Genomic DNA, 55,235 nt, shown 5'->3' with positions numbered 1-55,235 from the left:
ACACCAGCGAGGGCAACTACGACATGGTCGGCAACAACACCCCCGTCTTCTTCCTCCGCGACCCGATGAAATTCCAGCACTTCATCCGCTCGCAGAAGCGCCGCGCCGACAACAATCTCCGCGACCACAACATGCAATGGGACTTCTGGACCCTCTCACCCGAGTCGGCGCACCAGGTCACCTGGCTGATGGGCGACCGCGGAATTCCCCGCACCTGGCGGCACATGAACGGGTACAGCTCGCACACGTACATGTGGGTCAACGCGGCGGGTGAGAGGTTCTGGGTGAAGTACCACTTCATCAGCGACCAGGGTATCGAGTGCCTCACGCAGGCCGAGGCCGACGCACTGACCTCCACGGACGGGGACTATCACACCCGCGACCTGTTCGAAGCGATCGAGCGGGGCGATCACCCCCGCTGGACGCTGAAGGTGCAGGTCATGCCGTTCGAGGACGCCAAGACCTACCGGTTCAACCCGTTCGACCTGACCAAGGTGTGGCCGCACGCAGACTACCCGCTCATCGACGTCGGCCGGATGACCCTGAACCGCAACCCGACCGACTACCACTCCCAGATCGAGCAGTTGGCCGTCGAGCCCAGCAACCTCGTGCCCGGCATCGGGGCGAGCCCCGACAAGATGCTGCTGGGCCGGATGTTCGCCTACCCCGACGCGCACCGGGCCCGGATCGGCGCGAACTACAACCAACTGCCGGTGAATGCACCCACCACGCCCGTACACAGTTACAGCAAGGACGGTGCGATGCGGTATCACACCGTCTCGGACCCGGTGTACGCGCCGAACTCCAAGGGCGGACCGAAAGCCGACACCCAGCGTTACGGCGAACCCGCGGGCTGGCACACCGACGGCGACATGGTGCGCACCGCCTACACCCTGCGAGCCGAAGATGACGACTGGGGCCAAGCCGGCACCCTCGTCCGCGACGTCCTCGACGACGCCCAGCGAGAGCGGCTGGCGAACAACATCGTCGGACACCTCCTCGGCGGCGTCACCGAGTCGGTCCTGCACCGTGCCTTCGAGTACTGGCGCAACGTCGACAAAGACCTGGGCGAGCGGATCGAGAAGGGCGTTCGCCGGGGATAGACATGCGCCGTTGCGAGCTGGCCGGCGCCGAGGCCCTCGACAGCGGAATGAAAGGGCCCACGACACAGTCGCCGGGCGCACCGCTCCAACCGATAACAAGAAACGTTGTGCAACACCGCACGTGTGTGTTGCCCGACGCCACTGAGAAAGGAAATGTCATGACTACTTCACGCCGTCGGCCCGACCATGAGGTGCGGGAGTTCGAGACCCCGCCCAGTCTGCCGCAGAACCTGCAGAAGGTCCTGGTTGATCTCGTCGAACTGCATCTGCAGGGCAAACAGGCCCACTGGAATCTCGTCGGCACCAACTTCCGCGACCTTCATCTGCAACTCGACGACATCGTCGACACCGCACGCGAAGCCAGCGACACCATCGCCGAGCGGATGCGCGCGCTCGACGCGGTCCCCGACGGACGATCGGACACCGTCACGGCCTGCACGACGCTGCCCGCAATTCCGCCGGCCGAGCAGAGCACCACCGACACGGTCGACTTCGTCACCATCGGGATCTATGCCGCCGTCGACACCATCCGCTCCGTCCACGACGACGTCGACGCCGCCGACCCCTCCACCGCCGACCTCCTGCACCGCATCATCGACGACCTGGAGAAGGCCGCCTGGATGCTCAAGTCCGAGAACCGGAAAATCTGAAGACGAACGCCGGGCGCAATCACGATCATGAGTTCTTGCGGCCCGAGTTCCGTGTACTACCAACAATTCAGGAGGTCATCATGACCGACGTTATCGCAGGCATCGCAATTCCCGATTCGTCCCTGGCGAAGGACGCGACCGAACTGGTACGTGAAGCCGCGTCACCGTTGATCTATCACCATTCGCGGCGCGTCTTTCTGTTCGGATCGCTCCAGGGTCAGCGGCTGGGGCGAAAAGCCGATGCAGAACTGCTGTACGTCGGCGCGATGTTTCACGATCTCGGCTTGACGGAGAAGTTTCGCGGCGACACTCAGCGTTTCGAGCTCGACGGCGCGGACGCAGCGGAGCGGTTTCTCACCAGCCACGGCATCGACGCAGCCGACGTGCGCACGGTGTGGGAGGCTATCGCACTGCACACCACCCCGGAGGTGCCGTACCGGCTGGAGCCGGAGATTGCACTGGTGACCGCGGGAGTGGAGACCGATGTCCTCGGAATAGGACGAGACGACCTGCCCGAAGCAATCATCGCGGAGATCACTCGGGCGCACCCACGGCCCAACTTCAAGAGGGAGATCCTGCAGGCCTTCACCGACGGCTTCAAACATCGCCCGGACAGCACCTTCGGCACCGTCAACGCCGATGTGCTCGAGCACATCGTTCCCGGATACCGCCACATCGATTTCGTCGACGTCATCCAGAACTCGAGCTGGACCGAATAGATCGGTCTCGGTGAGAGAAACACGGGTGCACACCCCCCGTCGAGCAACCACCAGGAGGCAGGGAAATGACCGGCACTCGACACCCTCCCGACACGACGGATGCCGGCCGGCGGACCTCCCGACCATCATCGCGGTCGGGCGGTGGTCGCGCCCGAGAACCCAGCCACCGCGGGTCTGGTCGTACCTACCAGCGCGGGCCTGATCTACCGGCGCGGGGACGTGTTCGGATGGCCGAGTCGATGCTGCGACTCCTCACCGCACCCGCACTCCGTGACAGCATGGCTGCACGTGCCCGGAAAGGCGCGACCCGATCGCGGAGGGGAAGCAAGACTGCGACGAATGACGAATGACGAAGGTTGCGCGGCGGTTCAGGATTCCGCGGGGTAGTCATGAACCGGATTGAGGGAGAACGCCTGTGCTACACAGACGGGCAGGGGCGTGCCCGAGAGTTGATGTTGTATCCCGCTGCCGGACGTGTGACGGTGGGGCGGTCTCACCGATCCGACGTCGCGCTGACGTGGGACCGCACGGTGTCGCGGCTCCACGCGGCGATCGAGTGGAGGGATACGCACTGGTCCATCATCGATGACGGGCTATCTCGCAACGGCACCTTCGTCAACGGCGAGCGACTGGCCGGACGGAGGCAGCTCCGATCGGGGGACATCATTCAGGTCGGTACCACGGTGATGACCTTTCGGGGCCTGGTCCGTCCAGACCCCGGCCGGACGAGGGTGCGGGTATTCATCGCCGCTCTCGCGAAACATGGCATCCACTTCGACCGGGACGCGGCACACACATATCTGTTGTCCCTGGCGGGTGCAGCGTCCGAGCAGAACGCCGTGAACCTGGACGAGGATCAACTGTGGTGTACCGACGAGCGGATAGAGCAGGAGGCTCGCAACCTTGCCGATCGCGTTCGAAGGTCGAAGCCGGGCAGGACTGCAGAACGCGGCTACTACGGGTTCACGCCGACCTCGACGAATGATCTGCTCGTGGATCTGTCCCGGTCGATCCTGGTCGTCCAGGACGCCGACACCGCCGGCACCCTGCCCACCTCACTCCCCATCACCGACCTTGCGCGCAACTACGTGAAGACCGTGAGGGAGCTGCACAACGCGCTCGCAGTGGAACCATTCGCCTCCTCGTCGCCTGGATTCATCGGGTACTTGATCCTCGGCGGCGACGTGATCGACGACATGGCAGCGCTTTTCGAGGCCGCCGGGTCGCTGCTACTCGACCACGGATATCGGCCGACGCCCGCACTACGCATCGGGGACCCCCTGCTACTGGCCACAAAGGCGATCGCGCGCGCCTCCGCACTGCGGTCTGTTCGAGGCAAGCCCGAATAACGAGACCCTGATGGATGCGCTGTACAGCAATTCATCGGTCGGTCGCTTGGACCGCGGCGTGCGTGGGAGGACACGGCTTCACCAACCGGACCAGTGCGAGAACCACCGCGGCGACCACCACCCGAGTAACCATGGACGGGTGTCACCGCAGGATTCCGCGCTAACGCTGTGTTGCAGAACTTCTCGCCTTCGATCTCTCCGGGTGAATGCGTGGATGTTGGTGGGTCCGTCCGGCCGCGGCGAAACCACCGCGGCCCGGGTGCTCGCCGGCCTGCACCCGCCGACCGCCGGCCGTGTGCTCCTCGACGGCCGGCCATTGGCCGGAACGACGCGGCGGCGGGCCCGGAAACAAGCCGCCATCGGCTACGTATTCCAGGACGCCAAAACGGCCTTCGCCCCTTGCCGGACCGTGTGGGAACAGATCGTGCGCGGCCCCCTCCGGCTGCGCGGCGCCACCGACTGGGAGGCGGCAGCGGCGGCCCGCACCGCGTTGGAGCAGGTGAGACTCGACGAGCAGATCACGTGGGAACGACCGGCCGCGCTTTCCGGCGGGGAAGCACAGCGGGCCGCGATCGCGCGTGCCCTCGCCGCGGCGCCGTCGGTGCTGATCTGCGACGAAGTGACCACCGGGCCTCGACCCCGTCGGACAGCGGCGCGTGCTCGACATCCTGGCAAACCTCACACGAGCCCACGACCTTTCCCTACTCGTCATCAGCCACGACGCCGCTGTCGCGGACACGCTCGCCGATGATGTCGTCGACATGGATTGCGGGCGCCGCCGTCACGGCGGAGCGCTCGCCGCCGCCCTTCCGTAGTCGAACTCGGCAGGGGCACACCCGGGCCGTTATAGACAATGATTATCATTAGTGGATGACTGACTCCTCGCCCTTGATATCTTTCGCGGTCCTGTCGCCGCCCCCGCGAACGCCCCCGCCGGATCACCGCAGCGGGTGGAGGACCCGCGCGCGGTGCCTCGGCACCGACACCGCGATGTTCTTCTCCCCCACCGGCGAAGGCCGAAAGGCGCGGGAACGGCGCGAAAATGCCGCCAAGACGCTATGCGCACAGTGCCCGGTCATCGATGCGTGTCGGGACCATGCGCTCACCGCCGGCGAGACCTACGGCGTATGGGGTGGCACGACCGAGAAGGACCGGCGGCGCGCGGCCGCCGAGAGACCGAAGCGGCGTGATGCCCACCGGTGTGCACGGCGCATCCACGTCCGTGACACCGCCTAATTGACCAGCGGACCCGTCGATGTCATCCCCGCGGCCGTGACCGACGGCGGGATCCGCCGGTGGCGGTACCTCCTCGCCGATCCGGCCCTTGGCCTCGGCGATCACGTCGGAGACCTTCAGTCGCGTCGACTCGGCACCCTCCTCCGCCTTCCGGGCACCTCGTGGTCCCCAGGCATCCGCTGGAGGTCGGTGACCGTAAGGGACCTCGGCCCACGTCGCACGAATTCCTGGACGCCGCCTCCGTCCCGATCGCGCACGAGGAAGCCCTTGCCCACGGCCCGGACCAGCAGGGCGGTGACGTCCGCGCTGACCGCGGCGCCGGCGGCGACGTGGACGAGTTGGGAGTGCGGGCCGGACGCGGACGCGAACCTGCCTGGGATCCGCGATCTGGTGATCGTCGTGCTGGTCACGGCTGTCGTCGGCGCGCTGGAGTGGGTGATCGACACGCGTGCGCACGAACAGACGCGCCGCCAGGCCGAGGCCCCGGCGGCCGAGGGCCACGCGCACAGCGAACGGGTCGAGGATCTGGCCGCAGGGGTTTGCGCCTCCGGCGACCCGCAGCGATGACTGCCCGAGCCGTCGATGAGGCAGGTTCCGCCACCGTCGCGGGCGGGGTTCCGCGTGCGCCGCTCATCTCGGGTCGTCGACGGGCCGTGGCCGGGTGGGGCGCTGACCCGGATGCGGGCGATGCACCGCCCGTCCAGCGCACTGACGGTGAGCCGGTGGTCGTCGACGGTGATTCCGCGATACTTGCACCCGAATTCCGTGGGAGGGGTGCGGTTTCCTGATGAGAAAGTCATTAGTACGCAGCAACATGCGATCGTCGCGACGCTTCAACCGTCAGGCCGTAGTCCGCGGACTGGTGACGGTCGGTGACGCGCTGTCCGTTACTGCCCTCGCTTTGAGGACGAACTTGACAGGACAACCCCGTTTGCTGCATGGCGCGGTCGCTGGGCGGCTCCGACCAGTCCTTCCATGACGCGTTCTCGACTGGCCTCGATCTGCGCGATCATGATCTCGCGCGCCCGTGTTCCGTCGCGGGCCAGCAATGCATCATGTAGGTCGTGGTGTTCGTGCATCTGCTCTGAGACAGAGTCGCTCCCGTCGAGGCTGATGAAGAACAGCCGCTGCATTTCCTCCAATAACGTTCTGAGGGTTCGGGTGAAGATTTCGTTGCCGGACGCCTCTGCGATCCGAACATGGAATTCGCGGTTGTCTTCGAGAAACTTCTCGTAGCTATGGATGTCTCCGCTGACGTACGTTTGGTGAGCGAGTGAGTGCAGTGCCTCCAGTTCGGCCATCGGCGCTCGCTCTGCCGCGAGCTCGACGACTGCCGGTTCGAGGAGGAGCCGCATCTCGAACAGGTCTCTGACGCTCGCCATGGTCACTACCGACACCCGGTAGCCTTGGCGAGCCCGGACGTCTACGAAGCCTTCCTGCACCAGTCGCCGCAGCGACTCGCGTACGGGGCTGCGTCCGAAGCCTGTCGATTCGGAGAGTGTGGCCTCGCGTAACTCGGTTCCGGGGGCGAGTTCGCTGGTCAAGATGAGGCGCTTGATATGCCGATATGCGTTTTCCGTTGCACTGGCGCCGGTGGCAGAGCCAACCCGCGCCCCGCCGGTGATCTCCACTGTCTGGAACTCCTTCGTCGTCGTCGACCCTTGCCTGCTCCACGGGGCCGTGGGACAGACCGTGAAATATCATCAATCGTAGTCGTGTGTGCGGATGAACTGTTCCAGCCAGTCGGCCGCGATCGGCAGCGACCGTTCATCGATGTCGAATCGAGGGTGGTGATGCGGGGCCGGGCTGCTCGCACCCACGAGGACGAAGCTGGCTTTCCCTCCGTGGCGCTGCACGTCGCTCATGAAGAGGGTGACGTCGTCGCTGGCGGACATCGGGGCGGTCGGTAGAGCGTTCGTGATGCCGTCCACGGTGTGTGCGCATCGGTCCAGGACTCCGACGATCTCGGCGTCGCAGACAGCAACCTCCGCGCCGCCGAGCACATCAATCCTCGCGCCGAGCCCGTACATGCCGGCGGCGCCGAGTACGACGTCACGGGCCCGTGAGGTCAACTCCGCGAAGACAGCGGTGTCGTCGGCACGCAGTTCGCAGTGTATTTCTGCCCTGTCGGCGATGATGTTGGCCGACGTGCCGGCCGTCATCGCGCCGACGTTGACCCGGGTGGTTGCCTGCGCGAACGGCGGCAACGCGTGCAATCCGAGAGCGATCGTCGCGGCGCCCAACAGCGCATTCCGTCCCTCGCTCGGCGCCAGGGCGGCATGTGCGGGGACTCCCCTCAATTCGATCTTCCACTTCTCGGTGGCCATCACACCTGTCGTGCTGCTCGCGACGGTCCCCACGTCGAGACCGATCCCGAGGTGGAGCCCCAGCATCACGTCGACGCCGCGCGCGGCGCCCGCCGCCACCATCGCTCGCGCCCCACGCACGCCCTCTTCTGCGGGCTGAAAGATCACCCGGAGCTCACCGGCGAAGTTCCTGTCTGCAGCGAGGCATTTCGCCAACGTGACACCGATGGCCACGTGGCCATCGTGCCCGCAGGCGTGCATGACGCCGGAGTACCCAGAGGCGAAGCCGCCGCGAAACGGCAGGTGAGCGGCGTCCTCGGACTCGGTGATGGGCAGTCCGTCCATATCGCATCGCAGCGCGATGACCGGTCCGGGCCGACGTCCCCGCACGCTCGCGACGACGCCGGTGTTGCCATGGCCGAGGCGTTCGACCAGTTCGGCATCGATGCCCGCCTCGAGTGCGCGGCGGCGTGCATGGTCGAGTTCCTCGGCGGGCGGGAGGCCGGCTAGTCCTGCGACGGCGCAGATCGTGCTGCCGAATTCGAGAGTGTCGACCGCCGTGGAGAGTTCGTCGATCACGCGGGCTGCGGTTTCTATCTCGCAGAATCCCAGTTCGGGACGGGCGTGCAGCGCGCGGCGCAACGAGACCAGCTCCGTGTCCCGGCTTGTCGTCACGGTCGTCCTCCGTCCACTCCACACATTTGTGATGTTTCTAGTAAAATATCAGAATGCTGGGTGGAATGTGCGTGACATGTACAACCGAGTCCGCGGGTCAGCCGCGGACATCGCTATCGGAGCAACTCCGCTAGCTACGGCCGCCTCCCCGGCCGCCCCTCCCCACACCGAAAGTAGCTCCATGACAACATCTTCGAAAGATGCCGCCGAGGTCGCCATCGTTGGGCTCGGAGCGATCGGGTCCATGGCGCTGTGGCGCCTGGCCGAGCGTGGCGTCCGGGTCCACGGTTACGAGCGCTTCGGAGTCGGGCACGACCGCGGCGCCTCGGCCGGTCAAACCCGCCGATTCTCGGCGCAGAGCCAACGCATTCGTCAATGCACCCCCCTGGCGCTCGACGCACTCAGTCTGTGGAGGGAACTCGAGCACACCACCGGGCGCGAATTGCTCCAGATTACGGGCGGTCTCATTCTCGGGCCGAAAGACAGCGACGCACTGGTCCTCGCCCATCAGTCGGCAATGGCGGCGGGGCTCGAACACGAGCTGCTCGACAGCACGGAGCTCGCCCGACGGTTCCCCCAACACCTGGTACGGCCGACCGACGCGGCGCTCACGGATCCCGTCGGGGGTTTCATCCGACCCGAACTCAGTGTCGTCACCGCCGTGGACCGCGCACGGGCACTCGGGGCGACGGTCTCCGATTACACCCGGGTGTTGGGTGTCGAGCCGGACGGTGCCGGTGTGACGGTGCGAACTGCCGAGGGTGCCCGCCGCTACAGCCGCGTGGTGGTGGCGCCGGGACCGTGGGCGCGGGACCTGCTGCCGGCAGCCGCGGCGACGGTATTGCCGAGACGGCTCGTGCAGGCGTGGTACCTGCCCCGCGACGTCGACGCCTATCGGGCGTCGCGGTTTCCGGTGTTCGAACGCGTCGGTGACATCCGAGCGTACGGCTTTCCCACCATCGATGGAGCTACGGTCAAGGTCGGCATCTATACCAGCGGTCATCCCATCGTCTATGACACCGAGAATCCGGCATTGACCGTGGGGCACAGCATTGTTCGCTACTTCCGCGATGTCGTCGAAGAGTACTTTCCCGGGCTCCATCCGGATCCGGTCACGACGACGGTCAACATGGAGGGGTACACCACGGACGGTCAGCCGATGGTCGGAGCGGCTCCTGGCACGGAACAGATTGTGGTGGCGTGTGGATTCTCCGGGGCTGGATTCAAATTCGCGCCGGTCATGGGCGATGTCGTCGCCGATCAGATCATCGAGGGATCGACAGACCGGGATGTGGAGTTTCTCGCCCCCGGCCGAAACCTCCAGGAGTGGGCGCCGGAGACCCGAACTCCGGCATGACGAGCGCAGTCCCCAAGTGACGCGGTGACCGTGCCGCGACGCTTGGGGACTGCGAACGATCTGGCGGAGTAGTGCTCCTGGCCGTGCTCAGCTGTACAGCGGTGGTACGGCCAGGTATTTCGTCTGTTGGTACTCGAGAAGGCCCTCGGCGCCGCCTTCTCTGCCGAGCCCGGACTGTTTGATGCCGCCGAATGGTGCCGCGACATTGGAGACGAGACCCCGGTTGATGCCGACCATCCCGGCCTGGAGCCGCCCGGCGACCCTGCTCGCCCGTCCCAGATCCCGGGTCACCAGGTATGCCGCCAGCCCGAACTCGGTGTCGTTGGCCAGGGCGAGGGCCTCGTCCTCGGTGCTGAATCGTGAGATGGCCGCCACCGGGCCGAAGACCTCTTCACGGCAGATACGGGCGCCGCGATCGACGTTGTCGAGAACGGTTGGCGGATAGTAGAAGCCGCGTCCGTCGGGGATGGTTGCCTGCGCCCGCAGTGAGGCGCCCCGCGCCAGGGCGTCCTCGACCAGACGGCGGGCTTTGGCCACTGCCAGTGCGGACACGAGCGGACCCAGGTCAACTCCCTCGGCGCCCGGGGGACCGACGCGCATGGCGTTCACCCGCGCCGCGAGCGCGTCGGCGAACTGGTCGGCGATCGAGTCCTGGACCAGGAAGCGGTTCGCGGCGACACAGGACTGACCGCCCATCCGCATTTTCGCGGTCATGGCCTCCTCGACAGCGGTGTCGAGGTCGGCATCGTCGAACACGAGGAACGGGGCGTTGCCGCCCAGCTCCATCGACATCCGCAGGACGCGCCGGCCGCCCTGCTCGAGCAGGATCCGCCCCACGGCGGTCGAGCCGGTGAAGGACACCTTCCGCAGTCTGTCGTCCGCCATGAGATCGGCGCACACGGTCGCCGCCTCCGTCGTGGGCAGGACCGACAACACACCGGGTGGCAGACCGGCCTCGAGAGCGAGTTCGGCCAGGATCAGGGAGGACAGCGGTGTCAATTCGGAGGGTTTGAGGATGGCGGTGCAGCCCGCAGCGAGTGCGGGAGCGAGCTTCCTCGTCGCCATCGCCAACGGCACATTCCACGGGGTGATCAGCAGGCACGGGCCGAGAGGTCCGGCGACGGTGACGATATGGGACCGACCGTCCGGAGACGGGGTGCTTCGACCGGCGGGCCGGACCGCTTCCTCGGCGTACCAACGGATGTAGTCCGCGGCATAGTCCACCTCACCACGCGCTTCGGCCAGCGTCTTGCCGACCTCGAGTGAGATCGTCACCGCGAGGCGTTCGCGGTGTTCGTGGACAAGCTCAAACAGGCGGTGCAGGATGCCGGCGCGGGCGCGCAGCGGGAACCGCGCCCACGTCTCGCCCGCCTCGTGTGCTGCCGTGAGGGCCAGACGAGCGTCGGCGACCGAGCAATCCGGTGCGGCGGCGACGACCCGTTCGGTGGCGGGGTCGACCACCTCGAAGACTCTGCCGTGGGCAGGTTCCCGCCAGATTCCGGCGACAAATCCGGCCGGAATCGCCAGAGCTGAGACCAGTCCGGGTTTCGTGGCCGCGTCGATGCTGGTCATGTCAGGCCGCCTTGCCTTCGAGCGCGGAGAGTTGGTCGCCGATCACCGACACCGCAAATTCGATCTCCTCTTTCGTGATGACGAACGGGGGGCAGACATGCAGCGTGTTGTCGGCCAAGAGCCGAGTCAGGACACCGCCTCGCCGGCAGTCCCGCACCACTTCGTTTCCGTCGATGTCGGGATGTAACTGGATTCCGGCCATCAGGCCGACGGAGCGGACCTCGGCGACGAAGGGTGATCGAGTCAGTGGTGTCAGAGCCTGCGCGAGCACGGGTTCCAGGTCGGCGACTCGGCGAACGAGGTCTTCTTCCTCGATGATGTCGAGGTTGGCCGATGCCACCGCGCACGCGGTGGCGTGACCGGAGTAGGTGAGACCGTGGCGGAAGATGGGGGCGTCCGCGCCGATGAAGAACGGCTCGGCGACTCTCGGTGCGATGCCGACCGCACCCAGCGGGAGATATCCCGAGGTGATGCCCTTGGCCATGGTGATGATGTCCGGTTCGATTCCCCACCGGGTGCAGCCGAACCAGTGCCCCGTACGGCCGAATCCGGTGATCACCTCGTCGGCGATGAGCAGGATGTCGTGCTCTTTCGCCAGGGCCGCGATGCCGGGCAGATAGCCCTCGGGTGGTGGTACGACTCCGCCGGTGCCGATGACGGGTTCGACGACGATCGCGGCGATGTTCTCGGGCCCGAGTCGATCGATGACCTCTGCCGTGCCGGCGAGGTCTGTTTGCGGGACCCGGGCGGTGTCGGGAATCAGTGAGTCGGTGCCGTATCCCTCACGGTTGAAGTCGAGGCCGGCGATGGAGGTGCCGAAGCCGTGCAGACCGTGGTAGCCGCCGCGCCGGCTGAGGATGGTCTTCTTGGTGTCCTTGCCGAGGACGTTCCAGTATCGGCGGGCAAGCTTGCAGGCGGTGTCGACGGAATCCGAGCCGCCGGAGGTGAAGAAGATCGAGGCGTCGTCGATGGGCAGCAGCGCGGACACCCGTTCGGCGAGCTCGAGGGCGGGTTTGTTGGCGTGTGCCCCGAACAGGTGGTACGTCTCGAGGGTGCGGATCTGTGCCGCTGCCGCGTCCGCGATGCGTGCGCGTCCGTGGCCGACGTTGGCGTACCAGAGACCGGCAGGCAGATCGAGCAAACGCTGGCCGTCCTCGGTAGTCACCCATGCGCCGTCGCCGGCCGTAATCACCAGACGCTGCTGCGGAGCGGTGGGCATGTGCGTCTGCGGGTGCCACAGTATGCCGGTCGTCTCCATGGTGGTTTTCTCCTGGATCTCTGGGTCGGACGTCGAAGAGACGAGGTCAGACGGTGGCGGTGGCGGCGGTGGCGAACTCGTCGACCTCGGCGGCGTGAATGTGCAGCATTCGCGCGAGCAGCCCGTTGCCTCGGGTGAATTTCAGTGGCAGCGGTCCTCCGGCGGCCACGGCCTGCTTGGTTCCGTCGAAGAAGGCGGTGCCCTGGTCGGGCGACTTATCGGACTTGTCGTCCGGATACAGCGGGTTGACGGTGTTTTCGATCTTGGGCCACAGTGCGCGAGCCGCCTCGGTGGACTCGAACTCGAGCACCAGGACCAGGGTGTCGGGGAGCAGTTCGTTCGCGACTTCCTTGAGGACGGAGCCACCGAGATATCCGGGGTGGCCGTCGAGTGAACGAAGCCACTCGCCCAGGTAGGCCTGGGCCTGCTCGGCCTTGCCGGTTTCGGGTACGAAGATGAAGAGGTCACGTCGCTTGGTCATGTGTTCGCCTGCCTTCTCGGTTGGATACGGACTTTCTCGGTTGGATACGGAATTTCAGATGCTGGACTGGCTGTATGTGGTGGTCTCGCAGCAGTGGGCTGCGGCTGCGTCGTCGACCGGGATTTCGAGGAAGATCGCGCGAGATATCCCGGTGGTGTCGTCTTCGACGATCCGGGCGCCCATGGAGAGCCAGAACGGGATGGCGCCTGGTGAATGCCGAAAGGTGTGCAACGCGATCGTCGCGTAGATGCCCTCCTGCGCAACGCGTTCGAGGACGGCGTCGACGACGATACGCGCGATACCACGACGGCGGTGTTCGCGAAGGACGTAGACACGAACCAATTGGCCGGTGTGTCCGTCCCGATACCGCTCGACGAGGTTCTGCGGGCTGAGTCCTTCCTTCAGCGCTCCGCCGCGGATGCCACCGGTGGCGAGCAGTTCCCCGGTCGCGCGGTCTGCCACGACGAGCATGAATGGGCCCTCGGGTTCGAGATACCAGCCGATCATGTCGTCGATGTCGGAGTGGACGACGGGATCGTATTCATCCCCGAAGTCCTCGACTACCGACCGCAACATCAGTGCGCGAGCTTCAGGAAGGTCATCGATGGTCAACTCCCGCACGACGAAGTCGTGCTCACCGCTCGTGGTGTCACCAGACATGGTCTCTGCCTCCAATACGTTCATAGTGCTCAGTGGTGGTCGGTGTCCGCGCAGCGGTCGGCCGGTGTGCCTGGAGATAGGTTGGGCCGCCGTGGGTTGCGCCGGTTACCTGCGGGTTTTCGCCAGATAGCGGTTGCGGGCTTCGGCACTGGCATGGTGCCCGGACAACTCGTGCAGCTCGTCGAGTTCGCCGGCGCTCAGGTCCGGGTGGAGGTGGACGACGACCTCTTCCAGGTGCGGCGTGGTGTGCAGCAGCTGGTGCTGGACCTGTTCGGCGATGTGGTGACCGTCCACCACGCTCAGTCCCTTGGCAACAACGACATTGGCGTCGGCCTCCATCCGGTGACCGCTCCAGCGGGCCCGGACACGATCGACATCGACCACGCCGTCGACGGCGGCCACGGTCGTCGTCATGCTTTCGATGACGCCCGGGTCGACACCATCCATCAGTCGGCGGCAGATGGTGCGCATGGAGTTGAATAGGATCCACAGGATGGCCGCGGCGATGAACAGCCCGATGATGGCATCGAGGCGTGCGAATCCGAACCAGACACCGACGACGCCCACGACCACGGCGATCGAGGTCAATCCGTCGGCGCGGGCATGCTGACCTTCGGCGATCAACGCTGCTGAGCCGATCTTGCGGCCGGTACGGATCCGGTAGACCGCGACGACCTCGTTACCCAGGGCGCCGACCAGGCCGGCTGCGAAGACCCAACCCAGGTTCGACAGAGGACGTGGGTTGATCAACGCATCGATCGATTCGTAGATGATCAGAGCGGCCGATGCGGCGATGACCAGCGAAATCAGCACCCCGACAAGATCTTCTGCTCGTCGGTAACCATAGCTGTATCGCTTGCTGGCGGCGCGCTGGCCGATCCTGAAGGCGATGACCAGCGGAATGGTGGTCATCGCGTGTCCGAGGTTGTGCAGGGTGTCGGCGAGAAGGGCGATCGAGCCGGAAATCGCGACGATGAAGATCTGCAGGATCGCCGTGGTCATCATTCCCGCGAGGCCGATCCACGCCGCGCGAATTCCTTGGCCGCTCGATTCCTGGGCCGATTGAATCGCGTCGTTGGCGTCGTGTGAGTGCGGAACGAAGATGTGCTTGAGCTTGGCCAGTGCGCCGTGGCCGTGGTCGTGGTCATCGTGGTCATCGTGGTCGCCGTGACCATGGCCGTGACCGTGACCGGAGCTGTGGTCGTCGTGACGCTGGTCATCGTGGTCGCCGTGACCGGGGCTGTGGTCACCGTGGCCGTGGCTCTCGTGGCGCTGATCGTCGTGGGCGTGGCCGTGGTCGGCATGTCCGCTGGCAATGCGGGAGTGCGCATGAGCGCCGTGTTCGTGTTCCGACGCATGGCTGCCCACAGAGCTCGTGTCGGTGGCTGAGATCGCGGGGTGATTCCTCATGAAGGAGGTCCTGTCTCTGGATGAGGCGTCGACAGCGACACCGTGATATTTCAGGTGATACATTAGGGCCTCGACAGGGTTCCGTCAACGCGAACGACTTTCTGAGACCGCGTTCGACGACGCCCAGTCAGCTACAACGGCAACATTGTTGACATCGCGACACGAACCGGTCGCAGGGTCGCCCTTTTCGGGAACCGGGCCCGTGACACAGCCTTTTCATGCCCGCACCCAGCGCTGCGACCGAAAGCATGGACGGCGTATTACCGCGGATTCGCGGCACCGCGGCCCGTTCGGCGTCCGATCCCCATTTCGATGCCTTGGCCACGGATTGCGCTGTACAGTAACCGTTCTAGGAAGCCCAGCCGCGCCGAGAATCTTCGGTCTACCGGAAGGAGGCGGCAGCGGTGGATGCACTCCGATCACACTCCGAAGAGGTCCGACACTCGCCCCACCCGCGGGAGTAAATCAGGGCCACAAGGCATCTGCGGGTGTTGCGCAAGTGTTAACAACATGGACCGCAATGATGTAGTTGTTGACAATGTTTACGACGCCTCCTTAGTTTGATTGTCAACCAGACCCACGAAGCTCTGGCTGGTTCAAAACCGGCACCTTCCCCGGCCGGTCCATCCCAATTCCTTGGTGGCATTCATGCGAATCTCAAGATGTGTTCGATGGCCGGCCGTCGTTGTGGCCGGAGCACTCGCTGCAACTGCCTGTGGCAGTTTCGAAGGCAGCACAACCAGCGGTTCGGGCTCCGCCGACAATCTGACGGTCAGCCTGCAATTCACCCCACGAGCGAACTACTCCCTCGAAACCGACGACGCGTTCGTCCTCTCCCAAGTCGGCTGCCTCGAAACCCTGGTGAAATACGACGCCGAGGCCGGCGCACTCGTGCCGCTCCTGGCGACCGAGTGGGTTCAGACCGAACCCACGGCCTGGGACTTCACCCTCCGGGACGGGGTGAAGTTCCAGGACGGGACCGATCTCACCGCGGCCGCCGTGGTCGCCTCCCTGCAATACCTACTCCAAGCAGATGCTCCGCCCCGGGCCTTCACCCCAAAGCTGATCACGTCCGTTGAAGCACTGAATGATTCGACTGTTCGGGTTCGCACTCCCGAACCGAGCGCGCTCGTGCCCTTCCGACTGGCGAGTATCAACACCGGAATCCTGGCACCCGCGGCGTACACCGGCACCGGCATCGACCCGCTCTCGCACTGCACCGGCCCATACACCCCGGTCGCGCAAACCCCCGCCCAGTCGATGACCCTGGAAGGTAACGCCACCTACTGGGGCGGGAACGTACCGCTCAAGTCGGTGACCGCTCGGTTCATTCCGGAGGGCGCCACCCGGGCCACGCAGGTCCGCACCGGTGAGTCGCAGATCGCCCTCGGACTTCCCGCATCGACCGTCCCGGAGCTCGAAGGCGATGCGCGCATCAAGGTCAGTAGTGCGTTCACCCCGCGCACCACCGGCCTGTATTTCAATCAGTCTCGGGCCCCCTTCGACAATCCCGACGTCCGTAAGGCCGTGCAGGCTGCGGTCGACGTCGAGTCGATCACCTCCAGTGTCTTCGGCGGCCAGGCGCACCCGGCCATCGGACCGTTCGCGCCCACCGAGGCGTGGGCCCCCGATTCCCCACCGGTGAACCGCAACCCCGATGCGGCCCGTCGTCTGCTCACCGCAGCGGGATACGCACCGGGACAACTGAAGCTGACGCTGCTCGCCTACACCGAGCGCCCCGAATTCGCGGACCTCGCCGCGGTGATCCAAGCCAACCTGGCCGAGATCGGAATCGACGTCAGCGTGCAGGTCAGTGACTACTCGGCAATCGAGCCCTCGTTGTTGGACGGCGCCTACGACCTCGCTCTGCTCTCCCGCAACCACCTGACCGACATCGCCGATCCTCTGGGATTTCTCACCGCCGACTACTCCTGCGGTGGGGGGTTCAACATCAGCCAGTACTGCGATCCGGCGATCGACGCGCAACTGAGCGCCGCGAACACCGAGAACGACCCGCAACGACGGAACGCGATCTATGCCGACGTCGCCTCGCAGTTGCAAGCGGACGCCGTCACCACCTTCATCGCCCACGAACAGACCACCGCCGCACGGCTGGAGACGATCGAGAGTTTCGTCGACGACCCCCTCGCGCGATACGCCGTCACCCCGGATCTCACCGTCTCCAACAGCTGACAGGAAGGACATTTCACCGTCATGGAACTGATCGATTTCGAACCCAGGTTCATCACGTTCGACTGCTACGGGACACTGACCAACTTCAAGATGGCCGAGGCGGTCGCGCCGCTCATCAAAGACACGATCGCCCCGGGCGATGTCGCGGCCTTCAATGCCGACTTCCGGGCATACCGGATGGATGAAGTTCTCGGGCCGTTCAAGTTGTATCCCCAGGTGCTGCGCGATTCCTGGCTCCGCGCCTGTAACCGCTGGCGAATTCAGTTCAAGCCCTCGGACGTCGACGCCATCATCGAGGCGGTCGGCTCGTGGGGCCCGCATCCGGACGTGCCGGAACCACTCGCGGCATTGGCGGCGGAGTATCCGCTGGTGATCTTGTCCAATGCGGTCGACAGCATGCTCGCCGGCAACATCGCGCAACTCGGTGTCGACTTCCACCGGGTGTTCACCGCCGAGCAGGCCGGTGCCTACAAGCCCCGCTACCGGGCGTTCGAGTACATGCTCGACCAACTCGATGCCAAGCCGAGCGAGATCCTGCACGTCTCCTCGCACATCTGGTACGACGTGATACCGGCGCACGAGCTCCGAATCGAGCACAAGGTCTACGTCAACCGCGGCTACGATCCGTCCACACCGTTCTATGGCTACGCCGAGACCACGGACCTGGGCGGAGTGCCCGCGCTGCTCGGGCTGCGCACGATGAGCACCGCGGACGCATCGTGAAACTCGGGTCCTACTGGCTGGACACGGCCGAGCCAGGAGCGGACTACCGCCGCAGCGATGTGCCCGCGCACGCCGACGTCGCCGTCATCGGCGCCGGTCTCACCGGGCTGTCGACCGCACTGCATCTGGCGCGGGCCGGCGCCTCGGTGGTGCTGCTCGAGGAGCACACCATCGGATGGGGTGCCTCCGGACGCAATGGGGGCATGGCCACCACCGGGCTGGCCATCTCCTTTCCCACCGCGGTGCGACGGTACGGACCCGAACGGGCCAGGGACATGTTCCTCGCATACAACGACGCCATCGACACGATCGAAGACCTCGTCACCACCGAAGGCATCGACTGCGCATTCGAGCGCACCGGAAAACTGACGTTGGCCTGCAAACCCAGTCACTACACCGGATTCGAGCGGTCCGCGGAACTGATCAGCAAGTACACCGGCCAAGACGTCGCCCTGATCCCGCCCCAGGACATTCGCGACGAGGTCGGCAGTTCCTTCTACCACGGCGCGATGGTCGACCCGCTCGGCGCCGGGGTGCACGTCGGCAAACTCGTCCACGGGCTCGCGCGGGCGGCCGCCGCCAACGGTGTGTCGATCCACGAGGGATGCAAGGTCACCACCATGACCAAACGCGACGGATACCAGCACGACATCCAGACCGCGCGGGGTGTGGTGCGTGCCGACCAGGTCGTCGTCGCCACCAGCGGCTACACCGGCGGCCTGACCCCGTGGCTGCGGCGCCGGATCGTGCCGATCGGCAGCTTCATCATCGTCACCGAACCGCTCCCCCAACACGTCGTCGACGAGCTGCTCCCCCACAAACGCGTCGCCGCCGACAGCAAGCACCTGCTCTACTACTTCCGCATCACCCCGGACAACCGGCTCCTCTTCGGTGGTCGTGCGCGCTTTGCGATGTCGAACAGCGGATCCGACGTCAAGAGCGGTCAGATCCTGAAGCGGGCCATGACCAAGGTCTACCCCCAGCTCGCCGATGTCGGCATCGACTACTGCTGGGGTGGTCTGGTCGACATGTCGGTCGATCAGATGGTGCACGCGGGCGAACAGGACGGACTGTTCTACTCCGTCGGCTACAGCGGCCACGGCGTGCAAATGGCCACCCACATGGGAAAGGTCCTCTCCCGCATCGTCACCGGTGACACCGCGGCGAATCCGTGGGGCGATCTGACCTTCCTGCCGGTGCCCGGCCACTTCGGACCACCCTGGTTCCTGCCACCGGCCGGGGCCTTCTTCCGAGTCCTCGACCTGGTCCGCTGAGCCGTCGCCGCTGAGCCCGAAATACCGAAGGAGGTGTGTAGTGATCGCCATCGTCCGACGCTTGTCCGTGCTCGTCGCCACCTTGCTGATCGTGTCGTTCGTCGTCTTCCTCATCCCGTACATCACCCCCGGTGACCCGGCGCGGAAGATTCTCCGAGCGAGGGTCAACGACATCAACATGGATCCGGAGGTCGTCGAGCGTCTCCGCGTCTCCTACGGGCTCGACCGGCCGCTCTTCGTGCAGTATTTCGACTGGCTGGCCAATGCCGTCACCGGCGACCTCGGGATGTCGTACACCAGCCGGTCACCGGTCATGGAGATGATCGGACACGCGCTGTCGGTCACCGCGACGCTGGCGGTCACCTCACTGCTGCTGGCGTTACTGTTCGCCCTGCCCCTCGGATCCATCGCGGCCATCAAGCGGGGCACATCGACCGATACCGCGATCACCACGGTCACCCAAGCTTTCGTCGCGATCCCCGAGTACTGGCTCGCGCCCGTGCTGATCCTGATGTTCGCGCTCAAACTCGGTGCCCTGCCGTCGGCGGGCTGGACCGGTCCGTCCTCGATGATCCTGCCCTGCCTGACCCTGGCGCTGCGGCCGATGAGTTACTTCACGCAGGTCACCCGGGCCTCGATGGTCGAAGTCCTCGAATCCCCGCACATCACGGCATCGCGGGCCCGCGGACTGACCTTCCCGGAGACGATGATTCGGCACGGCGTGCGTAATTCGCTTCTGCCCGTCGTCACCTTGTTCTCGGTGTGGCTGGCCGGGCTCCTCGGTGGTTCCGTCGTTGTGGAGGTCATCTTCGCGGTGCCCGGCATGGGCCGGCTGTTGTACGACTCCGTCATGAACGGGGACGTCCCGGTGATCCAAGCATCGATCATCAGCATCGTCGCGCTGGCCGTCATCATCACCACCGCGACCGATGTGCTGTACACCTACATCAATCCGACGGTGAGGTCAGCGAATGTCCCTGCTTGACAGCCCGACTGCGCCGGCGCCCAGCCGGCCCGAGCGCCGCACCCCGCACCGCGCCTCCACCCCGAGCCGGGCCGGGCACACTCTGCGGAACACCCCGGTCAGCCTGATCATCGGCATCACCGTCATCGTGGTGATCGTCGTCATCCTTGTGCTGACACCGTGGATCATGCCCTACAACCCGTCGACTCAGAACCTCAGCGACCGGTTGGCACCGAGCTCGAGCAGCCATTGGCTCGGCACCGATCAACTCGGCCGGGACGTTCTGAGCCGGTTGATGGACGGCGGCCGCTTCTCGGTGTCGATTGCCGCCATCACACTGGCGATCTGCGCGGTGAGCGGCACCCTCATCGGCATCGTCTGCGCCAGGCGACGCGGCGCCCTCGACCAGTTCGTCATGCGGGTCACCGATGTCCTGCTGGCATTCCCCGAAATGATCGTGGCCATGTTCCTGGTGTCCATCCTCGGCGCCGGATACACGACGCTGATCCTCGCCCTGGTCATCGGCGGCTGGACCCCGTTCGCCCGACTCGCCCGAGGGTTGACACTGGAAATCGACTCCCGTGACTTCATCGAAGCCGCTCGCGCGCTCGGCTGCTCGTCCACCTTCATCGTCTTCCGGCACATCCTCCCCAACGCCCTGAGCCCGCTCACCGCCCACGCCGCGCTCCGCTTCGGGCACAAACTCATCACCGTCGGCGCCCTGTCCTTTCTGGGGCTGGGCGTGCAGCCACCCGACGCAGACTGGGGCTCGATGCTCGCCGACGCGCAACCCTTCATGTCCGCCTCACCAGGTCTGGTCATCTATCCCGGTCTCGCCATCTTCATCACAGCATTGAGCGTGACCCTCATCGGCCAAGGCATCAACGCCCGCCGTAGCCGCCAGAACTAGTTGCCCGATCGTGCCGGCCCAATGCACCGCCAAGGAGGGACCGTGAACATGCGAAAAGCACTACCCGACAACGATGTACCGAAGCGCACACTCGCCGCTGTCGTGACGTCGCAGATACGTCAACGCATCTTCGACGGCACATTCGCACCGGGTATGCCGCTCAACGAGGTGGAACTGGCCGCACAGTTCCGCACGAGCCGCGGGCCCGTCCGCGAGGGATTGCAACGCCTGGTGCAAGAAGAGCTGCTCGTGCGCACACCGCACCGCGCGATCACCGTCCGGGTGCTGACCACAGAAGACTTGGAGGATCTCTACTTCGCCCGTGCGACCATCGAACGCGCCGCACTGATTCGGCTCGCCGCCCGCGGGGTCCCGGCCTCACTGATCGCCGAACTCGAACAAACGCTCGGGCGCATGTCCCTCGCGATCCACCGGCAGGACTGGGTGCAGGTCTCGGCCTTCGATCTCCGATTCCATGAGATCGCGGTCTACGCCGCGGGTAGCGAACGTCTCACCGCCATGTACGCCCAGCTCGCCGGACAGACACGACTGGGATTGAACATGTTGGTCGGGACCTACAAAGGCCGTGGCGATCTCCTCGACGAGCATCAGCATTTGCTCAGGCTGATCACGGCCGGGAACCTGCCCGCACTGATCGAGGCCCTCGACGCCCATTTCGGTGACGCGATGAACACCCTCACCACGCACCATGACGACACATCCGCAATCGCAGTCGCCCACACTCACCAGCACCACGGAGGATGACATGCCCGAGCTGTTGAATGTCACCAAGTTATCGGCAAGGTTCGACGGCGCACCCGCGAGCCCGGTTCTCGACGAGGTGAGTTTCCACATCGATCGTGGGGAAATCCTCGCCCTCGTCGGGGAATCGGGGTCCGGCAAGAGCATGACCGCGCTGTCGTTGATGCGCCTGCTCCCGCGCGGCGCGCAGATGGACGCGGGCGCGATCACGCTCGACGGGGTCGATCTGCTCGGGCTGTCCGATCGCGCCATGAACACGGTGCGGGGCGGCCGAATCGGGGCACTGTTCCAGCAGCCCAAGCGGATGCTCGATCCCACCTCCACGGTCGGTGCACAGGTCGCGGAGCCGCTGCGACGGTATCTCGGGATGAACCGGCACTCGGCACGAACGGCCGCGGTCGAATTACTCGCCGACGTCGGTATCGCCGAACCGGAGCGCCGAGCCCGCTCCTACGCCCATCAGCTCTCCGGTGGAATCGCACAGCGCGTGATGATCGCGATCGCGCTCGCCGGACAGCCGCAGCTGTTGATCGCCGACGAGCCGACGACCGCCCTCGATGTCACCATCGAGGCACAGATCCTGGGGCTGATCGCAGCCAAGCGCCAACAGCTCGGCATGTCCGTCCTGTTCATCTCGCACGATCTCGGTGTCGTCTCCGCCGTCGCGGACCGCATCGCCGTGATGTACGCCGGACGCATCGTCGAAGAAGGGACGACCGCGGACATCCTCGCCGCACCGGAGCACCCCTACACCCAAGCCCTCATCAACGCCTCGATGCTCAAGACCACCGCGTCCGGGGAGCTGTATGCCATTCCCGGAAACGCCACCTCAGCCCGCGAGCTGTCGGCGGGCTGCCGTTTCCGATCCCGATGTTCGGTGGCAGCGACCGCACACGTCGAACATCAATGCGCTACCACCGAGCCCGATCTCACCGCGGGCCGGCACGAGCCGCACGAGCACTCCACCCGGTGCTGGGCACCGATTCATCTCGGGGAGTCCGCATGACCTCGCCGACGATGACGCCCCCGCACCGCCTGGCGGAGACCGTAGCCGACATGGTCGTCATGGAGGGCGCGGTCAAACGCTTCCCCCTGCCCCGCCGCGGGCTGCGCCGCAAACGCGAACATGTGCACTCGATCGACGGTGTCTCGCTGACCATCAAGACCGGGCAGGTACTGGGACTGGTCGGTGAATCCGGTTCCGGGAAAAGCACCATCGCCAGAGCGATGCTCCGGTTGATTCCGCTCGACACCGGCACCGTCGCCATCGACGGACTCGACACTCGGACCATGAAGGAGTCGCAGCGAAAACAACTGCGGCGCATCGCCCAGTTGATCTTCCAAGACCCACACGCTGCGATGGACCCGCGGATGACGATCGCGGACAGCCTCTACGCCGTCCTCGCGCAGCACCGCATCGGGACCCGCGCCGAGCGGCGGCTCGCGGTCTCGGCGTCGCTGCAGGAGGTCGGGCTCGACGACAGCTATCTGGGCCGCTACCCGGGGCAGTGTTCGGGCGGTCAATTGCAACGGGTGGTCATCGCCCGTGCCCTGCTCCTCAAGCCGAGACTGTTGATCTGTGACGAGCCGACCTCGGCGCTGGACGCCTCCGTTCAAGCCAGGGTCCTCAACCTCCTCACCCGGCTCCGCCGTGAACACCACCTGACGATGGTGCTGATCTCGCACGACCTGCGCGTGGTGCGATTCGCCAGCGACCGGGTCGCGGTGCTCTACCTCGGGCAGATCGTCGAGATCGCCGACCGAGACGACCTCTTCGAAGGATCCGTACACCCCTATACCCTCGCGCTCCTCGCGGCCGCATCCCACGCAGACGCCCGCGCGGGCCACGCCGAAGCCGTCGGTGAACCGCCGTCGCCGATCAATCCTCCGCCAGGCTGCCGATTCCACACCCGCTGCCCACTTGCCGTCGATCGGTGCCGCGCCGAGCAACCGGTGTTGACCGAGATCGCAGCGGGTCATTCGGTGCGCTGCCATCGGTGGAATGACGTCCGAGCCGCGCTCGTACACGACAAGGAGGACTCGGTATGACATCCACGGTCACCCCGGCCGATACCGCACCCGCACCGCAGAATTCGCTGTGGCAGCCCCTCGCGGGCGGGTTCTGGGAGGGGCTCTGGCGGGATGGTGCACGGCACCTCCACGTCCACGATCCCGAGGACCGCAGCCTGGTGGGCACCGTCATGGACGCCACCGATCACGAGGTGGACAAGGCCATTGCCTTCGTCGCCCGCGGCCACCGACAGCGGTCCTGGCCACTGTGGCAACGGCGCGAGGCCATCGAGAAGGCGGCCGCACGAGTGGCACTCGATCGGGAACGATTCGCGCGCCTGATCACCGCAGAGTCATCCAAGACACTCCGGGAAGCCGACCGAGAAGTCACCCGCGCGATGGAGACACTCCGACTCTCCGCCCAAGCCTCCTGCGCACTGACCGGCCGCAGCATCGCGTTCGACGACACACCACGGGGCGAGGGCTGGACCGGCTGGTACACCCGCGAACCCGTCGGAGTCGTCGCGGCCATCACCCCCTTCAACGATCCACTCAACCTGGTGGCGCACAAGCTCGGGCCCGCCTTGATCGCGGGCAATGCCGTGGTGCTCAAACCGTCTCAGGCCACACCGTTGACCGCGCTCGCGCTCGTCGATGTCCTTCTCGCCTGCGGTGTACCGCCGGAGTACCTTGCGGTGGTCACCGGCGACACGGCCGGGCAGGCGCTGGTCTCCAACCCTGCCGTCGACGTCGTCTCCTTCACCGGTGGCCCGGCGACAGCCGACCTGATCGCGCACGCCGGGCCCGCACGCAAACTGCTGATGGAACTCGGGGGGAACAACGCGCTGATCGCCTGCGCGGACGCCGATCCCGAGGAAGTCGCCGCGTCCATCGTCGACGGCGCATTCGGTGTGGCCGGCCAGAACTGCCTGTCGGTGCAGCGAGTGTTCGTCCACGACCGTCTCTACCGCACCGTGGTGGACCAGGTGGTCGAAGCCACTTCGGCCCTGGTTGTCGGGAGTAAACGAGATCCGGCTACCGATATCGGTCCCCTCATCGACGAACACCAGGCGCGCCGCGTCGCCGGATGGATCGACGAGGCCGTCGCCGGCGGCGCGGTGTTGCGGACCGGTGGTGTCCGCACCGGCACGTTCGTGACCCCGGCAGTGCTCACCGACGTCCCCGCCGACGCACAGATCAGGACCAACGAGGTGTTCGGGCCGGTGGTCATGATCGACCCGTTCACCGACATCGACTCGGCGATCGCCGCGGCGAATGCGGTCGACACCGGGCTGCAAGCGGGCGTGTTCACCCGAGATGTCAATCTGGCGCTGCACCTGGCCGCGCGGCTCCGGGTCGGGGCAGTGCTGATCAACTCGAGCCCGGACTTCCGGATCGACGGCATGCCGTTCGGTGGGGTCAAACGCTCCGGTATCGGCCGCGAAGGTGTGTGGAGTGCAGTCGATGCACTCACCGAACCGAAGATAGTCGCCGTCCGAACGCAACAACCCTGACCGGTACGACACATCGCGCGAAGACGCTCATCACACTCGCGGCCGGCGCCGACGCGACGCGCGAGCAGAAAGTGAGGCTCGATGCTCCAACACACCGAAACACCGACCCTTGGCTCGTCGCAGCCGCACTGGACACCGGACCACGTGGCATCGCTGGTCGAGGTGTTTGTCCTGTATTCCGATCCCACCCGCGTCCGCGTGGTGTGGGCGCTCACCGCCGGCGAGCGACAGGTGAACGAGATCGCCGACACCGTCGGAGCACCGGTATCGACCGTCTCGCGGCACCTGGCCAAGCTCCGTGCCGCGCACTTGGTGACCTCCCGCCGAGCCGGAACTTCAAAGCTCTACCGACTCGTCAACGACTATGCCGCAAGGCTTATCGCCGACACCCTGGCCACCAGCGCGCAGCCGCACGAGAAATCCCCGTGAGACCCCGGCGGACATACTCGCGCAAAGCGGCCGAACCGGTGTGATTCCGCAGGTGCCATACCCGCCCTCCTATTCCGATCTGCTCGAGAGAGAAGACCCGATGCCGCTCCCACCCGCCACGCGGGAAGAACACGACCTCCTCGGGACTCGCACCGTTCCCGAGTCCGCCTATTACGGGGTTCACACCCTGCGGGCGGTCGAGAACTTTGCGATCACCGGAACCCCCATCAGCGCCTACCCCGAATTGATCACCGCACTCGCCAGCGTCAAGGAGGCCGCAGCCCGGGCGAATCATCACCTGGGACTGCTCGACACCCGACGGATGACAGCAATCGTGCAGGCCTGCACCGACATCCGCAATGGGCAGCTCCACGATCAGTTCGTCGTCGATGTCATCCAAGGTGGCGCGGGCACGTCGACGAATATGAACGCCAATGAGGTCATCGCCAACCGGGCACTGGAAATCCTCGGGCTCCCTCGCGGAACGTACCGTGAGATCCATCCCCTCGAAGACGTCAACCTCAGTCAGAGCACCAACGACGTCTACCCCACCGCGATCAAGGTCGCGCTGCACTTCGCCGTCGACAACCTTCGCGCTGCAATGAAAGACCTCGCCACCGAGTTCGCGATCAAGGCGACCGAGTTTCACGACGTGGTGAAGATGGGCCGCACTCAGCTCCAAGACGCCGTCCCCATGACACTCGGACAGGAATTCGGCACCTACGCGGTGATGGTGACCGAGGACGCCGACCGACTGCTCGAAGCCGAACGCCTCGTCGCCGAGATCAACCTCGGTGGCACCGCCATCGGCACAGGAATCAACACCCACCCGCTGTACGCGGAAACAGCCTGTGAGGCCCTCCGCGCCATCACCGGCCTACCCCTGACCACCGCAACCGACCTGATCGAGTCGACACAAGATGTCGGATCATTCGTTCAGCTGTCGGGAGTGCTCAAGCGCACCGCGGTCAAACTGTCGAAGATCTGCAACGACCTACGCCTGCTCTCCTCCGGTCCACGCACCGGGCTGGGTGAAATCAATCTGCCAGCAGTCCAAGCGGGATCATCGATCATGCCAGGCAAAGTCAACCCGGTCGTGCCAGAGGTGGTCAATCAGGTCGCCTACGAAGTCATCGGCAACGATGTCACGATCAGCCTGGCCGCAGAAGGAGGCCAACTCCAACTCAACGCCTTCGAGCCGATCATCGCCTCGAGTCTATTTCGATCACTGACACATCTCAGTGCAGCCTGCCGGGCTCTCACGGAGCGATGCGTACCGGGCATCACGGCCAACGCGGACAAACTTCGCGCCGATGTCGAAAATTCCATCGGCATCATCACCGCGTTGAACCCGCACATCGGGTACACCGCCGCCACATCCGTTGCTGCGGAATCGCTGTCCACCGGCCGCAGCATTCCGGACATCGTGGTCACACGCGGGCTCCTGACCGCAGACCAGCTAGCGCGGCTGCTGCGACCGGAAGTTCTCGTGCGACCACAACAACTCGAACACTTCAAGAAAGCGCGCGGCCTCGTCGAAGTACCGACACCCGATTTCTGCCGTCCCCCGCTCCTCCAAGGTGAAGCGCCCGTGTGAGAAGCAGGTATCCGGGCCGAACCCCTGTCTGAGTTCAGGACATGCAGGACAATGACCGACCACCAGGCCGAATTCGTAGGCGAGAACAACGAGCTGGGCACGGCCGCGGGTGTGGAGCTTGGTCATGGCTCGGTTGACATGGGTTTTCGCGATCAGGGACTGCCGCTGAACGGCCTCTCTGATCGGAGACCGCAATCCTTCGGTTTCTGAGCCTCAGGGATGCGCGGATCGCCGGCGAGCGAGTTCGGCGCGTACCGCGTCGTAGGTGAGCAACGGTTTCCCCGGGTCCGCATGTGGCACGGCCTCGCGCTCGTGGTCCTCGAGGAATTCTTCGAGCTGTTCCGTAGTCCACTTATCCAGTCCGGTGACGCGACGGTTGTCAGGCATGGCCTTCACTATCCGCTCCATGTCCGATATCCGTCACGTCGGGGACGCGCTCACCGACGAGGAACAGCTGCGGCGACCGGGGATTGACCCACCTCCGGTGGCCTTCACTTCGCGCTGCTGGCATCAGCACGCGCGGGAACGTCAGTCCGGTAGACGCCACATTTCGATGATGCTCAGGCCGCGGGCATCGAAGCGGCCCAGCATGGCTCGCAGTTCGGTGGCGCTGTCGATCTGACCGTAAAGGACGGTGGTGTTTCCGGTGTTCACGTCAGATAGTCGCAGTTCCGGGAACGCTGCGAGGTCCCGCTCGGACAGCGATCCAGCAAGGACGAACGCATCCCTGATATTGGGAGGCCACCTCGATCCGGAACGGGTCATCGGACTCCTCCGTGCGTCGCCGATCCGGCACACTCGACTTGCAATACGGAGGGTGGCCCGAAGGACGTGCGCCGCGCGTCACCCGCAAGTGATGAACCGTCCCCGACGTGTGGTGAGTCGCAGGTAGCTGCGGGGTGCCGGAGGTGACGAACAATCTCCGCTCGGGCGGCTACCGCAGGGCTGCGGCCAGCGCTTCGGCGGTGCGGGTCTGCCACCCGATGAAGTCGAGTCCTTCGGGCAGGGTTTCGGTCACCTCGACGACCGGTATCCCGTTGGCCTCGGCGGTCGCCCGTGCGTCCTGGGTCACCTCGTCCTGGGTCTGGACGTTGAACATCAGAGCCTCTACTCGCTTGTCGGCCAAAAGTTCACGGAGGGCTGCGATATCGGCGGCGGCGGGGTCGTTGCCGTTTTCGACGGCGCTGAGGAATCCCGCGGGGGTGGTGTCGGCCAGGCCCGATTCGGCGAGGAGGTAGTGGGCGATCGGTTCGGTCTGCGCGACCGGCGCGTCGCGGTGGGTGGCCGCGATGGTGTCGGTGATCGTCGTAACCTGCCCGAGTTGGCCGGAAAAGACATCAGCGTTGGCCTGGTAGGTGGTGGCGTTGTCGGGGTCGAGCTGTCCGAGTTGCCCGGCGATGGCGTGTGCGACGGCGTCGACGGTGTGCATGTCGTACCAGACGTGCTCGTTGGTCTCGCCGTGTCCGTGCTCGTCGGCTTCGCCGTCGGTGGGCGCCGGTCGATCCGCGTTCGCGGCCTCGTCGGGGTGCGCCTCGGTTTCGAGCAGTTCGACGGCGTTGACGGTCCGCCGCTCACCCTCCCCGGCCTGGCTGCCCAGCACGTCGTCGATGAACGAGTCGTATCCGCCGCCGTTGTAGACGACGAGGGAGGCATCGGAGATGGCGGCCGCATCGGACGGGCTGGTCTCGAACGAGTGCGGGTCCGCGGAGGGCTCGGTGATGATCGAGGTGACCTCGATCTCCTCGCCCGCGACGGCCTGGGCGACGCTTCCCCACACATCGGTGGAGGCCACGACGGTCACCGGGCCGGCCGCAGCGTCCGTGCCGGAGCCGCACGCCGCGGTCAATGCCGCGACCAGGGACAGGCCCACGGCAGCAGCGGGAAGGTGGGGGGACCGGAACGCACGCACGGGTACTCCTTACGGGCTGCGGGTCGGCCGCAGCAATCAAATAAACATGGGAACCATTACCATTAAAGCCTGGGTGCGGTCCGGACCATGCAGCGCCCCCGCCGCTCCGACTTTCCTGTGCGGGCGGTGTCAGCGGCGGCGGTCGTCCATCGCGCGCAGGAAGTGGCGCAGGCTGCGCGGCAGCCGGGGGTGACCGTCCCGATCACGCGGCAGGAAACCCTCGCCCGCCGCGCGGACCAGCAGGGTGGTGACGTCCGCGCTGACGGCGGTACCGGAGGCGACGTGCATGAGCGCGGCGCGTTCGGCGGGATCGAGACGCTCCCACAGGTCCAGGTAGCCGCCGTGATGGGTGCGCGCGGCGGTCGCCTCGGCCCAGTAGGTGAAGGTGAACCGGCGGATCAGGTCGGTGCCGGTGGATGCGGTGGCGCGCAGTTCGAGACCGGACCAGTCCTCGATGCCGCGGTCGCGGAGCTCGTCGGCCGCGGTGGCCAAGGCGGTGTGCCGCGGCCAGGCGCGCGGCAGGTCGAGTATCAGCAGACCCATTCCCATCGGCCCACGGTAAGACCGGTGCCCGATACCCGCAGCGTGTACACCGTCGCCGGAGGCGGGCAGGGTGTGCGGTTCAGCTCAACGTATTCGCCTGGGCCGGTCACGAGGACGGTTTGTCGGCACGCAGGTAGTGCAGCCAGGGGCGGTGATCGCCGGTGCCGGTGACCCGGAGCCCGGCCCGCTCGATCAGGCCGGTGAGTTCGCCGATCGGGTTGTGCGCCATGGCATGCCCGGCGAGGGCGCTGATCAGGTGGGCGGCGACCGGGTTCGCCGGGGGCCGGAAGTCGGCGACCAGCAGGTGCCCGCCCGGGCGCAGCACCCGCGCCATCTCGGCCAGCGCGGTCGCCCGGTTGCCGGGTGTGATGTGGTGGATGACCAGGGTGGAGGTCACCACGTCGAAGGTGGCGTCCTCGAACGGGAGCGCTTCGGCGGCGGCGACGGTGAACACGCAGTGGGCAGCGCCGCGGCCGGCGGCGTAGTCGATCATCGGTGGGGACGGGTCGATGCCGTCGACCCGCCCGCCCGGCTGCACAGCCGCGGCCAGGCGGGTCGCGAAAAACCCGGTGCCGCACCCCACATCGAGGACCCGATCCCCCGGGCCGACGCCGCTCAGTGCGGCCAGTCGGTCGAAGACCCGGCGGCGCCGTCCCGCAAACGCGGCCGCGGAGCAGATTTCGCACAGGCGCGCCCGGCGGATCAGCCCGCCGCTGGCGTCGTCGGCGTGACCGTGCCCATCGCCCAGAAGCCGCGCCCCCAGTCCCATCGCAGTCTCCTCGATCGCCTCAGAGGGAGTTGATGCCCTGGACGGCCGCGACGGCACAGGCCGGGATCAGCACACCCAGCCCGAGCGAGGCCAGCCGCGCTCCGGCCACGCGGTGCCCGGCGAAATGGAAGACGGCCAGCCCGGCGAGCCCGAGGCCGGCCGCGGCCAGCACCAGATAGATCGGGGTGAGCACCAGCACCAGGCCGCAACCGACAGCGAATCCGGCCAGGGCCCAGCCCCACCGCAGATCCTCGACCTCGAGACTCGACGCCGCACTCATCACCAGCTCCTCGCTTGACCTGCGTTCTTTACCCGGAACGTTCCTCCTCGAGACCGCCCGCAAACCCCACATGGTTGCGCAAGTGCGCACATATAGGATTATGGTCGAGACGACGGTCATTGGGAAGAGAAGTCTGGAGGTCCCCAAGGTGCTCGAGGTGTTGCGTCATCGCACGTTCGGCCGGTTGTTCGCAGCGCAGATCGTGGCCCTGGTGGGTACCGGTCTGCTGACCGTGGCGCTGGGCTTGCTGGCCTACGACCTGGCCGGCGCCGATGCCGGGGCGGTGCTCGGGACGGCGTTGGCGATCAAGATGGTCGCCTACGTCGGCGTAGCACCGGTGATCTCCGCGGTCACCGACCGGGTGCCGCGCAAGGCGCTGCTCATCGGGGCGGACGCGATCCGGGCAGCCATCGCAGTTCTGCTGCCGCTGGTGGATCAGACCTGGCAGATCTACGTGCTGATCTTCCTGCTGCAGGCGGCGTCGGCGACGTTCACCCCGGCGTTCCAGTCGGTGATTCCGGCGGTGCTGGTCAAGCAGGAGGACTACACCCGGGCGCTGTCGCTCTCGCGGCTGGCCTACGACCTCGAGTCCCTGCTCAGCCCGATCCTCGCCGCCGCCCTGCTCACGATGATCAGCTACAACTACCTGTTCCTCGGCACCGTCGCCGGGTTCGTCGGGTCGGCGCTGCTGGTGATGAGCACCGTGCTGCCGCGCCCCGCCCCGGCGGACCGGTCGGTGCCGCTGATCCACCGCATCACGCTCGGCGCGCGGGTGATGCTCGGTCGCCCCGTCTTGCGCGGACTGCTCGCCATGAACATGGTCGTCGCCGCCGCGACCGCACTCGTGGTGGTCAACACCGTCGTCTACGTGCGGGACCTGCTGGGCGGGTCGAACACCGGGGTCGCGGTCGCGCTCGGCTGCTTCGGCGGCGGATCGATGCTCATCGCGCTGGCGGTGCCGCGGGTACTGGCCGCGGTACCGGACCGGCGGCTCATGCTGACCGGGTCCGCGGTGCTGCCGGTCGGACTGGCCGCCGCCGCACTGATGCTGCTCACCGCCCCCGCCCCGACGCTGGGTTGGCCACTGTTGGCCGGGATCTGGATCGTCCTCGGCGCCGGGACGTCGATGATCAACACCCCGTCCGCGCGGCTGCTGCGCTACGAATCCGACGAGCAGAACCGGAGTGCGGTGTTCACCGCCCAGTTCTCGCTCTCACACGCCTGCTTCATCCTCACCTACCCGCTCGCCGGGTGGGTGGGCGCGCAGGTCGGGCAGGTCACCGCGGCCGCCGCGTTGACCGTCCTCGCTACACTCGCAGGACTACTCGCCACACGCGTCTGGCCGGCACAGGCCGAGCCGATCACCGAGATGGCGGCGGCAGGAAGGCGGTAATGCGATGGAGCCGATGAGCGAGGTGAGCGTCGCGGCGGCGAGCCTGAGCCACCCGGTCGCCCCCGATCAGCAGCGCCTCGACACCGCCACCGAAACCTTCCGGATGCTCGCCGACACCACCCGGCTGCACATCCTGTGGCTCCTCACCCGCGGCGAGGCCGACGTGACCGCCCTGATCGAGCAGACCGGCGCCACCCGCACCGCGGTCAGCCAGCACCTGGCGAAGCTGCGGTTCACCGGTTTGGTCGACACCCGCAAGGAAGGCCGGCGGGTGATCTACCGCATCCACGACGGCCACCTGACCCGGCTGATCCTCGAGGGCATCAACCACGCCGACCACGTCGTCACCGGCGAACCCCCACACGAATAAGTCCACCGCCCCGGCCGATGCCGGGGCTCCCCTCGATGCGCCCACCCGAGACGTTTGCCTCCGGGTGGGCGCGTCATCGTCGGTTCAGCGGCGGGTCTTGCCCTGCGGGCGGAGGAAGAACGCCACACCACCGCCGACGACCACCACTGCGATGGCGATCAGCACCCAGGCGGGGAAGCCGCCGGAGTCTTCGGCGGCCGGCCCTGCGGCTGGGGCGGTCTCGGTGGGCGTGGACCCGCCGCTCGCGCCGGGCGTGGTCGCGGCGCCGGTGCTGGCCTGGGTGAGCTGGAAGTTATACGTGCCTTCGATCGGGTGGCCGTCGTCGGAGACGACCCGGAACGCCACGGTGTACTGGCCGGCGTCGCCGAGGCCGTCGAGGTCGACGGACACGTCGCGGCCGGTGACGACCGGCTCGGACTTTCCCCACTGGGTGCCGTCGGCGCCGACCACCTTCAGGGTGACGAAACTCGGTTGGATGTTCTCGTTGAAGGTCAGGGTGACCTGGTCGGGGGCGGTGTCGATCTGGGCGCCGTCGGCCGGATTGCTGCCCGACAGCGCTGCGTGCGCCATCGCCGGTGCCGCGGTCAGCGCCGCGCAGGTCAGGGCCGCGGCCGCCGTCAGGGCGGCGCGGGAGAGCCAGGATGTCATGAGTGGGATCGTCTTTCGGGTGTGTCGAGCGTGGTCGGAGGTCTACCGGTGCGGCCACGACCACGGCGGCCCGCGCCGGGACAGTGAGCCCTCCTCCACCGACATCGCCGACCACGCGGCCAGCCACACGATCGGCACCCGTTCACCCGGTGGCGAGATCGGGGCGGGGCGGCGCACCAGGATCGCCGCCGCCCGCACCGCCCAGGCCACGGCGCGGCGGACCGCGTGTTCGGCGGCCGGGATGAGCGCCCCGCACACGCCGATCGCGGTGGTGTGCAGCGCCAGCATCGGGGCCGCGGCCATGCCGTGGTGATGTTCGAGGGTGGACAGGGACAACACGACATGGCAGGCCAGCTGCCCGCCGGCCAGCATCGCCAGCAGAGCGGTGCGGCGGGAGAACACCTTCGCCGACCCGGCCAGCATCCCCAGCCCGGCGCACACGCCGAGCAGCAGCACCCACTCCGCGGAGTTGGGCCAGTGCCCGCCCGCGCAGCCGTGCGCGAGGACCGCGGTCGCCGCCGTCGCCGCTCCGACGCCGGCGCCGCGCACTCGCACCGCGCAGGCCTGCGCCGAGTTCGTCACCAGGTCAGGATAGAGACACCGCACCTGCCGGCCGGCAGTGGTGTGGACCGTGGCCTGGGGCGGAGCGGTGGTCAGGGGAACGGCAGCGGGGCGGCGCCGCGCTCGGCCAGCAGGGCCCGCATCACCTGCGACTCGTGGTCCTGCAGCAGCAGCATCGATTCGGCGAACTGGGCCACCAGCGGTGACCCGGCGCGGTCGGCGGCGTAGGCGAGCATGTCGGCGCCGCCCTGGTGATGGCGCAGCATCAGCCGCACGAACATCACGTCCAGCTCCGGCCCGGATGCCGCGTCCAGCGCCGTCAACTCTTGTTCGGTGGCCATCCCGGGCATGCCGGTCGACCCGCCGTGACCATCGGCCATGGCGGTCGTGTCGTGGTGTCCGCCGCCGGCCGTCATCCAGGCCATGTAGTCGCGGGTGGGCGTGCGGGAGCGGTCCCAGAGGTCGAGCCAGGCCTGCATCCGACCGATCTGGGCGCCCTGGCCGGTGAGGATGTCGTAGGCGAAGCTCCGGATCGCCGGGTCCGCGGACGATCGGGTGGCCACACCGGCCATCCGCACGGCCTGCTCGTGGTGGACGATCATGTCCTGCAGGAACCCGGTCTCGACCGAGTCCGCGGCCGGGGCCGCCACCGGTGTCGCGGCCGGAGTCGGCGAAGGGACCATGACCCCCGCGATGCCGCCGGCGATCAGCGCGGCCGCCGCCCCGACCACCAGCAGGGCGCTGCGGCGGCGCGGCGGGCGGTTCCTCGCGCCGGTGCTGGCGGTGTCAGGGAATGTGTCCGAACGGATCTCGCCGGTCATGCGGGTGTACGTGTCCTGTCTCCGGGCGATCGGGGTGTGCGCGGCGTCCTGCAGCGTAACCGCCGACCACGACCACGGCGATGACCACCGGGGTGCGGTCCTCGGCCGACGGTGTTCGGTCGTCAGACCGGGTCGATGCGATCGAGGGGGTGGCCGAGTGACTCCGGTCGCGGCGCTCGGGCACTGCCCCGCCGGTCCGATCCGACGGTGCGGGTGGCGGCGTACCCGCCGAGCAGGATCAGGGCGATGACGGCGAGGGTGAGCCAGACCGGGAGTTGGCCCTCCTCACTGTGTTCGGCGGCTACCAGTGCAAGGCCGGCGGCGGTAGGGGTCATCGAAGTTCCTCCATTCTCATCGATGTGGATGCGCGGTGGATGTGGTCAGGTAACAGGGAGCCCGGCCAGGCCGGCGGCGAGCCCAAGCAGCGCGCACACCCCGAGAGTGCGCAGCACCGACCAACGCAGCCGGTAGATCATCACCCCGGCCAGCACCCCGATCACGAGCGCGAGGGGCCGGAACGAGGTGATGTCCGGGACCAGTAGATGTAGCGGACCCCAATGCAGAAGCGCGGCGTCCGCGAACAGGGTGTGGAGCGCGAAATACAGGGCCAGGTTCGCGATGACGCCGACGACGGCCGCGGTGATGCCATTCAATGCGGACGTCAGATGTTGGTTGTTGCGGAGCCGCTCGACGTAGGGGGCGCCGAGGAAGATGAACACGAAGCACGGCACGAACGTCACCCACGTGGTCAACAGCGCGCCGAGGGTGGCGGCGACCCACGGGTCGAGATCACCCGGGTTGCGGTAGGCGCCGAGGAACGCGACGAACTGCACCACCATGATCAGCGGACCCGGGGTGGTCTCGGCCAGGCCGAGGCCGCGGACCATCTCACCTGGGGTGAGCCAGCCGTAGGTTTCCACCGCCTTCTGCGCCACATAGGCGAGGACGGCGTAGGCGCCGCCGAAGGTGACCAGTGCAGTGCCGGAGAAGAACAGGCCCTGCTCGGTGAACACGCTGTGCCGGCCGGTGAACACCACCACGGCGACCATCGGGATCGCCCAGGCGACCACGCCGACACCGAGGACGAGCACCGCGCGTCGCAGACTGGGGGCGTCGGCATGCAGGGCATCGTCGGCGATCAGCGGCGGCGCCTCCTCGCCGTCTTCCGGGGCCTTTTTTTTGCTGGTTTCGACGACGCCGCGGCGGCCGATCAGCCAGCCGGCGAACCCGGCCACGAGGATGACGATCGGGAACGGGACCGCGAACAGGGCCAGGGCAAGGAAGGCGCAGACCGCGATCACCACGTGCGCGGGGCGGGTGAGGGCGCGCTTGGACACCCGGGTGACGGCCTGGACCACCACGGCCAGCACGGCGGGGGCGATGCCGGCGAAGATGGCTAGCACGATGGTGGTGGCGCCGAAGGCGACGTAGATCGCCGCCAGGCCGAGCATCGCGAGCATGCCCGGCAGCACGAACAGCACACCCGCGATAAGTCCGCCGAGGGTGCCGTTGAGCAGCCAGCCGGTGTAGATGGCGAGCTGCTGAGCCTCCGGCCCGGGCAGCAACATGCAGTAGTTCAGGGCGTGCAGGAACCGTTTCTGCCCGATCCAGCGTTTCTCGTCGACGAGAGTGCGCTGCATGACCGCGATCTGCCCGGCCGGCCCGCCGAAGGTCTGCAGGGAGATCAGGAACCACGCCCAGGTCGCCTCGCGGAGCGGGATCAGATCGCGGCGCCGGGACCGGCTGGTCGGTGTGGCGCGGGTGGAAGGTTCGTTACTGCTCACGTCGGTCTCCGAAACATGAAAGTCACAGTGCGGCAGCATGAGCGGGCCGCACCCGGGGTCAGGACGGCTCGCGGCCGGACAGGACACGTTGGCGATGAAACTCGTACAACCCGTCGAAGATCCGGGTCGCCACGGCGAGAGTGTCATCGTCGGTACAGGTCAGGGACAGCCCACGCAGCACCGAATCCAGACCCGGTGCCTCCGGGGCGTCAAACTTCGCGTCGTCGATGTCGGCCTCGTGCACGATCTCGGCGATCACCCACAACACCGGGTCGGTGATCTCGTAGCGGCGCAGGATCGTCTCGAAGCTGCAATCCCCGTGATGGTGCGAGAGTTCGACCCCGCGCATGTCGAACGCGGTCGTATCGCCAGGGACGTCGGCGGGGTCGGTGACCCACAAGAACTGCGCGTCCGGGTCGATGTTGCGGCGGATCAACCAGGCGCAGGCGGCGCGGTCGATGTGGATGCCGGCTCGGGTGGCCCATTTCATTTATCGTGCCTCCGTTCGCGCTCGCTCCGGCGCCGCGTCGGGCCGGCCGGCGGCTAACTCGCGGAGCGCCGCCTCCGCGCTGTCACGCTGTGCGGTGGGGAAGAAGGTGCGCTTGTCGATCTCCCGCAGGCGGCGGCGCAGTTGGGTGAGCTTCTTGGCTCGTCCGGCGGGATCGGGCAGGGATCGGGCGGCCTCGGCGGCGTCGGTGAGCTCGTCGTACTCGGTGCCCCGATCCTCTGACAGTTTCGTCCGCATCCGGTCCCGCTGTTCCTGGGTGGTGGGGGCGGCGGTCCACACCTCCGCCTGCCCGCCCGCCTCGACGACTTCCTCGGCGACCCAGTCGAACTGCTCGCGGGTGCGGGCGGAGGCGGGCAGCACCACGACACCGTCCGCGAGCTGGAAGACACCGTATTTGCGGAGCTTGCGCCACACCGCGATCCGCGGCGTCGAGGGCTCGCGGGGGATGCGATACACCAGCATCACCCACTCGTCGGGACGCTGATCCGTCGGTTCTGGTTCCACACCGGTGATGTAACCACGGTTTCAATTGGATGTCCACCGGCAATCGCACCTGCCGCCGATTGCCCGGGGCATCGACCCTGGACACCGTACTGTAACCGTGGTTACCGTGAAGGAGGCCGTCGTTGGGGAGGCCGTCGAGACGACGAAGAGGTGCACGGATGCATCACAATCGGCAGGTCACACCATTTCGGTCCCTGCTCATGGCCACGACACTGGTCCTCGCGGTGGCCGGCTGCGGGAACACCAGCACCTCCACGACCAGCGGCCCGACCTCGGCGCAGCAAGGATCCGGGCAGGCGCCGGCTCAGACCACCGACGCGGACTGGGCCCCGGTCACCGATGCCCTCGGCCGCACCGGCAAGCTCGGCGACGACGGCACCGTCTACCGGGTCTCACTGCCGCGCACGGATCTGAACGTGATCTCCCGCGGCGTTCCCATCAAGCCGGGCCTGTCCCTCGGTGGCTACGCCGCCTTCGCCCGCTACGACGACGACACCCTGGTGATGGGCGACCTCGTCGTCACCGAGGACGAACTACCCAAGGTCACCGACGCGCTCCAGGCCCACGGCATCGCCCAAACCGCGATCCACAAACACCTGCTCGAACAGACCCCACCGGTGTGGTGGACCCACGTGATGGCGATGGGCGACCCGGCCGGCCTCGCCCAGGGGATCCGGGCCGCACTCGACGCCACCGCCATCGCCCCGCCGGCGGCGCCCCCGGCCCAGCAACCACCGATCGACCTGGACACCGCCGCCATCGACACCGCCCTCGGCCGCCACGGCACCGCGGACGGCGGCATCTACAAATTCACCATCGCCCGCCAGGACCCCATCGAGGAAAACGGGCATGTGCTACCGCCCACCTTCGGGGTCACCACCGGCGTCAACTTCCAACCCCTCGGCGGCGGCCGGGCCGCGATCAACGGCGACATCGTCATGACCGGCAACGAGATCCAAGACGTGATCGACGCCCTGCGCAGCGGCGGCATCGACGTCGTCGAGGTCCACAACCACACCCTCGACGAACAGCCCCGCCTGTTCTACCTGCACTTCTGGTCCGTCGGCGACAGCGTCCCCCTGGCCACCACGATGCGCGAGGCGATCTCGGCCACCCACGTCACGCCCGGAACCTGACCATCCAGAAGCAGACAGGAGCCGGATGAACACCCGCACCGGCGACCGGCACAGCCCGAGACCAGCCCGGCTGCTGCCCGCACTCGTCATGGCATCGATCCTCGTCGGCGCCTGTTCCTCCGCGCCATCGTCGCCGGACAGTAGCCCGCTGCCGCTGCACCCGGTCGCGGAAATCGCCCTCCCCGGCGACAATTCACGCTTCGACTACGCAAGTCTCGACCCCGATCGGGGACTGCTGTTCATTGCACACCTCGGCGCCGACGAGGTCATCGAAGTCGACACCCACACCCAGCAGGTCGTCCGGACGATCCCGAACCTGTCCCAGGCGCACGGCGTCCTCGTCGTCCCCGAGCTGCGCCGGGTCTACGTCACCGCCACCGGCGACAACCGCCTGGTCATTCTCGACGAAGACACCGCCGCCGTGCTCGGGCAGGCCCCCACCGGTGACTATCCGGACGGGATCGCCTACGACCCGAAACGCGGGACGGTGTGGACCACCAACGAATCCGGCGGCACCGAAACGGTCATCGACGCCGTCACCGCCCAGGTACGCGGCACCGTGAACCTCGGCGGCGACGTCGGCAACGTCGCCTACGACCCGATCGCCGACCAGATGCTGGTCGCCGTGCAAGGGAAGGGCGATCTCGCCGCCATCGACCCACAGACTCTGACCGTCACCCGCCGGCTCCCGTTGCCCGGCTGCCGAGGCGGCCACGGCCTCGCCCTCGACCCACCGGCGCGGCTCGCGTTCGTCGCCTGCGAGGACAACGCCACCCTGCTCACCGTCGACCTCGACAGTTGGCAGGTTACTGGCACCACCGGCGTCGGCAAACACCCCGATGTCCTCGCCTACGATCAAGGCGCGCAACGCCTTTACGTCGCCTCCGAAAGCGGCACCGTCACAGTCCTCGACCACCAGGGCGGACACCTCACCGAACTCGGAGCCGGACACCTCGCCGACGGCGCACACGTCGTGGTGCTCGACCCGAACACACACCACACCTACTACCCGATACCCGCCGGAGAAGGCGGGCACCCCGCTCTCCTCGAACAGACACCGAGCCCCTGACACCCACCCACCGACAGGCACTGTGGGAGACCCGCCGTACCGACCGGAGAAGATCCGCGCGGCCGTCGTGGGCGAGCAGGCTGAGCGGTGTGCACTCCTGGCGGAAGAAGTCGCCGGATTCTTGCAGGTCCCACGCCACTGCTGAGACCGGCGACCGGTTGACACGAGTCGACGACGAGTAGATCGAGGGTGACCTCGAATGAACAGTTTTGTATGGCGCCGTCCGGTAAAGCGCTGGGTCGGTGGCGGTTAGCGACGCCGAGTGTGCGGAACTCGGTGAGGTTGCCGTGATGACTTTGTGGGGAGAGCAGAGTTTCGCGGCTCGGTGAGCACAGTGCGGCCGCGACGGCCTCACTCATCTCCACGACTTCGAGGTCGGAGGTGTCGAGGTCGATGACGGCCTTGAAGTCGCCGCCGTACAGATACATGTGAAGGACCATCGCCACGCGGCCCGAGTAATCCTCGGTGTCGATCGAGTCGGCGTACTGACCAGCGGAGAAGAACTCCGGGTGCAATGCGCGCCACTCACCCCACCAATCGATCAACATGCGGCCGGGGAACGTGTCCAACAGATTGACCGCAAGATCAGACATCATGGCCATAGTGTCGCAGCGCTCGCTGTCAGCGGAACGCCTATCAAATCACCGGATGACGATTGTTGACCGGCGAGGATCGTGAGCCGCACTGGAAGTATTCGAACCGTCGGCCAGCTGACCCCGGATGAGTTCTGACGCCCCTCAAGACGGATGAAAATACCTGACACAGGATGTCAGGGTCTTGGTGCGAGCATGGTTCCATCGTTCGGCGCCGATCGTGTACGTGGACCGGACCCCGGATCGGCCTAACCCAGACAAGGACCTCCATGCGCGAAACACCAGAAGAGCTCACAGAACTCCAGGCCCTCCTCGACACCTCCCTGTCGGGCTCCACCTCACACCTGCGTTCGATCATCAACACCGAGAGCACACTGACCGCGGAGCAGCTCACCCAGGTCATCACCGGCATGTGCACCCTCGCCCTGTCCACCGTCACAGCCAAAGGTGAACCGCGGATCAGCGGTGTGGACGGGCATTTCCTGCACGGAAAGTGGCACTTCGGCACGGCACGCGGCGCCGCCAAGGACCGCCACCTCACCGCCCGGCCCGCCGTCAGCGCCGCGCACATGCGCGGTGAGGACCTGGGCGTGTTCACGCACGGCACGGTGGAGATCCTCAACCCCCGGGACGGCGAGCCGGCCGCAGACTGGCCAGATCTGCTCGCCTACTTCAGAACCTTTTACGGCGAAGACTTCTTCGACTGGGACAACGAGGTGGTCTACTACCGGCTGCATCCACACTGGATCACCGTTTACGCCGCCGACACCGCAAAGCTCGCTGCGGAGTCCCGGTCCTGATCCCCAATTGGCACCGGGCAGCTATCGGTGTCACACAGCTTGGTGCCTCAGCAAGGGCCGATTCTGGAGCGCGATCGGTACCGATCCGGGTTGGGAGAACTGGCGAATTCGAGCTCCTCAAATCCACCAAACATGCTCGAGTAACACGTCCAAGCGGACGTTAGTGTCTCGCACTCAACGATACGTTTAAACGACCTATACCGCCTGTCCAGTTCGTCTGGTTTGATGCGCAGGTGACGACACCGACACCGCCTGGCTGGTACCCGGATCCTCAGAATCCTGTGATCGTCAGGTACTGGGACGGCGCGAAATGGACAGCGAACACGCATCCGAGCTCGCTCGCCGCACAGCACGCGGTTCCGCAGGCACCCAAAAGGAAGTACACGTGGCTCTGGTACGCGGGAGTGGCACTGATTCTTGTGGTCGCAGCACTCGTGGGAACCGGATTCTTCGATTCATCCGACTCCTCTTCGAAGCTGGCCGCCAACTACCCCACTCTAGATTCCTCAAATGACCCGACTCTGTTCAAACCCTCCTCTTACGAGGAGATCAACGAACGCGACTTCGCCATCATCTTGAAGAACCCATGGGACCATGTCGGACGCAGAGTGGTCCTTCATGGAACTGTGTGGCAGTTCGACACCGCCACCGGCGGTGACCATTTCCTTGCAGAAGTCGGTACCTCGCCGACCGGGCTGATGAACAACGAACGGGCGTTCATGGTCGGCAAAGCGTCTTTGTTGGCGCCTTTCATCGAGGGCGACGAGGTGACCATGCATGTTGTGGTCGATGGACAAATGACCTACACGTCAACGGAGGATGAGGAGATCACTGTCCCGCAGTTTCAAGTAGCGATGATCGAACTCACGAAGTGACGTATGCGCGATGAACTCTCGCGCGCCGCAAAGGTTTCAGGCCGCTTTGCGGTACCCGCCGATCCATTCAAATGACCTATACCGCACGGCCAGTTCGTCTGGTTTGATGCGGACGTGACGACACCGACACCCTCAGCAGGCTGGCATCCCGACCCGGAGGGTCGACCTCAGCTTCGCTGGTGGGATGGCAAGCAGTGGACATCTGCTACGAAGGCGATTCCAAACCGCCCAGCCCCGGGCGGTGGGCCGACGACCCCAACTGTCGACCCCGCGGCGCGTAAGCGCGGCAACACGATTGCCGCAGGCGTGATCGGCGTGATCGTCCTCGCCTTCGTCGCGTTCGGCATTTTCGGCGGCGACTCGGAAGACGACACGGCAAGCGCGGCCGAGGTGACCACCACGGAGGCACCGGCTGCCGCGGTGACAACCACGAAGTCCGCGGCCGAGGTGTCTGCGTCGCAGGCCGCCTCGTCATCCCGTACGGCCGCAGCCGCAGCCGCGGCCGCTGCAGAGGCGGAGAAGAGGCGTCAGGCAGAGGCGGCGCGGCTTGACCCGAACACCTACGAAACTCTCGGCGAGCGCGATTTCGCACTCCTCACCAAGAACCCCGACAGCTTTGTTGGCCGGAAGATCACCGTGTACGGCATCGTGATGCAGGCCGACGCCGCGACCGGCAACAAGCAGTTCCTTGCGCGGACCGCCGCGGAGCCCATGGGCGCGTCGTACAACTACGACCAAACCACCCTGATCACTACGCAAGACCCGAGCATTATCGCGAACATCGTCGAGGACGACTTTGTGACCATGCACGTCGAGGTGTCGGGTTCGTACACCTACGACACCAAGATCGGTGGCAGCAACACCGTTCCGGAATTCAAGGTCAACATCATCAACGTCACCGGTTAGACGCGACAGGAGCCCTCCCGCTGCCTGCGACAGGAACGCCCCCACCCGCAACCTGGGTGGGGGCGTTCCTGCGCGTCATGCTTCGCGCGGACTGGCCTCCCACTTTCAGGGAGAAGTTCGGCTCAACACTCGGGTGTACCGTGCGGAGCGACCTCGAACACCGGGTGGCGGTCGGTCTCGGCCTCGAATTCCTCCGTGGGGCGTTCTTGTCGGACGTCAAACGGTGCAGAAACGTGCGGGTCGCTGCTCCCAACCGCGACGAGTATCGGAATCCGCGAGCAACTCGCGGATTCCACACGTAATTCGTGGAATCCATCAGTTATGAGCAAAATCGTGGGGTAGCTCGAAAAGCTGCGGGCTACGTCATGACCAGCTGAAATCGCCCGATGCCTCGGGCTGCGGCCCCGAATGAACCTGCGCACACTCCGGCACCGGCCCAGTCCTTCCGTTAGGGGACCTGCCGTCTCTGCAGGTCAAAACCCCATTCTGCCGGATCGGTCGCCGGTCGGACGAATCGCCGTCACCCCGCCGGCCGGGTATCGGCGGCCCGTACCCTTGCCCCATGTCCGCTGATCCAGGCAGCATCCGCGCCGACGGCCACCAGGCGCAGGCGCTGCCGAACCTGGCCGTACAGGATGCATCGGCGGATCCCCCCATCATCACAGCGGCGGCGCGCACCGGAACGGACATCGAGCTGCAGATTCACACGTCCATTGCACCGTTCGACGTTGCGGCCACGCAGTGGTTCCCCGCGGCGGCCGGATACGCCGTCACGATCCTCGTGCACACCGTCGACGCGCAGACGGGCGCGCCGCGGTATCTGCCGCCCGCGGAGCCCGCCGAGTGGGCGCGGGCGATCTTCTCGACCGTCGACTCCGCGCACGGGTACTTCCTCGGCGCCGTCGACCCAGGCACCGGCGTCCATCGACGCGGGCAGCTCGCATACCGCCTCTACCTCGACACCGACCGCCGGGCGATTCCCGTACCTCGGCAGGTGGTCACCTGCCCGCATTACCAACTATCGGCCATCGACGGCAGAGCCGAGATCACCATTCCCACGACGGCCTGACCCGGCAGGCCGGCCGGAAGCTGGACCACGGTCTGCGGGCGCCGCTTCCTCCGGTGTCCGATCTGCACGCCCTCCGAAGGGTGCGACCTTGAAGTCACGTCCACGCTGCTCACTCATACGGTTCCTCCATCCGCCTCGATCCGTCTCGATCCGATCCCCTGCCAAAGACACCTGGTCGCCGCTGCCCCGCACGCGAGGACGACGCCCTGGGGCGGAATCGAGACGGTTGATCCACCCGGGGAGGGACGCGGCACGTGGATACACTTGTGCCACAATCTTATTGCCACCACGACCAACGGCGACGACTTCCCCGCCCCCACCACCGGGGTGACGCCGTGTGCGGGCGCCGCGGCGGCGGCCGTGTGGTGGTCGTGGGTGACGTGGTCGGCAAGTGTCCAGTCCAGCCATTCCCAGCCCGACCGGTGGCGGAGGTCGACGACGCCGTGGCGGTGACCGGCGATCAGGAACGGGGTGTCCCACAGCAGCAGATCGGTGTTCGGCAGACGCATCTCGATGCCGTCGTGACGGCGGAACAGTGTGGTGGTGGGGCCGACCGAGAGCGGGATGCCGCCGTGCTGGCCGCCGCCCTTCGGGCCGATGCCGGGACGGGAGAACACCAGACTCACCTCCATGACCAGGGCGGCGCCGGGGGTCGGAGGTGTCAGGGTCGGGTCGGTGTAGCGGTAGGTCGGGCGAATCAGCGCAGGCATGTCAGGTCCTTTGGTCGGTAGCAGGAAGTGGGCGCGCGAGATCGGCGGCCGTCGAGGGCATCTCGCCGAGCCGGGTGCGCGGTGTGGTGGTTGGTGACGTGGGTCAGGCGGCGGGGTCGAGGGGTTCGATCTTGGCGCGGGTGACGACGGTCTGGTCCTGGTCGCGGAACGTGTCGTGGTCGTTGACGGTGGCGCGCAGGATCCGCACGCGCTGGCAGGGCTCGTAGTCGCGCACACCGGTGGCGAACCACTTGATCAGCTGGTTTCCGTCGGTGCGGAGCACGAGGAGGGTCTTCGCGCCGTAGCGGCCGTCGATGATGCGGGAGACGATCACGGTGGCGTCGAGGTCGGTGACCTTGGCACCGGTTGGGGCGATGAAACCGGGGACGAGGGTGGCGCGTTCGGCTCGCAGCTGCTGCTGGCGGGCGTTGACCGCGACCAGTGAGGCGGCGATACCCACCGACTTCGCGGACACGTACTCCCCGGCGAGCAGGGTGCGCAGGTTCATCCCGTAATCACTGGCCGCATCGATGGTCTCGGCGGAGGCCAGGACGGCATCGATCAGCTCGGGCTGCTCGACCCGGATTCGCCGCGCCTCCGCCGGGCGGCTACAAGTGCCCGCCGCACCTCGACCATCGCCCAGCATGGGGTGCGTGGACCCGGGCTTCGATGCTGTCCACGTTCGCCGCCGCGGTGGTCTGGACGGTTCCCCGTGCAAGTTCATAGGGCATGAGATCGAGCAGGGCACCTTCCTGGTAGGCGTAGGCGGCGACATCTAGACCAGCGATCGGGGTGGCCAGACGCAGTTGCTGCATGCCGCCCCAGTTGAGCGGTCCGGAGGACAGTGCGTGATCGAGCGTGCTGCGCATGCTGGGGGAAATGAAGCGACCGTGTAGGTCCCGGTGGGTTCGGCCCCGATCTGCAACTGACAGCCAACCCCACCCACGTTGGGCTGCGTAGAGCCGGCCTGCGGATGCCTTGATGCGATTTGCCGTGAGCGCGATTTGCCACAGCGGTTTCACCTCGATGAGAAGAACCCGACCGTCGGTGAGGGTGAGGAGTAGATCGGGGTGGTACGCGCATACTTTTCCGTTGAGGCGGTATGGAATCGCGCACGGTTGCTCTTGGTACGTCGACACGCAGGTACTGAGCTCAGCGACACAGAAGGCGTCCTTTTCGAGCTGCGATTCGAAATACACATCAACTCCGCGCTTGTGCGAATAAAAGGAGCCGTGGACGCCGAGGGCGCCTTGGTCGGGCCTCCGACGCATGCTCGTTCCAGGTTCCTCAGGTGTGCCGAGCCCGCTGGGCGGCCACACGGCATCGCGAACCCACCCCTCGACGATCCGGTCGCTGACGTCGATCTGTGCCAGCGCCTTTGCCTGCTGACGCTGATGAGCGGCGCTGGCTTCTCGCAGTTCGCGTCCAAGGGCGGCAAGCTGTCCGGCCCGCTTCGAGGGGAATCCTCCTAGCCTGGCTAGGACGTTGAGCAGCCAAACTCTGTTGCACCGAAAGGTGTCGTCGATGGCGTCGAGCAGCCGAAGCGCGAGTACCCCGTCTGAGACGTCGCTGCCGAGTTGGTCGAACACCGCGGTGAGTGAGGCGATCGTCGACGACGACTCGCGGAAATAGCGAGAGGTGAGCCTCGTGACTGCAGTGTTCTGGAGCTGGCGTACGCGTTCGCGTGAGAGGCAAAGGACGTCTGCGATCGAATCAAGGGTCGTTGGCTCCTCATCCAACACCCCGATCCGCCGCTGCATGATAAATCGCAGGCGAGGGTCGCTCAGAGACGAGATCGCCTCGGTGACGACCGCGCCGAGGTCGATGTCGAGCGAGACGCTGTCACGGTTAGCTGCCCAGGTGTCAAGATCTTCGGCGACGCTCGTGGACGTATCGGGATTCGCCTCCCCTCTCTGCGTTACCGCAGCCGGCACTGCTGGTTCGACGAACCGGCGATCGGCGGGCAGCGCCACTCCCGTTTGCTCGGATTGGGCATTCGCACGCCCCCGGACGCGAGCATCGGTATAACGGGACCACCAATCGCAGTCGGCGGGCGATGACCGCACTGTTTCAGCGAACACTCGCCATGAGCCACTCCGCGAGACCGGTCGAAGCTGTTCCGGCAGAAGCCGAAACAGCGTCGCCTGGATGGCGTTGTCCGTACGCCCATGAATACGCGCGAGCTCGGACGGTACGACACCCGCACGAACACGTTCGACGAGTTCGTGGATCTCCTCAGTCGACCACCGCTCCCCGTGCCTGCTGTCCATCACCGCTCACCCCTCTTGCCGGCTACGTTCTACGCGACCAGACTCTAGGCGCCAGGTACGACCAAGGTCCCCGGCGCCACGGACCGTCGCTTCGAAAGCGGCTCAGCGTTCGCCGGGCGTCTCCAGGCAGACGGTGTCCGACATGGCCGCCGACGGGCGGCTCATCGGGCTCAAGGACGGGCGGGGGTGGCGGTTCCCGACCTGGCAGTTCACCCCCGACCGGGCCGACCCGGTCCTGCCTGACCTCGACCGCCTCAGCCAGGCGTTTCCCGGCGGTGAAGTCAGCCTCTCGCGGTGGATGACCCGCCCCAACATCACCTTCGCCGGACGTACCCCCGCCCAGGAAATGGCCCGCGACAGCGCCCACGTCATCACCGTCGCGACCGGACTGACCGCCGCCGGATGGTAAAGCCCCTCCCCGCCCCGCAACGGCCCCTGCCCTCGGCGGATCACCGCTGGACCTGGACACCCACCACTACCACCCCAAACTCGTGGTTTCGGATCTACCACCGGGATCGGTTCACCCCGAACGGGATCACCTTCCGTCGATTCGGGCCGCTGGCCCGCTTCGACCACCACACCCCCACCCCACCAGCAATGGACCCGGACCGGCGCACGGCGGAAGTATCTCGCCGTCGACCTCGCCACCAGCGCCTGCGAAGTATTCGGTGAGGCCGGAGTCGCCGCCCTATGCCCGCACTGGCGGATCACCCAGGTCCAACCCGTCCGCGACATCGTCACCTACGACCTCACCACCCCCTGCGCGGCGCTGGCGATCGGAGCGCTCCCCGCCCTCGCCGCCGGCAACGAACACCGCGGCCTCACCCAACAATGGGACCAAGCGATCTACGAAGACCAACCGGCCGCAACAAAAGTCGACGGCATCCGCTACCGCACCGCCTACAACGACGACCACGCCCTCGCGCTCTGGGACTGCGACAACGCGATCACCACCGCACAGGACCGGACCGGGGCGCCCTTGGATCTACCGCTGACGCACCCACCATCCACCCCCGACTCCTCGACGCCCTCGCCCCACCACATGACCGTCACCCACACCGACGAATCCCACTGCCCCAACTGCCAACGCGCAGCCGCGCCCTAACGGGCGACGACGCCACCGGCAGCACCGCCACAATGGCGCACGCAGGTCGACGGGTTCGGTGATTTCCGTGACCGCGGCGACGACGCCGCGAGATCGAGGTCGTCACGATGCCCTCGTCGGGCGACATCGTGCCCCTAGGTGCAGATCTCGACCACACCCAGGTCCGAGGAGCTGCTCCTTGATTTGTGCGGCTTCGAATACAAGACCCACAAGAAATTTTCCGGCGACGATGTCGAGAACCCGCAACCAGCTCCGTCCCTGCACTGAACGCGACCACAATGGGCCGCGCCACCACCGAGGAGAAACCATGGCCAAGTACCTGCTGCTCAAGCACTACCGCGGCGCCCCGACCCCGGTCAACGACATCCCCATGGACCAGTGGACGCCGGAGGAGATCTCCGCCCACATCCAGTACATGCAGGACTTCGCCGACCGACTCGAACGCAGCCTCGAGTTCGTCGACGGGCACGCGCTCTCCTCCAGCGGACTGTTCGTCCGCTACGACGGCGAACGCCGCCCACCGGTCACCGACGGCCCCTTCCCCGAAACCAAGGACCTCATCGCCGGCTGGATGATCATCGACGTCCACACCCACCAGCGGGCCCTCGAACTGGCCGGCGAACTGTCGGCCGCCCCCGGAGCCGGCGGGAAACCCATCCACGAATGGCTCGAGGTACGACCGTTCCTGACCGAACCGCCCACCATCACCGAGTGACTCGACGAACGAGGCCCTCTCCCACTGCCTCACCCCGAGCGTGCTCGCCGACCCTCGGCCGGCGCGGAGACGACCTCGCGGGCGGTCCAGGACGCGATGAGTCAGGCGCGGTCACCCGGTCCCGGCGCCGGCGGCCGGGCCCGGGTCAGCACCCGAGCCAGCGCCACCGTTGCAGTCAGGACGGCGGCCACCACCGTGACGACGCACACGAATGTCGCAGGGACGGTGGAATACCCGAACAGCCCAGCCGCGCCCACACCCGCAGCAGTGGCCGTCGGCGCACCGACCGGCAGCTACACCGCCAGCATCGGCACGGTTCCCGCGCGCCGATCATCGCCCGCCGCGGCCAATACCCACCACACACCCAGCAGTGCGCACCCGTACGCCAGTACCGCGCTGCCGGCGTAGAGAACCAGCACCACAGCCCATTCCACCGCGTTGCCCACGGTGGCCGTGAAGACGGCATACAGCAACACCAGCATCGGCAACAACCCCACGGTGATACCAGCCAGGGCCGCGGCGACGGTCCGGCCGAGCAGGAAGGTGCGCCGACGACGGCGTTCGTCCGCGCTCGCCGCGTCCTGCACCATCCGCCACCCGGACAGCCACAGCACCACCCCGCAGCCGACCCCGGCCACCGTGGCACCGCCGAGGAAGGCCATCACCCGCATCCATGGATCAGTCAGCGCCGGCTGGAACGACGTCGCCACCATGTACGGCCGCGACGTAAACGCGGCGAACACCACCGCCGCCACCAGCCCGACGACCAAACCCACAACCCCGAAGATCCCGCTCTGTCTCCCCACCCGCACATCGTGTCACCGGTAGGTGCTCAGATACCGGCAACCGCGGCCACCGGCGGTTCCCCAACACATATGCGACCCTCCCGATCCACTCCGCGCGGGAATCGTCAAGTCAAGTGCGCCGAGATACCTTCCGCCATCCCCGGCACCGCTGCACGGACAACCACCCACCGCCGAGAATCATAATCCCCACAGGCTCATAGCCTTCGCGGCAGGACGGCCACGCTGTGCATCATGGCCATGTTGCAACTCACGCGACCGGCATCGCGGCCTGAGCATCATGGAATGCTCGCTCAATCTCCACCGAAATCCGGCCGCGGGAGGACACCTCATGACCCGCCCCGATCGCCCACTCACGAATCTCCCTCGGGGACTTCTTCGCCGGAGCCTTCGCCGCGACCGTTTTCTTCGCGGCCGCTTTCTCCGAAGTTGCCTTTGCCTCGACTGTCTTCTTCCCGGCCTTCTTTGTCGCGGCCGTCTTCGTCGCGGCCTTCTTCGTCGCGACTACCTCCTTGTCCGCCGGAGCCTTACTCGCCGCTACCCTCTTGACCGGAGCCGCCGCCGCGGCCGTCTTCTTGGCAGCAATCTTCTTCGCTGCCGTCTTCCTTACTGGCGCCGTTCTTGTCCGAACCTTCTTCGCCTGCGCGTCATGGAAGGCTTGCTCGACCTCAGCCGGAATCCTTCCGCGGGAGGACACCTCGCGGCCATCCGCGGAAGCCCAATCGCGAATCTCCTTGTTCGTCGTCTTCGCTGGAGCCTTCCTCACAACTGCCCTTTTCACCGGCTTCTTCACGGCCACCTTCTTCACGGCCGCCTTCGTCGCGACTGTCCTCTTGTCCGCCGGAGCCTTGCTCGCCGCTGTCCTCTTGACCGGAGCCGCCGCGGCCGTCTTCTTGGCGGCCGTCTTCTTGGCGGCTACCTTCTTCGCTGCCGTCTTCTTTACCGGTACCGTTGCCTGGATCTTCTGCGTCTGAGCGTCGTCGAAGGCTTGCTCGATCTCGGCCGGAATCCGGCCGCGGGAGGACACCTCCAATCCCTCCCCGATCGCCCACCCACGAATCTCCCTGGTCGTTTTCTTCGCTGGAGCCTTGCTCGCCGCCGCTCTCTTTGCGGGGGCCTTTTCCTCGATTACCTTTTTTGCGGGCCGCTTCTTCGCAGCCGCCGTCTCCGCAACGATCTTCTTCGCAGCCGTCTTCTTTACCGGCGCCGGTTTGACCTGAGACTTCTGCGCTTGAGCGTCATGGAATGCTTGCTCGATCTCGGCCGAAATCCGACCGCGGGAAGACACCTCCAGTCCCTCCCCGATCGCCCATTCACGAATCTCCTTGGTCGTCTTCTTCGCCGAACGTTCAGAACCCCTCGGTGATACCGCCATATTTTTCTCCCTACTCGTCAGGCAATCGTCGAACGCACACAGTAGCGGCATTTCGGTCCTCTCATCGCCAGCGGATCGGAACGGCAACCGATCACACGCGGGCCACACTGATTTCCGAGGACCTGCGCCGTCACCCTCTGGTCCAGCGACCGCACCGAGCACCATCTGTCGACGGTGCCGAGGACTGCAGGACTATTGTGGCCAACCCGGCCTGGCATTCCTGATTCATCGCGGGAAGAATGAATGCGAATATGGTTGCGCTGCAGTCTGGTTAGTCGAGTAGCAGTCAACGCGGCGGAACCCTCGGGCATGCACCGGTCTCGGGACGTCATGACGCGAAACGCAGCCCAGCACAGAATAAAGGTGGAAAGTGTTCGAGCCCGCCATCACGGCCGCGAGAGCCCGAGCGGAAGCAACACCTAACACCTCACCTTCCCAACGGACCTACGATCCCATTACGGGTTATGGACACTGCTTTATGGCAGTGGTGAGGTTGTTGAAGAACACCAAATCGACATCCGTCCGCACCATCAAATCGGCCCCGAATTGGAAGACGAACAGCTCGACCATTCCCTGCCGGGCGCCGATCACCTCCACCGTCGTCGCCATGCCGATCGGGCTGTTCGCTCCGCCAGTCGAATAGGTCATTTAGCGGGGGCCGGTTGCTGCCTCCACGATGGGGTATCGGAGGTCTGACATGACTTCGCCCCGGCGACGGCAGGTTCTGTGCCACCAGTTGGCGAAAGGAAAGGACTCCGCCCGCCTCCCGGGGGGCCGGCACACACCCGGCCAGCCCGAAACATCCGTGACCAATGCCCGGACTCTGTACGCATGGGAATCAGTTCGGATCCCAGGGCGACCGTTCGAGACTGTTGAGCTCATCGAGAACCTGGTCGACGGCGGTGGTCGGGATACGGAAGTCTTCACCCTCCGAAGCCCGGAGACGGTCGCGTACGTAGGCGAGCATGGCGAATTCACGCTCGACGTCTGCTGCGGTTCGGTCGCTCACGGTCTCATCCTGCGCTGAGTGGACGGTGATCCGAACGTGCCGCCCAACGGCGGGACGAAGGCTGGCGGTGTGGCGCGCGCGGCCAATACTCCCTTCAGGTGCCACACCGTCTCCGCTGGTAAACGGACGATTCAGCCGGTCCGGTCGTCGGCGGTGCGAGGCGCTGCCGTCTCTGGCCACCGTCGACATCTCAGCGGATCCACACCTCATCACAGTGGCGGCTCGTACCGGAACGGACATCGAGCTGCAGATTCACACGTCCATCGCACCGTTCGACGTCGCGGCAGAGCAGTGGTTCCCCGCCGTGGCCGGGTTCGCGGTCACGGTCCTCGCGCACACCCTCGACGCCGAGACGGGTCGGCCACGGTATCTGCCGCCCGCCGAGCCCGCCGAGCGGGCGCGCGCGATCTTCTCCACCGCCGGCGCCACGTACGGATACTTCCTCGGCGCCGTCGACCCGGACACCGGCGACCACCGACGCGGGGCAGCTCGCATACCGCCTCTACCTCGACACCGACCGTCAGGCGATTCCCGTGCCACGACAGGTGCTCACCTGCCCGCACTATCTACTCTCCGCCATCGACGGCAGGGACCAGATCACCATTCCCACGACCGCCTAACGATCACCCGCGCTGCGGCCCAGCCGAATCCGCCCTTGACCTGCCATGACGACACGTCCCCCAATACCCCTGCGCGCGCCACCAACCACGGCCGGCGATTACGACGGTGACGATGCGCACCTCACTGTCACAGCCTCCGGAGATCCCGGTTGCGCGTGAGTGTGAGCGCGGGTGCTGATCGTCCCGGTGAGGTCGATGACCGTGGCCGCGGGTGTCGCGGTAGGTGAACCGTTTCGTCGCCCGTTCTCGCTGTCCGGTGGGTGCGAGTTCTCGACCCGATTGCTCGAGTACTTCGAGCGGCGATGCTCGACCCGATGCGATCAGCTCGCGGCGGGCGACCTGGTAGCTGTCGGAGTTCGTCGGTGACGATCACCCGCATCGCATACTCCGCCCCAAGAGGTTGAAGTCGCAGCACACGATGCCCCCGAGCGCGTGACGCGCCACCGCACCCTCTAGTCTGGCGGGTCCGAACACCCAGAGTATGAGGAAAGATCAGTCATGCCTACCGACTACGACGCACCACGAGTCACCGAATCCGACGAGACGGACACTTCCCTCGAACAGCTGACCGCCAGCCGGAAAGACACCCAGTCCCCCGCCGTGGATGTCGAGGACGCCGACACTGCCGAATCCTTCGAACTGCCCGGCGCCGACCTCTCCGGTGAAGAATTCACCGTCCGCGTCATCCCCAAGCAGTCGGACGAATTCACCTGCACCAGTTGCTTTCTGGTCCACCATCATAGTCGCCTTGTCGAACATCAGCAGCTGATCTGCCGGGACTGCGCCTGAGAACGTCGTTCAATCGGAGTGCCTCGCATCTCAGGAATCCGGGCTTCCCAGATTCGGTCGTCATCGTCGTCGCTCAGACCCCCCACTTCGCCCGTGGGCTCGCGGCCGAGGCGTTGCGGATTACATCCTGGCGGGGGCGCGCGTGGCACGGACGGAAAGGTCAGGGCTCGGGTCGGTCGGCCGGAACCTGTGGGTAGACCACGACTCCGTTCTCCTTCACCCACGTCTCGTCGCCGCCGTCGACGTTCTCGACGAGCAGCTCGACCGTCGGGATCTCCGCGGCCAGTGGGTGATCGAACGCGGCCCGGGCATTCCGCGCGCACACCGTCTCCTCGGAGCTGCCGGTGAAGAGGGCGTCGATGACGAATCCCGGGGTGAACCGGCCACCGAACCCGTCACCGCCACGCAACGCTTCCTGCCGGCCCCGCCACCACCTAGTCAGAGCACGGGCCCGCGTGATGTGTTGGGGTGCTTCGACATCTAGCATCGTGAACTTCTCGTACTCGGCGTAGGCGAGATCGGTCAGCCGCGGGCCGAGGCCCGGCCAGCTGAACGTGCCCTCGAGGACCAGGTTCTCCCCGCGGGACAGACAGATCTCGGTGATGATGTCGAGGAGCTTCGTCGACTCAGTGTGCACGAGGGTGGCGAGTTCACGCGGCATCAGCCGGTGCCCGTCGGCGAGGTCGATGTTCAGCAGGTCGGTGTAGATGCCCTGTTCGATGGCGTCACGGAGCAGATGGTCCTTGATCGTGTCGGCGTCGAGCACCCGCCATCCCTGTCCGGCGAGGTGCCGGCGGTCGATACTCGACGACTTGCCCACCCCGGGTGGGCCGGCGGTCGCCAAAGCCAGGAACTGATGGCCGATCCCGACGTCGGTTTGCTCGGCCAGGTAGGCGTCGACGATCGCGTCCCGCGTGCGCCGGCGGGCGACCGGGTCGAACAGGTGGATGGAGGCGGAGGGGCCGTCCTTGTCGAGGATCCCGCCGGGCCGGCACCAGGCCTCGAGGTCGGCGGCGACAGCGGCGGGGTCAGAGTGCATTCGCCTGCGCACGCCGGTCGGCCGTGGCCGCGAGCAGTACCCGGTAGTCGTCGTCACCCAGCAGGTCGCGGGAGCGTTCGATCTGATCCCACGTCCCCCGCACATAGCTCTCCCCCAGCGGATCGTCCTCGGCGAGATGCCCGAAGGTGTAGTCCCAGGCAATCAGTTCGGCCATCATCCGGTCGTGGTCGATCCGCTTCGCGGCATGTTCGAGCAGCACCTCCCGCGGGCTGCGGTCGCGGGCCGCCGGGTTCAGCCGCAGCTTCTTCACGATCCGGCTGACCTCCGGTTGTGTGACGGCCAGGTTCTTCGCGATCACCCGCTGCGGCACCTGATTGTCCGTCGCGTGTGCCACCGCACGCAGCAACTTGATCTGCAGCAGTTCCTTCTCCGCCGGGATCGCCCGGAGATCGCGCTCCACATCCGTCAACGCCATCGCACACCACCTCCAACTGCACTTATACAAAATGGTATCACCGCCGTCGAGGACACACGGGTCGGCGGTTCCGAGGGCCGGATGTGGAAGTACCTACAGAGTGGCTGACCCTCCCCCGCAAGCGCGCTGATCTGCCGTGGACCGCGAGCACGGGTGTGACTCTCCTGACCTTTGACTTCAAGTACTTGAAGTTCTTAACGTCGATGAGGTGAGTGCACAACCCACCCGACACGTCTACACGATCAAGGACGCCGCCGCCCTGACCGGACTGCCGGCCAGCACACTGCGCTACTACGAGTCGGTCGGGGTGATCACACCGATCAGCCGCGGGGAAAGCAGTAAACACCGGGTCTACGACGAGGACGACCTGGGCCAGCTGGTGGCAATCGCATGCCTGGCCGCGACCGGGATGTCGGTCAACGACATGAAGGAGTACGTCGCCAACGGACAACTCGGCGCCGCGGCCGCCCCCGCACAAATCGAGTTGCTCACCGAACGCCGCCAGCAACTCGCACTCGAGGCCCAGCAGATCGCACTCCGTCAACGCTACGTCGACACCAAGATCGACTACTGGCGCGCGATCGACGCCGGCGACCAGCCCAGGGCCGCGCTCCTCGCGGCCGAGGCGAGCTCACTCGCTGACGAGCTCCACAACACCAAGTAGCGCTAACCCC

General features: G+C 66.4%; 63 protein-coding genes and 3 pseudogenes (1 of these 66 running past the window's edge). 35 read left to right on the top strand and 31 right to left on the bottom strand.

Going from position 1 to position 55,235, the window contains the following annotated elements; genetic code table 11:
• The 7 genes and pseudogenes from RJ1_RS00320 to RJ1_RS00295 all read left to right on the top strand — a co-directional run.
• Positions 1-1,103: the 3' portion of a catalase gene (locus tag RJ1_RS00320; protein WP_073357917.1), read on the top strand. It extends 352 nt beyond the left edge of the window; 1,103 of the gene's 1,455 nt are visible here — the last part of the coding sequence; the start codon falls outside the window, past its left edge; the stop codon is at positions 1,101-1,103.
• Positions 1,104-1,261: 158 nt separating this feature from the next.
• On the top strand, positions 1,262-1,753 hold the full coding sequence (locus RJ1_RS00315) for a Dps family protein (RefSeq protein WP_073357916.1): 492 nt from the start codon (positions 1,262-1,264) through the stop codon (positions 1,751-1,753).
• A gap of 80 nt (positions 1,754-1,833) precedes the next feature.
• Positions 1,834-2,472 (top strand): HD domain-containing protein, encoded by a 639-nt coding sequence (locus RJ1_RS00310; protein WP_073357915.1) that lies wholly within the window; start codon positions 1,834-1,836, stop codon positions 2,470-2,472.
• Between the two features lie 389 nt (positions 2,473-2,861).
• Positions 2,862-3,821 carry an FHA domain-containing protein gene (locus RJ1_RS00305; RefSeq protein ID WP_073357914.1) on the top strand — a complete coding sequence of 320 codons (960 nt, stop codon included), beginning with the start codon at positions 2,862-2,864 and terminating at the stop codon, positions 3,819-3,821.
• A gap of 10 nt (positions 3,822-3,831) precedes the next feature.
• Positions 3,832-4,386: pseudogene (locus RJ1_RS48710) on the top strand (ATP-binding cassette domain-containing protein); the annotation flags it as partial.
• 91 nt (positions 4,387-4,477) lie between these two features.
• Positions 4,478-4,636 (top strand): hypothetical protein, encoded by a 159-nt coding sequence (locus RJ1_RS47395; protein WP_240319596.1) that lies wholly within the window; start codon positions 4,478-4,480, stop codon positions 4,634-4,636.
• A 55-nt stretch (positions 4,637-4,691) separates the two neighbouring features.
• Positions 4,692-5,057: a WhiB family transcriptional regulator gene (locus tag RJ1_RS00295; protein ID WP_083400276.1), complete on the top strand. Its 366-nt coding sequence runs from the start codon at positions 4,692-4,694 to the stop codon at positions 5,055-5,057.
• Positions 5,058-5,093: 36 nt separating this feature from the next.
• On the opposite strand, the pseudogene RJ1_RS47390 reads toward RJ1_RS00295, so the two are convergent.
• A pseudogene (locus RJ1_RS47390) lies at positions 5,094-5,231 on the bottom strand (DUF1490 family protein); the annotation flags it as partial.
• Positions 5,232-5,324: 93 nt separating this feature from the next.
• On the opposite strand from RJ1_RS47390, the gene RJ1_RS46620 reads away from it, so the two are divergent.
• Positions 5,325-5,624 (top strand): hypothetical protein, encoded by a 300-nt coding sequence (locus tag RJ1_RS46620; RefSeq protein ID WP_162850226.1) that lies wholly within the window; start codon positions 5,325-5,327, stop codon positions 5,622-5,624.
• 320 nt (positions 5,625-5,944) lie between these two features.
• On the opposite strand, the gene RJ1_RS00285 is transcribed toward RJ1_RS46620, so the two are convergent.
• Together RJ1_RS00285 and RJ1_RS00280 are read right to left on the bottom strand one after the other, a co-directional pair.
• The gene (locus tag RJ1_RS00285; protein ID WP_073357913.1) at positions 5,945-6,688 is read right to left on the bottom strand and encodes a GntR family transcriptional regulator; all 744 of its coding nucleotides are present in this window, start codon (positions 6,686-6,688) and stop codon (positions 5,945-5,947) included.
• A gap of 72 nt (positions 6,689-6,760) precedes the next feature.
• A complete protein-coding gene (locus RJ1_RS00280; protein WP_073357912.1) occupies positions 6,761-8,038 on the bottom strand; it encodes an amidohydrolase in 1,278 nt (425 codons plus the stop codon).
• Between the two features lie 181 nt (positions 8,039-8,219).
• Here RJ1_RS00280 and solA point away from each other — a divergent pair, with 181 nt between their 5' ends.
• The gene (gene solA / locus RJ1_RS00275) at positions 8,220-9,395 is read left to right on the top strand and encodes an N-methyl-L-tryptophan oxidase (RefSeq protein ID WP_073357911.1); all 1,176 of its coding nucleotides are present in this window, start codon (positions 8,220-8,222) and stop codon (positions 9,393-9,395) included.
• Positions 9,396-9,482: 87 nt separating this feature from the next.
• Here solA and RJ1_RS00270 read toward each other — a convergent pair whose 3' ends face one another.
• From RJ1_RS00270 to RJ1_RS00250, 5 genes are all read right to left on the bottom strand, one after another.
• A complete protein-coding gene (locus tag RJ1_RS00270; RefSeq protein ID WP_162850244.1) occupies positions 9,483-10,967 on the bottom strand; it encodes an NAD-dependent succinate-semialdehyde dehydrogenase in 1,485 nt (494 codons plus the stop codon).
• Position 10,968: 1 nt separating this feature from the next.
• Positions 10,969-12,225, bottom strand: a complete 1,257-nt coding sequence (locus tag RJ1_RS00265; RefSeq protein WP_073357910.1) for an aminotransferase family protein — start codon at positions 12,223-12,225, stop codon at positions 10,969-10,971.
• Between the two features lie 46 nt (positions 12,226-12,271).
• The gene (locus tag RJ1_RS00260) at positions 12,272-12,706 is read right to left on the bottom strand and encodes a hypothetical protein (RefSeq protein WP_073357909.1); all 435 of its coding nucleotides are present in this window, start codon (positions 12,704-12,706) and stop codon (positions 12,272-12,274) included.
• 54 nt (positions 12,707-12,760) lie between these two features.
• Positions 12,761-13,366 (bottom strand): GNAT family N-acetyltransferase, encoded by a 606-nt coding sequence (locus tag RJ1_RS00255; protein WP_073358099.1) that lies wholly within the window; start codon positions 13,364-13,366, stop codon positions 12,761-12,763.
• Between the two features lie 105 nt (positions 13,367-13,471).
• Positions 13,472-14,386 (bottom strand): cation diffusion facilitator family transporter, encoded by a 915-nt coding sequence (locus RJ1_RS00250; protein ID WP_255284859.1) that lies wholly within the window; start codon positions 14,384-14,386, stop codon positions 13,472-13,474.
• 84 nt (positions 14,387-14,470) lie between these two features.
• Between RJ1_RS00250 and RJ1_RS47385 the strand changes: the two genes are divergently transcribed.
• From RJ1_RS47385 to RJ1_RS49195, 13 genes are all read left to right on the top strand, one after another.
• Complete coding sequence (locus tag RJ1_RS47385) at positions 14,471-14,755, top strand: hypothetical protein (RefSeq protein ID WP_240319564.1); 285 nt, start codon at positions 14,471-14,473, stop codon at positions 14,753-14,755.
• A 708-nt stretch (positions 14,756-15,463) separates the two neighbouring features.
• Positions 15,464-16,969, top strand: a complete 1,506-nt coding sequence (locus tag RJ1_RS00245) for an ABC transporter substrate-binding protein (protein WP_083400274.1) — start codon at positions 15,464-15,466, stop codon at positions 16,967-16,969.
• Between the two features lie 21 nt (positions 16,970-16,990).
• The gene (locus RJ1_RS00240; protein ID WP_073357907.1) at positions 16,991-17,692 is read left to right on the top strand and encodes a haloacid dehalogenase type II; all 702 of its coding nucleotides are present in this window, start codon (positions 16,991-16,993) and stop codon (positions 17,690-17,692) included.
• Positions 17,689-18,966 (top strand): NAD(P)/FAD-dependent oxidoreductase, encoded by a 1,278-nt coding sequence (locus RJ1_RS00235; protein WP_073357906.1) that lies wholly within the window; start codon positions 17,689-17,691, stop codon positions 18,964-18,966. Before RJ1_RS00240 ends, RJ1_RS00235 begins: the two co-directional genes overlap by 4 nt.
• A gap of 40 nt (positions 18,967-19,006) precedes the next feature.
• Positions 19,007-19,951 carry an ABC transporter permease gene (locus RJ1_RS00230; RefSeq protein WP_174694928.1) on the top strand — a complete coding sequence of 315 codons (945 nt, stop codon included), beginning with the start codon at positions 19,007-19,009 and terminating at the stop codon, positions 19,949-19,951.
• Positions 19,938-20,840, top strand: coding sequence for an ABC transporter permease (locus tag RJ1_RS00225; RefSeq protein WP_073357904.1), 903 nt, complete (start codon positions 19,938-19,940; stop codon positions 20,838-20,840). Before RJ1_RS00230 ends, RJ1_RS00225 begins: the two co-directional genes overlap by 14 nt.
• Positions 20,841-20,888: 48 nt before the next feature.
• Positions 20,889-21,605, top strand: coding sequence for a GntR family transcriptional regulator (locus tag RJ1_RS00220; protein WP_073358097.1), 717 nt, complete (start codon positions 20,889-20,891; stop codon positions 21,603-21,605).
• Position 21,606: 1 nt separating this feature from the next.
• The gene (locus RJ1_RS00215) at positions 21,607-22,608 is read left to right on the top strand and encodes an ABC transporter ATP-binding protein (protein ID WP_073357903.1); all 1,002 of its coding nucleotides are present in this window, start codon (positions 21,607-21,609) and stop codon (positions 22,606-22,608) included.
• Positions 22,605-23,651, top strand: a complete 1,047-nt coding sequence (locus tag RJ1_RS00210; protein WP_073357902.1) for an oligopeptide/dipeptide ABC transporter ATP-binding protein — start codon at positions 22,605-22,607, stop codon at positions 23,649-23,651. Before RJ1_RS00215 ends, RJ1_RS00210 begins: the two co-directional genes overlap by 4 nt.
• On the top strand, positions 23,648-25,126 hold the full coding sequence (locus RJ1_RS00205) for an aldehyde dehydrogenase family protein (RefSeq protein ID WP_073357901.1): 1,479 nt from the start codon (positions 23,648-23,650) through the stop codon (positions 25,124-25,126). Before RJ1_RS00210 ends, RJ1_RS00205 begins: the two co-directional genes overlap by 4 nt.
• Before the next feature lie 81 nt (positions 25,127-25,207).
• The gene (locus RJ1_RS00200; protein WP_073357900.1) at positions 25,208-25,555 is read left to right on the top strand and encodes an ArsR/SmtB family transcription factor; all 348 of its coding nucleotides are present in this window, start codon (positions 25,208-25,210) and stop codon (positions 25,553-25,555) included.
• A 100-nt stretch (positions 25,556-25,655) separates the two neighbouring features.
• Entirely contained in the window at positions 25,656-27,152 is a 1,497-nt protein-coding gene (locus tag RJ1_RS00195; RefSeq protein WP_073358096.1) for an aspartate ammonia-lyase, read from the top strand.
• A gap of 51 nt (positions 27,153-27,203) precedes the next feature.
• Positions 27,204-27,362: a hypothetical protein gene (locus RJ1_RS49195; RefSeq protein ID WP_162850243.1), complete on the top strand. Its 159-nt coding sequence runs from the start codon at positions 27,204-27,206 to the stop codon at positions 27,360-27,362.
• 3 nt (positions 27,363-27,365) lie between these two features.
• On the opposite strand, the gene RJ1_RS46610 is transcribed toward RJ1_RS49195, so the two are convergent.
• From RJ1_RS46610 to RJ1_RS00165, 6 genes are all read right to left on the bottom strand, one after another.
• Positions 27,366-27,539: a hypothetical protein gene (locus tag RJ1_RS46610; protein ID WP_162850242.1), complete on the bottom strand. Its 174-nt coding sequence runs from the start codon at positions 27,537-27,539 to the stop codon at positions 27,366-27,368.
• 141 nt (positions 27,540-27,680) lie between these two features.
• On the bottom strand, positions 27,681-27,917 hold the full coding sequence (locus tag RJ1_RS00185; protein ID WP_073357898.1) for a DUF8691 family protein: 237 nt from the start codon (positions 27,915-27,917) through the stop codon (positions 27,681-27,683).
• 169 nt (positions 27,918-28,086) lie between these two features.
• Positions 28,087-29,061: a metal ABC transporter solute-binding protein, Zn/Mn family gene (locus tag RJ1_RS00180; RefSeq protein ID WP_073357897.1), complete on the bottom strand. Its 975-nt coding sequence runs from the start codon at positions 29,059-29,061 to the stop codon at positions 28,087-28,089.
• Between the two features lie 129 nt (positions 29,062-29,190).
• Entirely contained in the window at positions 29,191-29,610 is a 420-nt protein-coding gene (locus tag RJ1_RS00175) for a hypothetical protein (RefSeq protein ID WP_073357896.1), read from the bottom strand.
• A 100-nt stretch (positions 29,611-29,710) separates the two neighbouring features.
• Complete coding sequence (locus tag RJ1_RS00170) at positions 29,711-30,373, bottom strand: class I SAM-dependent methyltransferase (protein ID WP_073357895.1); 663 nt, start codon at positions 30,371-30,373, stop codon at positions 29,711-29,713.
• 19 nt (positions 30,374-30,392) lie between these two features.
• Positions 30,393-30,653, bottom strand: a complete 261-nt coding sequence (locus RJ1_RS00165) for a hypothetical protein (protein ID WP_073357894.1) — start codon at positions 30,651-30,653, stop codon at positions 30,393-30,395.
• Between the two features lie 148 nt (positions 30,654-30,801).
• On the opposite strand from RJ1_RS00165, the gene RJ1_RS00160 reads away from it, so the two are divergent.
• Together RJ1_RS00160 and RJ1_RS00155 are read left to right on the top strand one after the other, a co-directional pair.
• Positions 30,802-32,046 carry an MFS transporter gene (locus RJ1_RS00160; protein ID WP_073358095.1) on the top strand — a complete coding sequence of 415 codons (1,245 nt, stop codon included), beginning with the start codon at positions 30,802-30,804 and terminating at the stop codon, positions 32,044-32,046.
• Between the two features lie 13 nt (positions 32,047-32,059).
• Positions 32,060-32,416: an ArsR/SmtB family transcription factor gene (locus tag RJ1_RS00155; protein WP_378381764.1), complete on the top strand. Its 357-nt coding sequence runs from the start codon at positions 32,060-32,062 to the stop codon at positions 32,414-32,416.
• Positions 32,417-32,500: 84 nt separating this feature from the next.
• Here RJ1_RS00155 and RJ1_RS00150 read toward each other — a convergent pair whose 3' ends face one another.
• The 7 genes from RJ1_RS00150 to RJ1_RS00120 form a co-directional block, all read right to left on the bottom strand.
• On the bottom strand, positions 32,501-33,064 hold the full coding sequence (locus RJ1_RS00150) for a copper resistance CopC family protein (RefSeq protein WP_073357892.1): 564 nt from the start codon (positions 33,062-33,064) through the stop codon (positions 32,501-32,503).
• A 42-nt stretch (positions 33,065-33,106) separates the two neighbouring features.
• On the bottom strand, positions 33,107-33,646 hold the full coding sequence (locus tag RJ1_RS00145; protein WP_143048782.1) for a hypothetical protein: 540 nt from the start codon (positions 33,644-33,646) through the stop codon (positions 33,107-33,109).
• A 71-nt stretch (positions 33,647-33,717) separates the two neighbouring features.
• Entirely contained in the window at positions 33,718-34,446 is a 729-nt protein-coding gene (locus RJ1_RS00140; protein ID WP_073357890.1) for a DUF305 domain-containing protein, read from the bottom strand.
• A gap of 122 nt (positions 34,447-34,568) precedes the next feature.
• The gene (locus RJ1_RS00135; RefSeq protein WP_073357889.1) at positions 34,569-34,781 is read right to left on the bottom strand and encodes a hypothetical protein; all 213 of its coding nucleotides are present in this window, start codon (positions 34,779-34,781) and stop codon (positions 34,569-34,571) included.
• 45 nt (positions 34,782-34,826) lie between these two features.
• The gene (chrA, locus tag RJ1_RS00130) at positions 34,827-36,230 is read right to left on the bottom strand and encodes a chromate efflux transporter (protein ID WP_073358094.1); all 1,404 of its coding nucleotides are present in this window, start codon (positions 36,228-36,230) and stop codon (positions 34,827-34,829) included.
• A gap of 58 nt (positions 36,231-36,288) precedes the next feature.
• On the bottom strand, positions 36,289-36,720 hold the full coding sequence (locus tag RJ1_RS00125; RefSeq protein WP_073357888.1) for a chromate resistance protein ChrB domain-containing protein: 432 nt from the start codon (positions 36,718-36,720) through the stop codon (positions 36,289-36,291).
• Positions 36,721-37,242 (bottom strand): Chromate resistance protein ChrB, encoded by a 522-nt coding sequence (locus tag RJ1_RS00120; RefSeq protein WP_073357887.1) that lies wholly within the window; start codon positions 37,240-37,242, stop codon positions 36,721-36,723.
• Between the two features lie 200 nt (positions 37,243-37,442).
• Here RJ1_RS00120 and RJ1_RS00115 point away from each other — a divergent pair, with 200 nt between their 5' ends.
• The 6 genes from RJ1_RS00115 to RJ1_RS00080 all read left to right on the top strand — a co-directional run bounded on the left by RJ1_RS00115 (position 37,443) and on the right by RJ1_RS00080 (position 43,690).
• Entirely contained in the window at positions 37,443-38,378 is a 936-nt protein-coding gene (locus RJ1_RS00115) for a DUF1259 domain-containing protein (RefSeq protein ID WP_083400326.1), read from the top strand.
• Between the two features lie 25 nt (positions 38,379-38,403).
• Positions 38,404-39,447, top strand: coding sequence for a YncE family protein (locus tag RJ1_RS00110; protein WP_073357885.1), 1,044 nt, complete (start codon positions 38,404-38,406; stop codon positions 39,445-39,447).
• An 862-nt stretch (positions 39,448-40,309) separates the two neighbouring features.
• Entirely contained in the window at positions 40,310-40,840 is a 531-nt protein-coding gene (locus RJ1_RS00100) for a pyridoxamine 5'-phosphate oxidase family protein (protein ID WP_073357883.1), read from the top strand.
• Positions 40,841-41,073: 233 nt separating this feature from the next.
• Entirely contained in the window at positions 41,074-41,715 is a 642-nt protein-coding gene (locus tag RJ1_RS00095; protein WP_240319563.1) for a DUF2510 domain-containing protein, read from the top strand.
• Between the two features lie 114 nt (positions 41,716-41,829).
• Positions 41,830-42,621 carry a DUF2510 domain-containing protein gene (locus RJ1_RS00090; RefSeq protein ID WP_073357881.1) on the top strand — a complete coding sequence of 264 codons (792 nt, stop codon included), beginning with the start codon at positions 41,830-41,832 and terminating at the stop codon, positions 42,619-42,621.
• A 562-nt stretch (positions 42,622-43,183) separates the two neighbouring features.
• Positions 43,184-43,690: an N-formylglutamate amidohydrolase gene (locus tag RJ1_RS00080; protein ID WP_073357879.1), complete on the top strand. Its 507-nt coding sequence runs from the start codon at positions 43,184-43,186 to the stop codon at positions 43,688-43,690.
• A gap of 113 nt (positions 43,691-43,803) precedes the next feature.
• On the opposite strand, the gene RJ1_RS00075 is transcribed toward RJ1_RS00080, so the two are convergent.
• From RJ1_RS00075 to RJ1_RS00065, 3 genes are all read right to left on the bottom strand, one after another.
• Positions 43,804-44,400, bottom strand: a complete 597-nt coding sequence (locus RJ1_RS00075; RefSeq protein ID WP_240319562.1) for a hypothetical protein — start codon at positions 44,398-44,400, stop codon at positions 43,804-43,806.
• Positions 44,401-44,503: 103 nt separating this feature from the next.
• The gene (locus RJ1_RS00070) at positions 44,504-45,046 is read right to left on the bottom strand and encodes a hypothetical protein (protein WP_240319561.1); all 543 of its coding nucleotides are present in this window, start codon (positions 45,044-45,046) and stop codon (positions 44,504-44,506) included.
• Positions 45,009-46,670 (bottom strand): TnsA endonuclease N-terminal domain-containing protein, encoded by a 1,662-nt coding sequence (locus RJ1_RS00065; protein ID WP_083400270.1) that lies wholly within the window; start codon positions 46,668-46,670, stop codon positions 45,009-45,011. The genes RJ1_RS00070 and RJ1_RS00065 overlap by 38 nt, the downstream gene beginning before the upstream one ends.
• 142 nt (positions 46,671-46,812) lie before the next feature.
• Between RJ1_RS00065 and RJ1_RS00060 the strand changes: the two genes are divergently transcribed.
• Complete coding sequence (locus RJ1_RS00060) at positions 46,813-47,079, top strand: antitoxin Xre/MbcA/ParS toxin-binding domain-containing protein (RefSeq protein WP_073357877.1); 267 nt, start codon at positions 46,813-46,815, stop codon at positions 47,077-47,079.
• A gap of 1,003 nt (positions 47,080-48,082) precedes the next feature.
• On the top strand, positions 48,083-48,490 hold the full coding sequence (locus tag RJ1_RS00050) for a YciI family protein (protein ID WP_073357876.1): 408 nt from the start codon (positions 48,083-48,085) through the stop codon (positions 48,488-48,490).
• 101 nt (positions 48,491-48,591) lie between these two features.
• Here RJ1_RS00050 and RJ1_RS46605 read toward each other — a convergent pair whose 3' ends face one another.
• The 5 genes from RJ1_RS46605 to RJ1_RS46600 all read right to left on the bottom strand — a co-directional run bounded on the left by RJ1_RS46605 (position 48,592) and on the right by RJ1_RS46600 (position 51,677).
• A complete protein-coding gene (locus tag RJ1_RS46605; protein WP_162850241.1) occupies positions 48,592-48,747 on the bottom strand; it encodes a hypothetical protein in 156 nt (51 codons plus the stop codon).
• Between the two features lie 36 nt (positions 48,748-48,783).
• Positions 48,784-49,296: a hypothetical protein gene (locus RJ1_RS00045; RefSeq protein ID WP_074872666.1), complete on the bottom strand. Its 513-nt coding sequence runs from the start codon at positions 49,294-49,296 to the stop codon at positions 48,784-48,786.
• Positions 49,297-49,543: 247 nt separating this feature from the next.
• Entirely contained in the window at positions 49,544-50,668 is a 1,125-nt protein-coding gene (locus RJ1_RS00040; RefSeq protein WP_073358092.1) for an Lsr2 family DNA-binding protein, read from the bottom strand.
• Positions 50,669-51,130: 462 nt separating this feature from the next.
• Positions 51,131-51,316: a hypothetical protein gene (locus RJ1_RS00035; protein ID WP_073357874.1), complete on the bottom strand. Its 186-nt coding sequence runs from the start codon at positions 51,314-51,316 to the stop codon at positions 51,131-51,133.
• A 190-nt stretch (positions 51,317-51,506) separates the two neighbouring features.
• On the bottom strand, positions 51,507-51,677 hold the full coding sequence (locus tag RJ1_RS46600) for a hypothetical protein (protein WP_162850240.1): 171 nt from the start codon (positions 51,675-51,677) through the stop codon (positions 51,507-51,509).
• A gap of 115 nt (positions 51,678-51,792) precedes the next feature.
• Between RJ1_RS46600 and RJ1_RS00030 the strand changes: the two are divergent.
• Both RJ1_RS00030 and RJ1_RS00020 read left to right on the top strand, forming a co-directional pair.
• Positions 51,793-52,297 (top strand): annotated as a pseudogene (locus RJ1_RS00030) (N-formylglutamate amidohydrolase).
• A gap of 498 nt (positions 52,298-52,795) precedes the next feature.
• Positions 52,796-53,086, top strand: coding sequence for a DUF4193 domain-containing protein (locus RJ1_RS00020; protein ID WP_073357872.1), 291 nt, complete (start codon positions 52,796-52,798; stop codon positions 53,084-53,086).
• A gap of 160 nt (positions 53,087-53,246) precedes the next feature.
• Here the strand turns inward: RJ1_RS00020 and RJ1_RS00015 are convergent, their stop codons facing one another.
• Both RJ1_RS00015 and RJ1_RS00010 read right to left on the bottom strand, forming a co-directional pair.
• Entirely contained in the window at positions 53,247-54,125 is an 879-nt protein-coding gene (locus tag RJ1_RS00015) for a P-loop nucleotide/nucleoside kinase family protein (protein ID WP_240319560.1), read from the bottom strand.
• On the bottom strand, positions 54,115-54,561 hold the full coding sequence (locus RJ1_RS00010; protein WP_073357871.1) for a hypothetical protein: 447 nt from the start codon (positions 54,559-54,561) through the stop codon (positions 54,115-54,117). The genes RJ1_RS00015 and RJ1_RS00010 overlap by 11 nt, the downstream gene beginning before the upstream one ends.
• Positions 54,562-54,769: 208 nt before the next feature.
• On the opposite strand from RJ1_RS00010, the gene RJ1_RS00005 reads away from it, so the two are divergent.
• A complete protein-coding gene (locus RJ1_RS00005) occupies positions 54,770-55,225 on the top strand; it encodes a MerR family transcriptional regulator (protein ID WP_073357870.1) in 456 nt (151 codons plus the stop codon).
• The last annotated feature ends 10 nt before the right edge of the window (positions 55,226-55,235 follow it).

It is taken from the genome of Rhodococcus jostii NBRC 16295, from assembly GCF_001894825.1.
In the GTDB taxonomy this organism is placed as follows: Bacteria; Actinomycetota; Actinomycetes; order Mycobacteriales; family Mycobacteriaceae; genus Rhodococcus_F; species Rhodococcus_F jostii.
This window is presented reverse-complemented; position numbering and strand designations above follow the sequence as displayed.

What these genes read in the sequence shown, in the direction of transcription:
- RJ1_RS00255 (WP_073358099.1), bottom strand. Translation starts at nt 13,366, where the DNA reads ATGTCTGGTGACACCACGAGCGGTGAGCACGACTTCGTCGTGCGGGAG.
- RJ1_RS00265 (WP_073357910.1), bottom strand. Translation starts at nt 12,225, where the DNA reads ATGGAGACGACCGGCATACTGTGGCACCCGCAGACGCACATGCCCACC.
- RJ1_RS00140 (WP_073357890.1), bottom strand. Translation starts at nt 34,446, where the DNA reads ATGACCGGCGAGATCCGTTCGGACACATTCCCTGACACCGCCAGCACC.
- solA (WP_073357911.1), top strand. Translation starts at nt 8,220, where the DNA reads ATGACAACATCTTCGAAAGATGCCGCCGAGGTCGCCATCGTTGGGCTC.
- RJ1_RS00060 (WP_073357877.1), top strand. Translation starts at nt 46,813, where the DNA reads ATGGCCGCCGACGGGCGGCTCATCGGGCTCAAGGACGGGCGGGGGTGG.
- RJ1_RS00050 (WP_073357876.1), top strand. Translation starts at nt 48,083, where the DNA reads ATGGCCAAGTACCTGCTGCTCAAGCACTACCGCGGCGCCCCGACCCCG.
- RJ1_RS00070 (WP_240319561.1), bottom strand. Translation starts at nt 45,046, where the DNA reads ATGCTGGGCGATGGTCGAGGTGCGGCGGGCACTTGTAGCCGCCCGGCG.
- RJ1_RS00185 (WP_073357898.1), bottom strand. Translation starts at nt 27,917, where the DNA reads ATGACCCGTTCCGGATCGAGGTGGCCTCCCAATATCAGGGATGCGTTC.
- RJ1_RS00015 (WP_240319560.1), bottom strand. Translation starts at nt 54,125, where the DNA reads ATGCACTCTGACCCCGCCGCTGTCGCCGCCGACCTCGAGGCCTGGTGC.
- RJ1_RS00100 (WP_073357883.1), top strand. Translation starts at nt 40,310, where the DNA reads ATGCGCGAAACACCAGAAGAGCTCACAGAACTCCAGGCCCTCCTCGAC.
- RJ1_RS00195 (WP_073358096.1), top strand. Translation starts at nt 25,656, where the DNA reads ATGCCGCTCCCACCCGCCACGCGGGAAGAACACGACCTCCTCGGGACT.
- RJ1_RS00065 (WP_083400270.1), bottom strand. Translation starts at nt 46,670, where the DNA reads ATGGACAGCAGGCACGGGGAGCGGTGGTCGACTGAGGAGATCCACGAA.
- RJ1_RS00220 (WP_073358097.1), top strand. Translation starts at nt 20,889, where the DNA reads ATGCGAAAAGCACTACCCGACAACGATGTACCGAAGCGCACACTCGCC.
- RJ1_RS00310 (WP_073357915.1), top strand. Translation starts at nt 1,834, where the DNA reads ATGACCGACGTTATCGCAGGCATCGCAATTCCCGATTCGTCCCTGGCG.
- RJ1_RS00225 (WP_073357904.1), top strand. Translation starts at nt 19,938, where the DNA reads ATGTCCCTGCTTGACAGCCCGACTGCGCCGGCGCCCAGCCGGCCCGAG.
- RJ1_RS00080 (WP_073357879.1), top strand. Translation starts at nt 43,184, where the DNA reads ATGTCCGCTGATCCAGGCAGCATCCGCGCCGACGGCCACCAGGCGCAG.
- RJ1_RS00040 (WP_073358092.1), bottom strand. Translation starts at nt 50,668, where the DNA reads ATGGCGGTATCACCGAGGGGTTCTGAACGTTCGGCGAAGAAGACGACC.
- RJ1_RS46610 (WP_162850242.1), bottom strand. Translation starts at nt 27,539, where the DNA reads ATGCCTGACAACCGTCGCGTCACCGGACTGGATAAGTGGACTACGGAA.
- RJ1_RS00305 (WP_073357914.1), top strand. Translation starts at nt 2,862, where the DNA reads ATGAACCGGATTGAGGGAGAACGCCTGTGCTACACAGACGGGCAGGGG.
- RJ1_RS00155 (WP_378381764.1), top strand. Translation starts at nt 32,060, where the DNA reads ATGAGCGAGGTGAGCGTCGCGGCGGCGAGCCTGAGCCACCCGGTCGCC.
- RJ1_RS00240 (WP_073357907.1), top strand. Translation starts at nt 16,991, where the DNA reads ATGGAACTGATCGATTTCGAACCCAGGTTCATCACGTTCGACTGCTAC.
- RJ1_RS00075 (WP_240319562.1), bottom strand. Translation starts at nt 44,400, where the DNA reads ATGCCTGCGCTGATTCGCCCGACCTACCGCTACACCGACCCGACCCTG.
- RJ1_RS00200 (WP_073357900.1), top strand. Translation starts at nt 25,208, where the DNA reads ATGCTCCAACACACCGAAACACCGACCCTTGGCTCGTCGCAGCCGCAC.
- RJ1_RS00205 (WP_073357901.1), top strand. Translation starts at nt 23,648, where the DNA reads ATGACATCCACGGTCACCCCGGCCGATACCGCACCCGCACCGCAGAAT.
- RJ1_RS00035 (WP_073357874.1), bottom strand. Translation starts at nt 51,316, where the DNA reads ATGACCTATTCGACTGGCGGAGCGAACAGCCCGATCGGCATGGCGACG.
- RJ1_RS00215 (WP_073357903.1), top strand. Translation starts at nt 21,607, where the DNA reads ATGCCCGAGCTGTTGAATGTCACCAAGTTATCGGCAAGGTTCGACGGC.
- RJ1_RS00270 (WP_162850244.1), bottom strand. Translation starts at nt 10,967, where the DNA reads ATGACCAGCATCGACGCGGCCACGAAACCCGGACTGGTCTCAGCTCTG.
- RJ1_RS00175 (WP_073357896.1), bottom strand. Translation starts at nt 29,610, where the DNA reads ATGGGAATGGGTCTGCTGATACTCGACCTGCCGCGCGCCTGGCCGCGG.
- RJ1_RS00125 (WP_073357888.1), bottom strand. Translation starts at nt 36,720, where the DNA reads ATGAAATGGGCCACCCGAGCCGGCATCCACATCGACCGCGCCGCCTGC.
- RJ1_RS00010 (WP_073357871.1), bottom strand. Translation starts at nt 54,561, where the DNA reads ATGGCGTTGACGGATGTGGAGCGCGATCTCCGGGCGATCCCGGCGGAG.
- RJ1_RS00260 (WP_073357909.1), bottom strand. Translation starts at nt 12,706, where the DNA reads ATGACCAAGCGACGTGACCTCTTCATCTTCGTACCCGAAACCGGCAAG.
- RJ1_RS00295 (WP_083400276.1), top strand. Translation starts at nt 4,692, where the DNA reads ATGACTGACTCCTCGCCCTTGATATCTTTCGCGGTCCTGTCGCCGCCC.
- RJ1_RS00115 (WP_083400326.1), top strand. Translation starts at nt 37,443, where the DNA reads ATGGCCACGACACTGGTCCTCGCGGTGGCCGGCTGCGGGAACACCAGC.
- RJ1_RS00165 (WP_073357894.1), bottom strand. Translation starts at nt 30,653, where the DNA reads ATGAGTGCGGCGTCGAGTCTCGAGGTCGAGGATCTGCGGTGGGGCTGG.
- RJ1_RS00315 (WP_073357916.1), top strand. Translation starts at nt 1,262, where the DNA reads ATGACTACTTCACGCCGTCGGCCCGACCATGAGGTGCGGGAGTTCGAG.
- RJ1_RS00210 (WP_073357902.1), top strand. Translation starts at nt 22,605, where the DNA reads ATGACCTCGCCGACGATGACGCCCCCGCACCGCCTGGCGGAGACCGTA.
- RJ1_RS49195 (WP_162850243.1), top strand. Translation starts at nt 27,204, where the DNA reads ATGACCGACCACCAGGCCGAATTCGTAGGCGAGAACAACGAGCTGGGC.
- RJ1_RS00110 (WP_073357885.1), top strand. Translation starts at nt 38,404, where the DNA reads ATGAACACCCGCACCGGCGACCGGCACAGCCCGAGACCAGCCCGGCTG.
- RJ1_RS00135 (WP_073357889.1), bottom strand. Translation starts at nt 34,781, where the DNA reads ATGACCCCTACCGCCGCCGGCCTTGCACTGGTAGCCGCCGAACACAGT.
- RJ1_RS00150 (WP_073357892.1), bottom strand. Translation starts at nt 33,064, where the DNA reads ATGACATCCTGGCTCTCCCGCGCCGCCCTGACGGCGGCCGCGGCCCTG.
- RJ1_RS00170 (WP_073357895.1), bottom strand. Translation starts at nt 30,373, where the DNA reads ATGGGACTGGGGGCGCGGCTTCTGGGCGATGGGCACGGTCACGCCGAC.
- RJ1_RS00020 (WP_073357872.1), top strand. Translation starts at nt 52,796, where the DNA reads ATGCCTACCGACTACGACGCACCACGAGTCACCGAATCCGACGAGACG.